The sequence below is a fragment of the Kluyvera sp. CHPC 1.2972 genome, from assembly GCF_036759925.1.
Lineage (GTDB): Bacteria > Pseudomonadota > Gammaproteobacteria > Enterobacterales > Enterobacteriaceae > Kluyvera.
This window is the reverse complement of record NZ_JAPKIB010000020.1, coordinates 1-56603: the sequence shown is the minus strand read 5'-3', so window position 1 is coordinate 56603 and position 56603 is coordinate 1. Positions and strand designations below refer to the sequence as shown.

Annotated in this window: 56 protein-coding genes and 3 pseudogenes (1 of these 59 running past the window's edge); 29 read left to right on the top strand and 30 right to left on the bottom strand. The window is 54.8% G+C overall.

The window, feature by feature from the left end; genetic code table 11:
• Together V6944_RS21115 and V6944_RS21110 are read right to left on the bottom strand one after the other, a co-directional pair.
• Nucleotides 1-619: the 5' portion of a Cof-type HAD-IIB family hydrolase gene (locus V6944_RS21115; RefSeq protein WP_333500383.1), read on the bottom strand. It extends 194 nt beyond the left edge of the window; 619 of the gene's 813 nt are visible here — the first part of the coding sequence; the start codon lies at nt 617-619; its stop codon lies beyond the left edge, outside the window.
• Nucleotides 619-1875, bottom strand: a complete 1257-nt coding sequence (locus tag V6944_RS21110) for an MFS transporter (RefSeq protein ID WP_333500382.1) — start codon at nt 1873-1875, stop codon at nt 619-621. Before V6944_RS21110 ends, V6944_RS21115 begins: the two co-directional genes overlap by 1 nt.
• A gap of 27 nt (nt 1876-1902) precedes the next feature.
• On the opposite strand from V6944_RS21110, the gene V6944_RS21105 reads away from it, so the two are divergent.
• On the top strand, nt 1903-2451 hold the full coding sequence (locus V6944_RS21105; protein ID WP_333500381.1) for a TetR/AcrR family transcriptional regulator: 549 nt from the start codon (nt 1903-1905) through the stop codon (nt 2449-2451).
• Between the two features lie 43 nt (nt 2452-2494).
• Nucleotides 2495-2887, top strand: a complete 393-nt coding sequence (locus tag V6944_RS21100) for a GFA family protein (protein WP_333500380.1) — start codon at nt 2495-2497, stop codon at nt 2885-2887.
• Here the strand turns inward: V6944_RS21100 and V6944_RS21095 are convergent.
• Entirely contained in the window at nt 2884-3681 is a 798-nt protein-coding gene (locus tag V6944_RS21095) for an SDR family NAD(P)-dependent oxidoreductase (protein ID WP_333500393.1), read from the bottom strand. The two genes, V6944_RS21100 and V6944_RS21095, sit on opposite strands and share 4 nt — an antisense overlap.
• A gap of 300 nt (nt 3682-3981) precedes the next feature.
• Entirely contained in the window at nt 3982-5670 is a 1689-nt protein-coding gene (locus V6944_RS21090) for an aspartate:alanine antiporter (RefSeq protein WP_220441038.1), read from the bottom strand.
• 386 nt (nt 5671-6056) lie between these two features.
• Here V6944_RS21090 and V6944_RS21085 point away from each other — a divergent pair, with 386 nt between their 5' ends.
• Entirely contained in the window at nt 6057-6443 is a 387-nt protein-coding gene (locus tag V6944_RS21085) for an inner membrane protein YbjM (RefSeq protein ID WP_333500379.1), read from the top strand.
• 21 nt (nt 6444-6464) lie between these two features.
• Here V6944_RS21085 and V6944_RS21080 read toward each other — a convergent pair whose 3' ends face one another.
• The gene (locus V6944_RS21080) at nt 6465-6728 is read right to left on the bottom strand and encodes a GrxA family glutaredoxin (protein WP_035894505.1); all 264 of its coding nucleotides are present in this window, start codon (nt 6726-6728) and stop codon (nt 6465-6467) included.
• A 210-nt stretch (nt 6729-6938) separates the two neighbouring features.
• Between V6944_RS21080 and V6944_RS21075 the strand changes: the two genes are divergently transcribed.
• The 10 genes from V6944_RS21075 to rlmC all read left to right on the top strand — a co-directional run bounded on the left by V6944_RS21075 (nt 6939) and on the right by rlmC (nt 15844).
• Nucleotides 6939-7217: a YbjC family protein gene (locus V6944_RS21075; protein WP_333495831.1), complete on the top strand. Its 279-nt coding sequence runs from the start codon at nt 6939-6941 to the stop codon at nt 7215-7217.
• Nucleotides 7201-7923, top strand: coding sequence for an oxygen-insensitive NADPH nitroreductase (gene nfsA, locus V6944_RS21070; RefSeq protein ID WP_333500378.1), 723 nt, complete (start codon nt 7201-7203; stop codon nt 7921-7923). Before V6944_RS21075 ends, nfsA begins: the two co-directional genes overlap by 17 nt.
• 96 nt (nt 7924-8019) lie before the next feature.
• A complete protein-coding gene (gene rimK / locus V6944_RS21065; protein WP_333500377.1) occupies nt 8020-8922 on the top strand; it encodes a 30S ribosomal protein S6--L-glutamate ligase in 903 nt (300 codons plus the stop codon).
• A 128-nt stretch (nt 8923-9050) separates the two neighbouring features.
• Complete coding sequence (locus V6944_RS21060) at nt 9051-9530, top strand: YbjN domain-containing protein (protein ID WP_333500376.1); 480 nt, start codon at nt 9051-9053, stop codon at nt 9528-9530.
• 405 nt (nt 9531-9935) lie between these two features.
• Nucleotides 9936-11048, top strand: a complete 1113-nt coding sequence (gene potF, locus V6944_RS21055) for a spermidine/putrescine ABC transporter substrate-binding protein PotF (protein WP_333500375.1) — start codon at nt 9936-9938, stop codon at nt 11046-11048.
• A 141-nt stretch (nt 11049-11189) separates the two neighbouring features.
• Complete coding sequence (gene potG / locus V6944_RS21050; RefSeq protein ID WP_333500374.1) at nt 11190-12323, top strand: putrescine ABC transporter ATP-binding subunit PotG; 1134 nt, start codon at nt 11190-11192, stop codon at nt 12321-12323.
• A 9-nt stretch (nt 12324-12332) separates the two neighbouring features.
• On the top strand, nt 12333-13286 hold the full coding sequence (gene potH, locus V6944_RS21045) for a putrescine ABC transporter permease PotH (protein ID WP_333500373.1): 954 nt from the start codon (nt 12333-12335) through the stop codon (nt 13284-13286).
• On the top strand, nt 13283-14128 hold the full coding sequence (gene potI, locus V6944_RS21040; protein ID WP_333500372.1) for a putrescine ABC transporter permease PotI: 846 nt from the start codon (nt 13283-13285) through the stop codon (nt 14126-14128). Before potH ends, potI begins: the two co-directional genes overlap by 4 nt.
• 60 nt (nt 14129-14188) lie before the next feature.
• The gene (locus V6944_RS21035) at nt 14189-14674 is read left to right on the top strand and encodes a YbjO family protein (RefSeq protein ID WP_333500371.1); all 486 of its coding nucleotides are present in this window, start codon (nt 14189-14191) and stop codon (nt 14672-14674) included.
• Nucleotides 14675-14716: 42 nt separating this feature from the next.
• Complete coding sequence (gene rlmC, locus V6944_RS21030) at nt 14717-15844, top strand: 23S rRNA (uracil(747)-C(5))-methyltransferase RlmC (RefSeq protein WP_333500370.1); 1128 nt, start codon at nt 14717-14719, stop codon at nt 15842-15844.
• Between the two features lie 78 nt (nt 15845-15922).
• On the opposite strand, the gene artJ is transcribed toward rlmC, so the two are convergent.
• From artJ to V6944_RS21000, 6 genes are all read right to left on the bottom strand, one after another.
• Nucleotides 15923-16654: an arginine ABC transporter substrate-binding protein ArtJ gene (gene artJ, locus V6944_RS21025; RefSeq protein WP_123651343.1), complete on the bottom strand. Its 732-nt coding sequence runs from the start codon at nt 16652-16654 to the stop codon at nt 15923-15925.
• A gap of 175 nt (nt 16655-16829) precedes the next feature.
• The gene (gene artM, locus V6944_RS21020) at nt 16830-17498 is read right to left on the bottom strand and encodes an arginine ABC transporter permease ArtM (protein ID WP_333500369.1); all 669 of its coding nucleotides are present in this window, start codon (nt 17496-17498) and stop codon (nt 16830-16832) included.
• Complete coding sequence (gene artQ, locus V6944_RS21015; protein ID WP_333500368.1) at nt 17498-18214, bottom strand: arginine ABC transporter permease ArtQ; 717 nt, start codon at nt 18212-18214, stop codon at nt 17498-17500. Before artQ ends, artM begins: the two co-directional genes overlap by 1 nt.
• A 6-nt stretch (nt 18215-18220) precedes the next feature.
• Complete coding sequence (gene artI / locus V6944_RS21010) at nt 18221-18952, bottom strand: arginine ABC transporter substrate-binding protein ArtI (RefSeq protein WP_220441031.1); 732 nt, start codon at nt 18950-18952, stop codon at nt 18221-18223.
• 15 nt (nt 18953-18967) lie between these two features.
• A complete protein-coding gene (gene artP, locus V6944_RS21005; protein WP_035894661.1) occupies nt 18968-19696 on the bottom strand; it encodes an arginine ABC transporter ATP-binding protein ArtP in 729 nt (242 codons plus the stop codon).
• A gap of 311 nt (nt 19697-20007) precedes the next feature.
• Nucleotides 20008-20523 (bottom strand): lipoprotein, encoded by a 516-nt coding sequence (locus V6944_RS21000; RefSeq protein ID WP_333500367.1) that lies wholly within the window; start codon nt 20521-20523, stop codon nt 20008-20010.
• Between the two features lie 170 nt (nt 20524-20693).
• On the opposite strand from V6944_RS21000, the gene V6944_RS20995 reads away from it, so the two are divergent.
• Nucleotides 20694-21017, top strand: coding sequence for a heavy metal-binding domain-containing protein (locus tag V6944_RS20995; RefSeq protein ID WP_151412805.1), 324 nt, complete (start codon nt 20694-20696; stop codon nt 21015-21017).
• Nucleotides 21014-21850 carry an N-acetylmuramoyl-L-alanine amidase gene (locus V6944_RS20990; RefSeq protein ID WP_333500366.1) on the top strand — a complete coding sequence of 279 codons (837 nt, stop codon included), beginning with the start codon at nt 21014-21016 and terminating at the stop codon, nt 21848-21850. The genes V6944_RS20995 and V6944_RS20990 overlap by 4 nt, the downstream gene beginning before the upstream one ends.
• Nucleotides 21851-21853: 3 nt before the next feature.
• On the opposite strand, the gene V6944_RS20985 is transcribed toward V6944_RS20990, so the two are convergent.
• From V6944_RS20985 to poxB, 4 genes are all read right to left on the bottom strand, one after another.
• Nucleotides 21854-22867 (bottom strand): NAD-dependent epimerase/dehydratase family protein, encoded by a 1014-nt coding sequence (locus V6944_RS20985; protein WP_333500365.1) that lies wholly within the window; start codon nt 22865-22867, stop codon nt 21854-21856.
• A gap of 87 nt (nt 22868-22954) precedes the next feature.
• Complete coding sequence (locus V6944_RS20980) at nt 22955-24397, bottom strand: SDR family oxidoreductase (RefSeq protein ID WP_333500364.1); 1443 nt, start codon at nt 24395-24397, stop codon at nt 22955-22957.
• Between the two features lie 10 nt (nt 24398-24407).
• Entirely contained in the window at nt 24408-25409 is a 1002-nt protein-coding gene (gene ltaE, locus V6944_RS20975) for a low-specificity L-threonine aldolase (protein ID WP_333500363.1), read from the bottom strand.
• Nucleotides 25410-25446: 37 nt separating this feature from the next.
• Nucleotides 25447-27165 carry a ubiquinone-dependent pyruvate dehydrogenase gene (gene poxB, locus V6944_RS20970; protein ID WP_333500362.1) on the bottom strand — a complete coding sequence of 573 codons (1719 nt, stop codon included), beginning with the start codon at nt 27163-27165 and terminating at the stop codon, nt 25447-25449.
• A 153-nt stretch (nt 27166-27318) separates the two neighbouring features.
• Between poxB and V6944_RS20965 the strand changes: the two genes are divergently transcribed.
• Both V6944_RS20965 and V6944_RS20960 read left to right on the top strand, forming a co-directional pair.
• Nucleotides 27319-27753, top strand: coding sequence for a DoxX family protein (locus tag V6944_RS20965; protein ID WP_333500361.1), 435 nt, complete (start codon nt 27319-27321; stop codon nt 27751-27753).
• 276 nt (nt 27754-28029) lie between these two features.
• Nucleotides 28030-29369 (top strand): annotated as a pseudogene (locus tag V6944_RS20960) (ISNCY family transposase).
• 320 nt (nt 29370-29689) lie between these two features.
• Here the strand turns inward: V6944_RS20960 and V6944_RS20955 are convergent.
• Nucleotides 29690-30181, bottom strand: a complete 492-nt coding sequence (locus V6944_RS20955; protein WP_333500360.1) for a DMT family transporter — start codon at nt 30179-30181, stop codon at nt 29690-29692.
• Between the two features lie 9 nt (nt 30182-30190).
• Nucleotides 30191-30625 carry a DMT family transporter gene (locus V6944_RS20950; protein WP_333500392.1) on the bottom strand — a complete coding sequence of 145 codons (435 nt, stop codon included), beginning with the start codon at nt 30623-30625 and terminating at the stop codon, nt 30191-30193.
• Between the two features lie 99 nt (nt 30626-30724).
• Between V6944_RS20950 and V6944_RS20945 the strand changes: the two genes are divergently transcribed.
• Nucleotides 30725-31660, top strand: coding sequence for a LysR family transcriptional regulator (locus V6944_RS20945; RefSeq protein ID WP_333500359.1), 936 nt, complete (start codon nt 30725-30727; stop codon nt 31658-31660).
• A gap of 61 nt (nt 31661-31721) precedes the next feature.
• On the opposite strand, the pseudogene V6944_RS20940 reads toward V6944_RS20945, so the two are convergent.
• Nucleotides 31722-31833: pseudogene (locus tag V6944_RS20940) on the bottom strand (hypothetical protein); the annotation flags it as partial.
• Between the two features lie 24 nt (nt 31834-31857).
• Here V6944_RS20940 and relB point away from each other — a divergent pair.
• The 3 genes and pseudogenes from relB (at nt 31858) to V6944_RS20925 (ending at nt 32605) form a co-directional block, all read left to right on the top strand.
• Nucleotides 31858-32097, top strand: a complete 240-nt coding sequence (gene relB / locus V6944_RS20935) for a type II toxin-antitoxin system antitoxin RelB (RefSeq protein WP_333500358.1) — start codon at nt 31858-31860, stop codon at nt 32095-32097.
• Nucleotides 32097-32384 (top strand): annotated as a pseudogene (gene relE, locus V6944_RS20930) (type II toxin-antitoxin system mRNA interferase RelE). The gene relB and the pseudogene relE overlap by 1 nt, the downstream one beginning before the upstream one ends.
• A gap of 68 nt (nt 32385-32452) precedes the next feature.
• Nucleotides 32453-32605: a Hok/Gef family protein gene (locus V6944_RS20925; protein WP_333500357.1), complete on the top strand. Its 153-nt coding sequence runs from the start codon at nt 32453-32455 to the stop codon at nt 32603-32605.
• 119 nt (nt 32606-32724) lie between these two features.
• On the opposite strand, the gene hcr is transcribed toward V6944_RS20925, so the two are convergent.
• The 4 genes from hcr to aqpZ form a co-directional block, all read right to left on the bottom strand.
• Nucleotides 32725-33693 carry an NADH oxidoreductase gene (gene hcr / locus V6944_RS20920; RefSeq protein ID WP_333500356.1) on the bottom strand — a complete coding sequence of 323 codons (969 nt, stop codon included), beginning with the start codon at nt 33691-33693 and terminating at the stop codon, nt 32725-32727.
• A gap of 10 nt (nt 33694-33703) precedes the next feature.
• Nucleotides 33704-35356, bottom strand: coding sequence for a hydroxylamine reductase (gene hcp / locus V6944_RS20915; RefSeq protein ID WP_333500355.1), 1653 nt, complete (start codon nt 35354-35356; stop codon nt 33704-33706).
• A 145-nt stretch (nt 35357-35501) separates the two neighbouring features.
• Complete coding sequence (locus tag V6944_RS20910; protein ID WP_333500354.1) at nt 35502-36401, bottom strand: lysine exporter LysO family protein; 900 nt, start codon at nt 36399-36401, stop codon at nt 35502-35504.
• A gap of 153 nt (nt 36402-36554) precedes the next feature.
• Entirely contained in the window at nt 36555-37247 is a 693-nt protein-coding gene (gene aqpZ, locus V6944_RS20905) for an aquaporin Z (protein ID WP_185666594.1), read from the bottom strand.
• Between the two features lie 375 nt (nt 37248-37622).
• Here aqpZ and V6944_RS20900 point away from each other — a divergent pair, with 375 nt between their 5' ends.
• Entirely contained in the window at nt 37623-39281 is a 1659-nt protein-coding gene (locus tag V6944_RS20900) for an ATP-dependent endonuclease (protein ID WP_333500353.1), read from the top strand.
• Here the strand turns inward: V6944_RS20900 and V6944_RS20895 are convergent.
• Complete coding sequence (locus V6944_RS20895; protein WP_333500352.1) at nt 39278-40234, bottom strand: VirK/YbjX family protein; 957 nt, start codon at nt 40232-40234, stop codon at nt 39278-39280. The genes V6944_RS20900 and V6944_RS20895 overlap by 4 nt on opposite strands.
• Before the next feature lie 174 nt (nt 40235-40408).
• Nucleotides 40409-41362, bottom strand: a complete 954-nt coding sequence (locus V6944_RS20890) for a VirK/YbjX family protein (RefSeq protein WP_333500351.1) — start codon at nt 41360-41362, stop codon at nt 40409-40411.
• Nucleotides 41363-41523: 161 nt separating this feature from the next.
• Between V6944_RS20890 and macA the strand changes: the two genes are divergently transcribed.
• The gene (gene macA, locus V6944_RS20885; protein ID WP_333500350.1) at nt 41524-42639 is read left to right on the top strand and encodes a macrolide transporter subunit MacA; all 1116 of its coding nucleotides are present in this window, start codon (nt 41524-41526) and stop codon (nt 42637-42639) included.
• Nucleotides 42636-44576 carry a macrolide ABC transporter ATP-binding protein/permease MacB gene (gene macB, locus V6944_RS20880; RefSeq protein WP_333500349.1) on the top strand — a complete coding sequence of 647 codons (1941 nt, stop codon included), beginning with the start codon at nt 42636-42638 and terminating at the stop codon, nt 44574-44576. Before macA ends, macB begins: the two co-directional genes overlap by 4 nt.
• A 75-nt stretch (nt 44577-44651) precedes the next feature.
• Here macB and cspD read toward each other — a convergent pair whose 3' ends face one another.
• Entirely contained in the window at nt 44652-44873 is a 222-nt protein-coding gene (gene cspD, locus V6944_RS20875; RefSeq protein ID WP_035896359.1) for a cold shock-like protein CspD, read from the bottom strand.
• 395 nt (nt 44874-45268) lie between these two features.
• On the opposite strand from cspD, the gene clpS reads away from it, so the two are divergent.
• From clpS to V6944_RS20860, 3 genes are all read left to right on the top strand, one after another.
• The gene (gene clpS, locus V6944_RS20870; protein WP_035896358.1) at nt 45269-45589 is read left to right on the top strand and encodes an ATP-dependent Clp protease adapter ClpS; all 321 of its coding nucleotides are present in this window, start codon (nt 45269-45271) and stop codon (nt 45587-45589) included.
• 29 nt (nt 45590-45618) lie between these two features.
• Complete coding sequence (gene clpA, locus V6944_RS20865; RefSeq protein ID WP_035896357.1) at nt 45619-47895, top strand: ATP-dependent Clp protease ATP-binding subunit ClpA; 2277 nt, start codon at nt 45619-45621, stop codon at nt 47893-47895.
• 173 nt (nt 47896-48068) lie between these two features.
• Nucleotides 48069-48299 (top strand): DUF2554 family protein, encoded by a 231-nt coding sequence (locus V6944_RS20860; RefSeq protein ID WP_333500348.1) that lies wholly within the window; start codon nt 48069-48071, stop codon nt 48297-48299.
• A 105-nt stretch (nt 48300-48404) separates the two neighbouring features.
• Here V6944_RS20860 and infA read toward each other — a convergent pair whose 3' ends face one another.
• The 5 genes from infA to trxB form a co-directional block, all read right to left on the bottom strand.
• The gene (gene infA / locus V6944_RS20855; RefSeq protein ID WP_002211347.1) at nt 48405-48623 is read right to left on the bottom strand and encodes a translation initiation factor IF-1; all 219 of its coding nucleotides are present in this window, start codon (nt 48621-48623) and stop codon (nt 48405-48407) included.
• A gap of 283 nt (nt 48624-48906) precedes the next feature.
• Nucleotides 48907-49611 carry a leucyl/phenylalanyl-tRNA--protein transferase gene (gene aat, locus V6944_RS20845; RefSeq protein ID WP_220441019.1) on the bottom strand — a complete coding sequence of 235 codons (705 nt, stop codon included), beginning with the start codon at nt 49609-49611 and terminating at the stop codon, nt 48907-48909.
• A gap of 40 nt (nt 49612-49651) precedes the next feature.
• Complete coding sequence (gene cydC, locus V6944_RS20840; RefSeq protein ID WP_333500347.1) at nt 49652-51373, bottom strand: heme ABC transporter ATP-binding protein/permease CydC; 1722 nt, start codon at nt 51371-51373, stop codon at nt 49652-49654.
• Complete coding sequence (cydD, locus tag V6944_RS20835) at nt 51374-53140, bottom strand: heme ABC transporter permease/ATP-binding protein CydD (protein WP_333500346.1); 1767 nt, start codon at nt 53138-53140, stop codon at nt 51374-51376.
• Nucleotides 53141-53262: 122 nt separating this feature from the next.
• Nucleotides 53263-54228 carry a thioredoxin-disulfide reductase gene (gene trxB / locus V6944_RS20830; RefSeq protein ID WP_185666580.1) on the bottom strand — a complete coding sequence of 322 codons (966 nt, stop codon included), beginning with the start codon at nt 54226-54228 and terminating at the stop codon, nt 53263-53265.
• A gap of 550 nt (nt 54229-54778) precedes the next feature.
• Here trxB and lrp point away from each other — a divergent pair.
• Together lrp and V6944_RS20820 are read left to right on the top strand one after the other, a co-directional pair.
• Entirely contained in the window at nt 54779-55273 is a 495-nt protein-coding gene (gene lrp, locus V6944_RS20825) for a leucine-responsive transcriptional regulator Lrp (protein ID WP_000228469.1), read from the top strand.
• Between the two features lie 120 nt (nt 55274-55393).
• Nucleotides 55394-56603: DNA translocase FtsK 4TM domain-containing protein (locus V6944_RS20820; RefSeq protein WP_333500345.1), on the top strand; the 1210-nt coding region annotated here is incomplete at its 3' end.

Genomic DNA, 56603 nt, shown 5'->3' with positions numbered 1-56603 from the left:
CGCTAACGCCCCAGCGCTCCTGCAATAATCGTAGGCCGTTGGCCTTGTGTACCCCTGGAATAATCAGGTCGATACTGCCGTGGCCGGTGGTGACGGCGGTTAGCATATGGCCGAGCTTCTCGTCGAGCAGCGTTTGCATTTGCGGCACTTTCTCGTCCGGGATATTCAGCGCGAACTTCAGGATGGTGTCATCGAGCTTATCGAAATTGTCCACCAACTCCAGGCGGTGGTAGTAGCGTACGGCAATATCGTGGAAGCTTTGGTCGTAGCTTTTTAGCGTGTAGGCGCTCTTTTTACCGCAGACGATAATCTCAATTTCCGGGCGGGTGTGCAGGAAGGCGGCGATTTTATCGACGTGGTCGCGCGGCATAGCGCAGTTATAGACGTCTTCACCGGCATCACGCACCCAGCCGCCGTTTTCGGCGACGAAGGCAATTTCGTCCACAATCTCCGGGAAGAACGAGGCTAACTGGTAATACTGGTTGCCGCTAGCGACCACAAAGTGGATCTGCTGCGCTTTCATCTGCTGATATTGCTGCTGAAAGCGCTCGCGGTTATAGGTTTTTTTATCGTTCAGGAACGTGCCATCCATGTCGACAGCGATCAGTTTAACGCTCATCAGTGACTCTCCATTACAACGCGGGGCTCAGGTTTTGCCACCGCTTTCGCCACCAGAGCGGCAATCAGAACCAGCGCCAGTACGGCCAGCATCGCGCTGCGCAGGCCGTAGTGTTCGCCGAGGAAGCCGAGCAGCGGTGGGCCAACCAGGAAGGCCAGATACCCGGTGGTGGCGACAACGCTCACACGGGTAGGGGCATCCGGGCCGGTGTCGCTGGCGGCGGAAATGGTCAGCGGGAAGCCGAGCGATGCGCCAAGCCCCCACAGAATAACCGACACGCCGGCAACCCAGGCGCTGTCGACAAAGATAATCAGGGCAATGCCCAGCGCACCCATCAGCGCGCTGGCGCGTACCACGGTAACACGGCTGTAGCGGTCGATAAACCAGCCGCCGGTAAAGCGCCCGACCGTCATGCCCAGCGTGAAGCCAGCGTAAATCAGCGAGCCGGAGGTAGGGCTAAAGCCGTGGCCGTCAACCATCAGCAGCGGCAACCAGTCGTTGGCGGAGCCTTCGGCGAAGGCCATTGCCAGTACCACCACGCCAATCAGCATCAGCTGCATATCGCGCCAGAACGGCACGCCTTTTTCCTGATGGTGCGTATCTTCCGTCGCATTTTTGCCGGTGCCTTCAGGAATGGCTTTAATGGCGATAGCGATTGGCGCAATGCCTATCAGCGCCGCCACGAAAATGTGCCACATTGCCGGTAAACCAAACGCGGTGACCGCCATACCGACGCCTGCGCCAACTAACGTGCCGAAACTGTAAAAGCCGTGCATCATTGGCAGCACGGTTTTTTTCATTTCACGCTCAATCGCCGCGCCTTCGACGTTGATCGCCACTTCGGCAGAGCCAAAGCTGGCGCCAAAAATAGCCAGCCCGATGGCGAAGATCCATGCGGAGCCGAAGTGCAGCGCGAGGCTTAAAATCATCATGCCAAAGACGGCACACGACATGGTGGTACGGATGACCTTACGGGTCCCGAATCGTTTCACCAGAAACGCGGAACAAAGGATGCCGCTCATCGAACCAATCGACAGGCCAAACAGCACGATGCCCATCTCTGCCGTCGAGAGCGATAAAATATCGCGGATTGCCGGGGTTCGTGTGGCCCAGGAGGCCATGAGTAAACCGGGTAAAAAGAAGAACATAAAGAGCGCCCACATGCGTAATTGTAGGGCTTTACGGGAGGTTAACGTTGTCATCCATTCGCGTCGGGTCGGAAAGTGTGCAGACAACACTAGCAAGCTTGTGTACATTTGTACATAACCAGAAAGAGGAGAATTATGGCCCGCCGACCGAATGACCCACTGCGCCGGGAGCGCATCCTGGATGCGACGCTTGAGACCATTGCCACACACGGGATTAGCGCGGTAACGCACCGTAAAATTGCCAGCTGTGCCGACGTGCCGCTCGGCTCGATGACCTATTATTTCGACGGCATTGAAGCCCTGCTGGGGGAAGCGTTCAGCGCCTTTACCGAGCGGATGTCGCAGGAGTACACCGCCTTTTTTGATGATGTAGGGACGCCGCGCGATGCCTGTGATGCGGTGGCGGAGCTTATCTTCAGCAGCCAGGTCACTACGCCGAAAAATATGACCCTGATGTACCAATTCTATGCACTAGCGAGCAGTTCACCTGCGATGAAAGCGGTCATGCAACGCTGGATGCAGCGCAGCCAGCAGACCCTGGAACAGTGGTTCGATCCGGTAACCGCCCGTGCGCTGGATGCCTTTATTGAAGGCATGACGCTGCATTTTGTGACCGACCGCCAGCCGCTTAACCGCGACGCTATCCGAAAAATGGTAGGGCGGCTCGCTGGGGAGAGCGCCTGAAAAGCGTGTACGCTTAGCGAGAACGCAAAACGGAGATCTCGCGATGACAACCCTGCTTTCCGGTGGCTGCCTGTGCGGCCATATTACCTTCACCGCCGCTAACCCTGGCGCTTCCCACAGCTGCTCCTGCGATCTCTGCCAGAAGCATACCGGTGCCCAGTCAGTTATCTGGCTGGAGTTTGATGCCGACGATGTGCAATGGACCGGGGAGGGCGGAAAGCCCGCGGTCTGGCGCTCTTCCGAGGCATCCAGCCGCGCCTTCTGCCCGCGCTGTGGCAGCTCGCTCGGGGCGATTGACGATGGCCCGGTTATTGCGCTGCTGAGCGGCGTATTTGACCAGAACCAGGATGCGCGATTTGCACCCGCCTACCACTCGTTTGAAGATATGAAGCCGCAGTGGTGGCGGGCGCGGTTTGCTGATGGACATGGGAACTAGCTAAGCGTTGCTCCGGCGGTCACGTTAACCACCGTGGCCGTTATAGCACCTGCGCTGCTGGAGGCGAGAAAGGTCATCACCCCGGCGATTTGCTCAAGCGTTGGCAGCCGTTTAAGCATCGTGCCCTGTGCAGCGCCTCCTAACCATTCATCGACCGTTAGCGACATCGCCTGCGCTTTTTCAGCAAACAGTTCACCGGTATAAGACCCTGCCTCGACCGCCCCCTCGATAGCATGCGACCGTACGCCTAGCACCCGAATATTACGCGGCCCCAGTTCACTTGCCAGCGCTCTGACCATTGCCTCCATTCCTGCACAGCCAACGATATGTCCCAGATGCCCCGGCATCGCCATGGTCGCTGCCGGGGCGACGACGTTCAGCATCACGCTATCGCGCTTGCCGCCCATATAGGGTGCCGTTGACTTGGCAATGATGAACTGCGCGGTGAGGAAAGGATCAATACCTTGCTTAAACTCTGCCAGCGACAGACGTTCCAGATGTTTGCCCTGCTGATGCATAAACCCGGTAGCGTTGACCACGATATCGATGCCCAGCGTTTGTTCCGCAAGCTGCGCCACGCGCCGCTGGGTTGCCTGCTCATCAAGCACATCAACGGTAAAGGTACTGACCGCGCCACCTTCTGAACGAATGCGCTCAGCGGTAGCATCGAGCTTCTGCTGGTTACGTGCTGCCAGATGCACCAGCGCCCCTTCCCGCGCCATGGCAAGCGCCACCGCGCCCCCAATGGCACCGCTGCCGCCGAAGATGACGGCGACTTTGCCTGCAAGCAAAATGAGTCACCTCGAATGTTGAGTGGGTGTCTTAGCAGTATGGGACAGGGGGGAGGGGATGCAAGCGAAGGGGCAAAGTGGTGATGGCTTCGAGGAGTGTAGCGGATTGATTTTTAAAGGGGATGTGAAATTCAGGCAACAAAAAACCCATCAACCTTGAACCAAAGATGGCGGGGTTGATGGGCTCCACAAAATGGGGACATCAAAGAAAAGCAGTGGCACTAATTAAGACTCGCACCCTGATAAAAAGTTCTGCGTTGCGCAAAAAATTTTTTTCTTTTCTTTGTTCCCCTCAGCGCAGGGCTAGCCGCCTAGCCCTGGCCAGATGATGATAATCAGCGTACCGGCAAGGGTTAGCAGTACGTTGGCGATAGCGTAGGTGCCCGCATAGCCCAGCGCAGGAATGTTGCTGCGTGCCGTATCGCTGATGATTTCCATCGCCGGAGCACAGGTGCGTGCACCCATGATGGCACCGAACAGCAGCGCGCGGTTCATGCGCAACACGTAGGCGCCGAACAGGAAGCAAATCACCACTGGGATCAGGCTGACCAACAGACCGGCCACCAGCATTTGGCCGCCGACCACGCCGAGGCTCTTACCGATGCCACCACCCGCGCTTAAGCCGACGCCCGCCATAAAGACCATCAGGCCAAACTCTTTCACCATGTTCAGCGCCCCCTGCGGGATATAGCCGAAGGTCGGATGGTTGGCACGCAGGAAGCCCAGCATGATACCGGCAAACAGCAGACCGGCGGCGTTACCGATACCGAAGTTAAAGTTGCTGAACTGGAAGGTGATCATGCCGATCATCAGGCCGACGATAAAGAAGGCGCAGAAGGCCAGCAGGTCGGTAACCTGGCTATGAATTGAGACGAAGCCGATGCGGTCAGCGACGGTTTTCACGCGGCGGGCATCGCCGCTCACCTGCAACACGTCGCCCTTGTTGAGCACAATGTTGTCGTCGATCGGCATTTCAATCTGGCTGCGGATTACGCGGTTAAGGAAGCAGCCGTGGTCGGTCAGCTTCAGCTGTGCCAGACGGCGGCCGACCACATTGTGGTTTTTAACCACGATCTCTTCGGTGACGATGCGCATGTCCAGCAGGTCGCGGTCGAACACCTCTTTGCCGTTACGGAAGCTAGGGTCCAGACGCGCGTGTGCATCCGGGTAACCTACCAGCGAAATTTCATCGCCCATCTGCAGCACGGCGTCGCCGTCAGGGTTGGCGAGAATGCCGTTACGGCGGATACGCTCGATGTAGCAGCCGGTCTGGCGGTAGATGCCAAGCTCGCGTAGATTTTTACCGTCGGCCCATGCCACCAGTTCCGGGCCTACGCGATAGGCGCGGATAACCGGCAGATAGACTTTACGGTTGGAATCGGTGTCCAGACCGCGCTCGCGGGCGATTTGCTGGGCGCTGGTCTGCAGATCCTGGTGCTGGAATTTAGGCAGGTAACGCGCCGCGACAATCAGGCTGACGAGACCAATCAGGTAGGTCAGCGCATAGCCGAGGCTCAGGTGATCCTGTGCCTGCGCGAGCAGGCTCGCCTCCATGCCGGAGTGGCGCAACGTATCGCCTGCGCCCACCAGTACCGGGGTGGAGGTCATTGAGCCGGCGAGCATCCCGGCCGTCAGGCCGATGTCCCAGCCAAATAGCTTGCCGAGGCCTAATGCAATTAGCAGAGCGCTCCCGACCATGACCAGGCCGAGCATCAGATAATTTTTGCCGTCGCGGAAGAAAATTGAAAAAAAGTTCGGCCCGGCTTCTACACCGACGCAGAAAATAAACAGCATAAAGCCCAGATTCAGCGCTTCGGTGTTAATACTGAAGTGTTGCTGTCCTAATAGGAGAGAAACCACTAAAACGCCAATGGAATTACCGAGTTGGATCGAGCCCAGACGTAATTTGCCAAGACAAAGCCCCAGCGCTAATACCACGAATAATAACAGGATGTAATTCCCGTTTAACAAATCTGCGACGTTTATATTCACGGAGTCTAACTTATCGTTTACCAGTAACGTGTTGAAAGGAATGGCTATTTGGTCTACTGTTGACCACGGGCTATGGTATGCATTTCGCTATCAGAAACCCGAAGAATAACCAGAAAATAGCGGTCAGTAGTTTAATCGTTCCTGATAGCTACGGCTAGCAACAATCGCTTTTAGTACACATAACATAAGATCAATCAGGCTGTATCACGACAGCAAGAGAGTGAATCATCGGGTATCGGTTTTTTCCATGCCCGGGAGAACGTTCCGAAAAGTCTGATAGATAAAATGTAGCGAAGTTTTGGCAGGGAAAGCCAACAACTTTATCTGACTGGGTGTCCGTGAGGGCGAAGTCTGGGGTTTGATAGAGATATTTTCAGGAGATGCGTGTGAAAACTGAACGCGGTTGGGCAGGGGTTATTTGCTGCTTCTTACTCTTTATTGTGGTCTTTTTTTCACTGATTCTGAACGTGAAGGGCGCGTTTCGCGCGAGCGGAAGTCCTGAGTTGGGGCTGCTGTTCTTTATTATCCCTGGCGTTGTCTCGAGTTTTATCTCATCGCGTCGTCGGGTGCTGCGTCCGCTGGTCGGCGCCATACTTGCGGCACCGCTCTGTCTTGTCCTGATGCGTCTCTTCTTCAGCAGCGATCGTTCGTTCTGGCAGGAACTGGCCTGGCTTTTCAGCGCCGTGTTCTGGTGTGCGCTCGGTGCCTTGTGCTACCTGTTTATCAGCTCGCTGCTGCACGAAAAGCGGCGAGAAAACAAACGCCCGCTTTAAGCGCGGGCGTTGATGGTGTTATCAGGCAAACAGGCCGAGATTCTCTTTCGCCCAGGCTTCAAAGTCTGTGCATCCACCAATGTGTTTCTGATCGACAAAAATCTGCGGCACGGTTTCTACCGGCTTGCCGACGGTTTTTTCCAGGTCGGCTTTTGTGATGCCTTCCGCATGGATATCTACGTAGCGGTAGTTGAAATCATCACGCTCCTGGGTCAGCTTTTCCGCCAGCTCTTTTGCACGTACACAGTAAGGGCAGCCTGGACGACCAAAAATTACGGTAAACATAGTGTTTCTCCTCAAACGAGCGGAATAATCAACGTGCCTGTCGGCGAATGGCGCTCATTATGCGGCGCGATGGTGGAAGGCGAAAGAAGGTTCTGCCTGTTACTCTGATTCATTCTGGCTATGTCTCGCTAATTATTTTTCATCCACATACCGTTATAATCGTCATCAATTAGCTATCAAAATGCGCTAAGGGTTCACAGGAGGAGAAGCATGCGTTCGCTCGGAGCACTACCGAAAAGCGTTTTAATTCTGGAGACGGTCGGCATGATTGTGCTGGCGGTGGCGTGGCTATCGCTCAATCAGTACATTACGCTGCCCGCGCCGTTTGCCAGCCAACTGGCAGCGGTAGTGATGATCTTTCTCGGCATTGCGCTGATGCTGCCCGCCGCGGGCGTCCTTTTTTGGGGTATTGCCCGCGCTGTCGCTCCACAGCTGATGAACCCTAACCTGCCGCGAGACAAGGAAAAAAAAGATGACTCCGACCATTGAGGTTCTGCTTAACCATCGCTCTATTCGCCATTTTACCGGCGAGCCGATAAGCGACGAACAGCGTAGTGCGATTATCGCCAGCGCCCAGGCCACTTCCAGCTCCAGCTTTTTACAGTGCAGCTCGATTATCCGTATCACCGATAGCGCTATGCGTGAACAACTGGTCAAGCTGACCGGCGGCCAGGAACACGTCGCACAGGCGGCGGAGTTCTGGGTATTTTGCGCCGACTTTAATCGCCATCTGCAGATTTGCCCTGAGGCGCAGCTGGGTCTGGCGGAACAGCTGCTGCTCGGCGTGGTGGACACCTCGCTGATGGCGCAAAACGCGCTGACCGCCGCTGAATCTCTGGGATTGGGCGGCGTCTATATCGGCGGACTGCGCAATAATATTGCGCAAGTGACGGAACTGCTGAAGCTGCCAAAGCACGTACTGCCGCTCTTTGGTCTGTGCCTTGGCTGGCCTGCCAGCCACCCGGATCTCAAGCCGCGTCTGCCGGCCGCACTGGTGGTGCATGAAAACCACTATCAGCCGATGAACCCTGAAGTGCTGGCGCAGTACGACGAAGATCTTGCCCAGTACTATTTATCGCGCAGCACCAATGCGCGTCGTGATACCTGGAGCGACCATATTCGCCGCACGCTCATCAAAGAGAGCCGCCCGTTTATTCTTGATTATCTGCATCAGCAGGGGTTTGCTACGCGCTGATTCATTAACGAATTTGTGCCGGGGCTCAAGCCTCCGTGGATGCGAAAAGCGTATGATACGCCGGTTTTTTTAGCGGCTTTTTTGGAGAGGTAAAGGGTGAAAATCGCCATATTGTCCCGGGATGGAACGCTCTTTTCGTGTAAGCGCCTGCGCGAAGCCGCCCAGCGTCGCGGCCATATTGTTGAAGTGCTCGACCCGCTGTCCTGCTATATGAACGTCGACCCGGCGGCCTCGTCGATACACTATAAAGGTCGACAGCTGCCACACTACGATGCGGTGATCCCACGTATTGGCTCGGCGATTACCTATTACGGCATGGCGACGCTGCGCCAGTTTGAGATGCTGGGCAGTTACCCACTCAACGAATCGGTGGCCATTACCCGCGCTCGCGACAAGCTGCGATCGCTGCAACTGCTGGCGCGCCAGGGTATCGACCTGCCGGTCACCGGCATTGCCCATTCGCCGGACGATACCAGCGATCTTATCGACATGGTGGGTGGTGCGCCGCTGGTGGTAAAACTGGTGGAAGGCACGCAGGGGATTGGCGTGGTGCTCGCTGAAACGCGGCAGGCGGCGGAAAGCGTAATTGACGCGTTTCGCGGGCTGAATGCGCATATCCTGGTGCAGGAATATATCGAAGAGGCCAAAGGCCGCGATATTCGCTGCCTGGTGGTCGGCAATGAAGTGGTGGCATCGATTGAACGCCGGGCAAAATCAGGCGATTTTCGTTCTAACCTGCACCGCGGCGGCGTGGCGACGGTGGCCGAGATCACCCCGGCTGAACGGGCGATCGCTATTAAGGCGGCACAAACGCTCGGTCTGGATGTGGCGGGCGTGGATATTCTGCGCGCCAGCCGTGGCCCGCTGGTGATGGAAGTGAATGCGTCGCCGGGGCTGGAAGGGGTGGAGACCACCACCGGCATCGATATTGCTGGAAAAATGATCGAGTGGATCGAGCGTCAGGCACACCCCGGATTTTGTCTGAAAATCGGTGGATAGTGCGCTTTCATGGTATGTGACGACTTTTTTGCGTAAGCTATGCGCTACTCTCGTACTTATACCGGGCTGCCGTCCGGTAATTTGTTTGTCTGGAATGTTTTACTTTACCGCATGAGGTCATAGGCAATATGGATTCTCTCGTCGTCCCGAGTCTGGATACGTTACGTCAGTGGCTCGACGAAATGGGCATGAGCTTTTTTGAGTGCGACACCTGTCAGGCGCTGCACCTGCCGCATATGCAAAATTTTGAAGGCGTCTTCGATGCCAAAATTGATCTCATCGATAACGTCGTGCTGTTCTCGGCGCTGGCTGAGGTCAAGCCATCCGCGCTGCTGGCGCTGGGTGCCGATCTCTCCGCTATTAACGCCAGTTCGCTGACGGTTAAGGCGTTTCTCGATATGCAGGATGATAATCTGCCAAAGCTGGTGGTTTGCCAGTCTTTATCCGTAGGCGTGGGGGTGACGTACGAACAGTTCGCCGCCTTCGCAACGCAGAGCGAAGAGCAGGTTTCGATGGTGATCCTCGAGGCAAACGCACATCAGTTGCTTTATAAGCCGGAAGACGAAGAACAGCCGCCGGAAGATATCCAGTACCATTTTCTTCACTAATCATCCCCGTGAATTAGCGCAGTCACTGCCATAGTGGCTGCGTATTACCTGCTTTTATTCTGCATTTAACCTATTTTTAAAGATTCATTCACTACCTGATTGCCCCTTTTGGCTTATCAGATAGAGTGATCTTGCATAAAAAATTGATAAAAGGCGTTTTTTACGCTGACCTATGGCCTCCAGTTCGGGCTACAGTTATCCTTGCGACATATCGATGCTCCCCTATTTATTGCTGGCAATATCTATTGTTGGCGAGGTTCTTGCATTGATAAAGCGAGCAATGACTGCAGGGGAGCCCGGTCTCTTCTCTTTCATGCAGTACGAAAAAATATGCATGATTTTTGCATACTCTAAATTGCGTATATTTGGCCCGTTTGTTAACGGGCGACGAGAAGGATAAGAGATATGGCCGCCTTAAATAAAAAATGGTTAACAGGTCTGGTGACGGGTGTGCTGATGGCCGCCTCGGCAAGCGTGCTCGCTGCGGAACAAAAAACGCTGCATATCTATAACTGGTCTGACTATATCGCGCCGGACACCGTAGCGAATTTTGAGAAAGAGACCGGAATTAAAGTCGTCTATGACGTGTTTGACTCTAACGAAGTGCTGGAAGGCAAACTGATGGCGGGCAGCACCGGTTTTGACCTGGTGGTGCCGTCGGCCAGCTTCCTCGAGCGCCAGCTCACCGCCGGCGTGTTCCAGCCGCTCGATAAGAGCAAGCTGCCAAACTGGAAAAACCTCGACCCGGATGTGCTGAAGCTGGTGGCTAAACACGACCCGGAAAACAAATACGCGATGCCTTATTTATGGGCGACCACTGGTATCGGCTACAACGTCGACAAGGTCAAAGCCGTGTTGGGCAAAGATGCGCCGTTGAACAGCTGGGATCTGGTGATGAAACCGGAAAACCTGGAAAAGCTGAAAAGCTGTGGTGTCTCCTTCCTTGATGCGCCAGAAGAGGTCTTTGCCACCGTGCTGAACTACCTGGGCAAAGACCCGAACAGCACCAAAGCGGATGACTACACCGGCCCGGCAACCGATCTATTGCTGAAACTGCGTCCTAACATCCGCTACTTCCACTCCTCTCAGTACATTAACGATCTGGCGAACGGCGATATCTGCGTGGCTATCGGCTGGGCGGGTGATGTGTGGCAGGCGGCAAACCGTGCCAAAGAAGCGAAAAACGGCGTAAATGTTTCTTACTTTATTCCGAAAGAGGGTGCACTGGCCTTCTTTGATGTCTTCGCCATGCCAGCCGATGCGAAGAATAAAGATGAAGCCTATCAGTTCCTTAACTACCTGATGCGTCCGGACGTGATTGCCCATATCAGCGACCACGTGTTCTACGCTAACGGTAACAAAGCCTCGACGCCGCTGGTTAGCCCGGAAATTCGCGATAACCCGGCGATTTACCCGCCGGCAGATGTGTTCGCCAAGCTGTTTACGCTGAAGGTCCAGGATCCAAAAATTGATCGCGTGAGAACCCGCGCATGGACCAAAGTAAAAAGCGGGAAATAATTCAATCATCTATAAGGTGATGAATATGCACCGGGGCAGTGCATCTGCCCCAATCTGGACATCGGCCATGCGGTCGGTGTCCAGAGGTTGATATGACGACCGGGCCATATCGATATTTGTATTTTGCCGGAGAGCACCAGATTGAACGACGCTATTCCCCGCCCGCAGGCGAAAACCCGCAAAGCGCTCACCCCGCTGCTGGAAATCCGTAACCTGACCAAATCTTTCGACGGCCAACATGCCGTAGACGACGTTAACCTCACTATTTACAAAGGCGAAATCTTTGCGCTGCTGGGACCCTCCGGCTGCGGAAAATCGACTCTGCTGCGTATGCTGGCAGGCTTTGAACAACCGACAGCTGGGCAAATTATGCTGGACGGCGTCGACCTGGCGCACGTCCCGCCTTATCTGCGGCCGATCAATATGATGTTCCAGTCCTACGCGCTGTTTCCGCACATGACCGTGGAGCAGAACATCGCCTTCGGGCTCAAGCAGGACAAGCTGCCGAAAGCGGAAATTACCGCTCGCGTTGCCGAGATGCTGGCGCTGGTGCACATGCAGGAGTTTGCCAAACGCAAACCGCACCAGCTTTCCGGTGGGCAGCGTCAGCGCGTGGCATTAGCACGAAGCCTGGCGAAGCGCCCAAAGCTGCTGTTGCTGGATGAACCGATGGGTGCGCTGGATAAAAAGCTGCGTGACCGCATGCAGCTGGAAGTGGTCGATATTCTGGAACGCGTTGGCGTCACCTGCGTCATGGTGACCCACGACCAGGAAGAGGCAATGACCATGGCCGGGCGCATTGCCATTATGAACCGTGGCAAGTTCGTGCAAATTGGCGAGCCGGAAGAGATTTACGAGCACCCGACTACCCGTTACAGCGCTGAGTTTATTGGCTCGGTTAACGTATTCGAGGGGCTGCTGAAGTCGCGTGAGGACGATGGCCTGGTGATTGATTCACCGGGGCTGGTGCACCCGCTGAAGGTCGATCCGGATGCCTCAGTCGTCGATAACGTCCCGGTGTACGTCGCGCTGCGCCCGGAAAAAATCATGCTTTGCGAAGAGCCACCTGCGGACGGCTATAACTTTGCCGTCGGTGAAGTGGTGCATATCGCCTATCTGGGCGATCTCTCCATTTACCACGTGCGGCTCAAAAGCGGGCAGATGATCAGCGCCCAGTTGCAGAACGCTCATCGCTACCAGAAAGGATTACCGACCTGGGGCGATGAGGTACGTCTGTGCTGGGATGCTGATAGCTGCGTGGTGTTGACGGTTTAAGGAGGGGCTATGAGTACGTTTGAACCACCAGCCCGTTCGCGCAAACCGGGCGGCTTCGTCCTGTGGCTAGCGCGCATCAATATGAAGCACGGGCGCAAGCTAGTCATTGCCATGCCGTACGTGTGGCTGATCCTGCTGTTTCTGCTGCCGTTCCTGATTGTTTTCAAAATCAGCCTGGCGGAGATGGCGCGCGCGATCCCGCCGTATACCGATCTCATGGAGTGGGCCGACGGTCAGCTCACCATTGCCCTGAACTTCGGCAACTTCCTGCAGCTCACCGACGATCCGCTCTACTTCGAGGCCTACCTGCAATCATTGCAGGTGGCGGGGATCTCGACTCTCTTCTGTCTGCTGCTCGGCTACCCATTGGCGTGGGCGGTGGCGCACAGCAAACCATCAACGCGCAATATTCTGCTGCTGTTGGTGATTCTGCCGTCGTGGACATCATTCTTAATCCGCGTTTATGCGTGGATGGGGATCCTGAAAAACAACGGCATTCTGAATAACTTCTTGATGTGGTTGGGCGTTATCGATCAGCCGCTGACGATTCTGCACACCAATCTGGCGGTCTATATTGGCATTGTCTACGCCTATCTACCGTTTATGGTGCTGCCTATCTACACCGCGCTGACCCGTATCGACTATTCGTTGGTGGAAGCCTCGCTGGACCTGGGCGCTCGCCCGCTGAAAACCTTCTTCAGCGTGATTGTGCCGCTCACCAAAGGTGGAATTATCGCCGGGTCGATGCTGGTGTTTATTCCAGCGGTCGGGGAGTTTGTGATCCCGGAACTGCTCGGCGGCCCGGACAGCATTATGATTGGTCGTGTGCTGTGGCAGGAGTTCTTTAACAACCGCGACTGGCCGGTGGCCTCGGCGGTGGCGATAGTGATGCTGTTGCTGCTGATCGTGCCGATCATGTGGTTCCATAAGTATCAGCAAAAACAGATGGGAGACCACGGATGAACAACCTGCCTGCCGTAAGATCGCCGTGGCGTATTCTGATCCTGGTGATTGGTTTTACCTTCCTCTATGCGCCAATGCTGATGCTGGTGGTCTACTCGTTTAACAGCTCGAAGCTGGTCACCGTCTGGGCGGGCTGGTCGACGCGCTGGTACGGTGAGCTGTTCCGCGATGATGCGATGATGAGCGCCGTAGGGCTGAGCCTGACGATTGCGGCCTGTGCGGCAACCATGGCGGCTATCCTCGGCACCATTGCTGCCGTGGTGATGGTGCGTTTTGGCCGTTTTCGCGGGTCCAACGGTTTTGCCTTTATGATAACGGCGCCGCTGGTTATGCCGGATGTTATTACCGGGCTGTCGCTGCTGCTGCTGTTCGTGGCGCTGGGTCACGCTATTGGCTGGCCTGCCGACCGAGGCATGCTGACCATCTGGCTGGCGCACGTCACCTTCTGTACGGCCTACGTGGCGGTGGTCATCTCATCGCGGTTGCGTGAACTTGATCGTTCGATTGAAGAGGCGGCGATGGATCTCGGTGCGACGCCGCTGAAGGTCTTTTTCATTATTACGCTGCCGATGATCATGCCCGCCGTGGTCTCCGGCTGGCTGCTTGCCTTCACACTGTCGCTCGACGATCTGGTGATTGCCAGCTTCGTCTCGGGCCCAGGTGCAACAACCCTGCCGATGCTGGTCTTCTCCAGCGTGCGTATGGGGGTGAATCCGGAGATTAACGCCCTGGCGACGCTTATTCTTGGTGTGGTCGGAATTGTCGGATTTATCGCCTGGTATCTGATGGCACGTGCAGAAAAACAACGGGTACGCGATATCCAACGTGCAAGACGCGGATAATCCTCTTAAAATCGATACGGATATGCAGTCGATGCCGCGAACGTTCGCGGCATCGTTTTCATGGAAGGCAATACATTGGATCTGTTTACTCGAAGCCGTTCGCATGCTCGTCTGAATGTCCCTGCTTTGGTGCAGGTGGCGGCGCTCGCCATTATTTTAATCCGCGGTCTCGACCTGATTATGATAATCAATTTGTTGGGGCTGCAAGGCATTGGTGAGTTTATTCACCGCAGCGTACAAACCTGGACGCTGACGTTGGTTTTTCTTAGTAGCCTGGCGCTGGTTTTTGTGGAAATAAGTTGCGCATTTTCGTTGGTAAAAGGGCGTAACTGGGCGCGCTGGGTCTACCTGTTGACGCAGGTGATCGCCGCCAGCTACCTATGGGCGGCATCGCTGGGCTATGGTTATCCGGAGCTGTTCAGCATCGCAGGCGAGTCGAAACGGGAGATCTTCCGCTCGCTGGTGATGCAAAAAATGCCGGATCTGCTGGTTTTATGCCTGCTTTTTCTGCCCGCAGCCTCCCGACGATTTTTCCGCTTACAATAACGGTGATACAATCCACGCCCCCGATTTTCTCAAGGTCTTTCTATGCAGTGCGCACTTTATGATGCCCAGCGTTGCCGTTCCTGTCAGTGGATTGAGCAGCCGATAGCCGAGCAGCTCGCGGCCAAAATGGCCGATCTCCAGACGCTGCTGGCGGATTTTTCCGTTAACGCCTGGTGCGCACCGGTATCCGGCCCGGAACAGGGTTTTCGTAATAAAGCCAAAATGGTGGTCAGCGGTAGCGTAGAGCGCCCGCTGCTCGGCATGCTACATCGCGATGGCACCCCAGAAGACTTAACCGACTGCCCGCTTTATCCCGGTTCGTTTGCCTCGGTCTTTGCCGCGCTGAAGCCGTTTATCGCTCGCGCCGGGCTCACGCCCTACAACGTGGCGCGTAAGCGCGGCGAGCTGAAGTATCTGCTGCTCACCGAAAGCCAGTTGGACGGCGGCATGATGCTGCGCTTCGTGCTGCGCTCAGAAACCAAGCTGGCCCAACTGCGGGCGGCGCTGCCGTCGCTACAGGCACAACTGCCGCAGTTGAAGGTAATTACCGCTAATATCCAGCCGGTGCATATGGCGATTATGGAAGGCGAGCAGGAAATCTTCTTTACCGAGCAGCAGGCGCTGGCGGAAAGCTTTAACGACGTGCCGCTGTGGATCCGTCCGCAGAGCTTCTTCCAGACCAACCCGACGGTGGCGAGTGCGCTGTACGCCACCGCCCGCGACTGGGTGAGAGCGCTGCCGGTTAACCACATGTGGGATCTGTTCTGCGGCGTTGGCGGTTTTGGTCTGCACTGCGCCACGCCGGAAATGACGTTGACCGGCATCGAAATTGCGCCAGAAGCTATCGCCTGTGCCAAACAGTCGGCGGCAGCGCTGGGCCTGGATAAGCTCCATTTCCAGGCGCTGGACTCGACCCAGTTTGCCACCACGCAGGCCGATATTCCTCAGCTGGTGCTGGTTAACCCGCCGCGTCGGGGTATTGGTAAAGCGTTGTGTGACTATTTAAGCGAGATGGCACCGGAATTTATTATCTATTCCAGCTGTAACGCGCAGACGATGGCCAAGGATTTTGCGCATCTGGCGGGGTATCGCGTGGAGAAGGTGCAGCTGTTTGATATGTTCCCGCACACGGCGCATTACGAGGTGCTGACGCTGTTGGTGCGGAGATAGTCCCGGCGGCGCTTCGCTTGGCCGGGCTACGGGTTTCTGGTAGCCCGGGCGAGCGTTAGCGACCCCGGGAACGGCTGATTACTCAGCAAACCACTTATCGTTAATCTTCTGATAGGTACCGTCAGCTTTAATCGCCTTCAGCGCACCGTTCAGTTTCTCCAGCAGCGCTTTGTTGTCTGGACGTACCGCAATCCCCAAACCAATGCCGAAGTACTGCGGGTCGGTGACTTTCTCAGTCGCTGCACCCAGCTGCGGGTTGGTTTTCAGCCATTCATTAACCACCGCGGTATCACCGAACACACCGTCGATACGGCCATTTTTCAGGTCGATAATCGCGTTCTGGTAGCTGTCATAGGCCACGGTTTTCACTTCCGGGTGCTTATCCATCAGGTATTTCTGGTGGGTAGTGCCGTTTTCCATCCCGATACGTTTGCCTTTCAGGTCGTCAAAGGTCTTGAACTCGCCTTTTTTGGCGATGACCAGCGCCGAGTTAGCATAATAGGCATCAGTGAAAGCAACCTGTTTACTCCGCTCTGGGGTGATGTCCATGCCGGAAATGACCGCGTCATATTTCTTAAATTTTAGCGCTGGGATCAGGCTATCGAACGCATGGTTGGTGAACGTACACTCAGCCTGCATCTGCTTACAGAGCGCGTTAGCCAGATCGATATCAAAGCCGACAATCTGGTTGCTGGCATCCATGGATTCAAACGGCGGGTAGGTGGCGGAAACGCCAAAGCTGATTTTATCTGCGGCCTGGGCGCCTGCGGCGACGGTGGCAAGTAAGGCGGCCAATACTAATTTTTTCATGGATGAGCTCCTGTCTGTCTCGCTTATTGGGTGCTGCCCTGCGTGTGGCATGGGGCTACAATGCCACTATGTGAATTTGTATGCAATATATTTGATTAAATATTTTATTAATTGCAAAAAAAAACGGATGGGCCAATGGCTTATCCGTTTTTCACAAACGCAGTTTATGCAGAAGCTAGTTGCGGCGTTCGAAGGCCAGCGCCTTGCGTTCGATTAAACGCATCATCAGCGTCAGCAGGCCGTTCACCACCAGATAAACCAGCCCAGCAGCGCCAAAGACCATCACGTCGTAGGTACGCCCATAGAGCAGCTGACCGTGGCCCATCACTTCCATCAACGTGATAGTGTAGGCGAGAGACGTACTCTTAAACACCAGCACTACTTCGTTGGAGTAGGACGAGAGCGCGCGTTTAAAGGCGTATGGCAGCAGAATCGCCAGCGTATCTTTCTTACTCATCCCCAGGGCATTACAGGACTGCCACTGGCCTTCCGGAATGGCGCGAATCGCCCCGAAGAACAGTTGTGTGGTGTAAGCGGCGCTGTTTAGCGACAGCGCAATCAGCGCGCACAGCCACGGCTCAGAGAGCAGGTGCCACAGCACCGGGTAGTTCTGCAGCGTCGGGAACTGGCCCGGGCCGTAGTAGATAAGGAAGATCTGCACCAGCAGCGGCGTACCGGTGAACAGCGTAATGTAGCCGCGCACCAGCCACACCAGCACCGGCGTTTTCAGCGTCAGGATGATGGTGAAAATCAGCGCCAGCACCAGCGCCACTACGATGGAGGCTACGGTCAGCGTCAGGCTGGTGTGCAGTCCTTTCATCAGTTCCGGTAAATACTCGAGCATCAGCCTGGTCTCCGTTCAAAGCGAGTGGTACGCAGGTCAATGCGTTTGAGGATGTACTGGCTGAGCAGGGTAATCACCAGGTAAATAGCCGCCGCCACGATATACCAGGTAAACGGCTCCTGGGTGCGGGTAGCGATACTCTTGGTTTGCAGCATCAGATCGTTCACGCTAATCAGCGACACCAGCGCGGTATCTTTCAGCAGCACCAGCCATTGGTTGCCAAGACCCGGCAGCGCGTGACGCCACATCTGCGGCATGACCAGTCGGAAGAAGATAGCGCTTTTCGACATCCCTAGCGCCTGGCCGGACTCCCACTGACCTGCCGGTACCGCTTTCAGCGCGCCGCGCAGGGTCTGCGAAGCATAGGCGGAGTAAAGCAGGGAGAGGGCAATCACGCCGCACAAGAACGGACTGACATCGAAGTTTTCGATCTGCATCTGTACTGGAATCTGTACGATGCCGAGGTTGATGTTAAAACCGTCAGACAGCGTCAGCAGCAGCTGTGAAGAGCCGAAGTAGATAAACAGCACCACCAGGATTTCCGGCAGGCCGCGCAGCACGGTAACCAGCGCGGAGCCGAGCCATGCGATAGGGCGCCATTTGACTGACTCCCATACCGCAAAGAACATCGCCAGCGCGAGGCCGATTATCAGTGCACAAACGGCAAGGCCGACGGTCATGCCGGCGGCGCTTGCTAAAGGAAACATTTCGTTCATCAAGTCTTACTTCTGGAACCATTTAGCGTAGATGGTTTGGTAGGTGCCGTCTTTCTTCACTTTTTCCAGCGCAGCGTTGAATTTCTGCTGCAGCTCGGTGTTGCCCTGACGGACAGCAATACCCAGGCCGGTGCCAAAGTAGTCTTTGTCGGTCACTTTATCGCCGACGGCCGCCAGCTTATCGTTGGCCTTCAGCCATTCGGTAACCACGGCGGTATCGCCGAAGACCGCGTCAATACGACCGTTCTGCAGATCCAGCTTAGCGTTCTGATAGCTGTCGTAAGGCACGGTCGTGATTTCCGGGTGTTTATCCATGATGAATTTCTGGTGCGTGGTACCGTTCTGCACGCCCACTTTTTTGCCTTTCAGCTGGTCAACACCGGTGAACTTGCCTTTTACGCCGATAAACAGGGCTGAGTTGTCGTAGTACGGGGTGGTGAACAGCACCTGTTTTTCACGTTCTGGGGTGATGTCCATACCGGCCATCACCGCGTCGATGCGGCGGAATTTCAGGCTTGGGATCAGGCTATCGAAAGACTGGTTGCTGAAGGTACAGGTCGCATCGATCTCTTTACACAGGGCGTTAGCCAGATCCACGTCGAAGCCGACGATCTTGTTGTTGGCGTCCATGGATTCAAATGGAGGATAAGATGCTTCGGTCGCGAAACGAATGGTTTGAGCGGCAGCAGCGGAGAGGCTGACGCTAGCAAGCAGCGCGGCAATCAGTACTTTTTTCATCGTCATTGTCCTGAATCAGTGAGAAAGATAACTTCTAAATGCATCTGTCTGTGGGCTGTTAAAGCAGCTTGCATCGCCTTGTTCGACGATATAACCGTTTTCCATATACACCACGCGGCTGGCCGTTTTACGCGCCACTTCCACTTCGTGGGTGACGATAACCTGGGTAATGTTGGTTTCAGCCAGTTCGTGAATAATGCTGACAATTTGGGCGGTGATTTCCGGGTCAAGTGCCGCGGTCGGTTCATCAAACAGCAGAACCTGCGGCTCCATCATCAGCGCACGGGCAATCGCCACGCGCTGCTGCTGGCCACCGGAGAGGTGCAGCGGATAGCGATCGCTGAACGGCTTGAGACGTAAACGTTCCAGCAGCTTTTCCGCACGCGCCATCGCCTGGTCTTTGCTTAAGCCCAGCACGCGGCACGGCGCTTCAATCAGGTTTTGTACTACCGTCAGGTGAGGCCAGAGATTGTACTGCTGGAAGACCATGCCGACGTTTTGACGCAGTTCGCGAATCGCTTTGTCTGACGGGGTCTTAGCAAAATCGAAATGGTTACCCGCAATCGCCAGGGTGCCGGATTTCGGCATTTCCAGCAGATTCAGCACGCGCAGGAGTGAGCTTTTACCTGCGCCACTTGGGCCAAGCAGTACCAGCGTTTCGCCCTCAGGGCATTGCAGCGTGATGTCGAACAGCGCCTGGTGCGCGCCATAAAAGCAGTTAATGCCGTCTAATTTAATGCTCATTGATACCCGTCACGAATGTGTTGTTCTCGCCCTGGAAAGGCCAGGTGCATGCTCTGCTGTCGTTTTTGGATTTCTCCGCTGAAGGTATCAGCCCATAGAGAATTATCAGCAATTGAGGCCGCAAATAGTACCTTTGACAGAATAGTTATGCAATATTTGTGCGTTAAAACTTAAATGTAAACCAACTTTTCTTTTAAAGTTAGCACAAAATAACGGGCGGGGTGGGCGAGGGGTATAAATGTCGGCATTCCAGGGGGAATGCCAGACATTTTGCCGGGATAAGGCATTTGACAGAATTACGTTACAATTTATTAACGTTTCTCAAGAGATTGACGCAATGTGCCTGCTGGAGCATGGGTGTTGTTGCCGAGATAGCGTACGTCATCAACGGCCCAGCAGTTGCCTTCGCGAACCATCAGCACTTCATCTTTCCAGCTCTGGGTTCCCTGCTTTAAATCTACGCGCAGCGGAATGTTGCGGGCATCGGTATTTGGGATGGTGGAAGCGCTGGCGACATCGGCGCTGTCAGGCGCGCCCGCGCTGCTGGAGAACAGGTTCGATTGCAGCAGCGTACGTTTGTCCGGATCCTGACTGCTATCGCTCAACAGTTTCGCCAGACCATCGCTCAGGTAAGGACGAAGCGCGGTAAAATCGGTGCTGCGTTGCTGTTTTTGTGCGTCGTAAAACTTCTGCGCCACAGCGTCCGGGCCGCCTTCCACGCACTGTCCCACGCGGGTTCCAGTATCTTTATAGGCCGGTGTTACGGTGGTACAAGCGCTCAGCAGGAGTGCGGCGGGAAGAATAAGTGCAAGGTTGGTGTAACGCATAGTGATTCCTTGTTAGCTGTCTCAACATTCATCGCCCATATGCCGCCATGCAGCGGGCGCGATTTATGTATACGATAATGGAGTATTCCCTTTTCAAGCATAGCGTATCGGTCCGATAATGCGTTTAGCGCAGAGAGCTAAGGCATTGAACGTTAACGAAGGAGTAGTCCATGCAATTTTCTACGACCCCCACCCTCGAAGGGCAGCCCATTACTGAATACTGCGGCGTGGTGACGGGAGAGGCGATTCTCGGGGCCAATATTTTCCGCGATTTTTTTGCCGGTATCCGTGACATCGTTGGCGGCCGCTCCGGCGCTTACGAAAAAGAGCTGCGCAAAGCGCGTGAGATTGCTTTTAAGGAGTTAGGCGAGCAGGCCAAAGCGCTGGGCGCGGATGCGGTCGTCGGAATTGATATTGATTATGAAACCGTGGGCAAAGACAGCAGCATGTTGATGGTCAGCGTGAGCGGTACGGCGGTCAAAACGCGCCGATGAAACGTTTACTTACCGTGGTGATGCTGGCGATGGTGCTGGCGGGGTGTGCCGGGGAAAATAAAAAGGCCGTTGTTGAAAAGCAGGATTATGTGCTGGATACCAGCCAAACGTCGCCGCAGGCCTATCCCCGCATCAAAGAGTTGGTGATCCACTATACGGCGGACGATTTTGACGTCTCGCTGGAGACGTTAACCGGCCAGCAGGTCAGCGTGCATTATCTGATCCCGGCGGTGCCGCCGCTGCTGCACGGCAAGCCGAAAATCTGGCAACTGGTGCCGGAGTCGAAGCTCGCCTGGCATGCGGGCATCAGCTTCTGGCGCGGTGCAACGCGTATCAACGATACCTCTATCGGCATTGAACTGGAGAACCGCGGCTGGCAGAAAGTCGACGGTACGAGGTTCTTTACGCCGTTTGAACCCGCGCAGATTCAGGCGCTGGTGCCGCTGGCGAAAGATATCATCAAGCGCTACAACATTGAGCCGCAAAATGTGGTTGCCCATTCGGACATTGCGCCGCAGCGTAAAGACGATCCGGGGCCGCTGTTCCCATGGAAATCGCTGGCGCAGCAGGGGATTGGCGCATGGCCGGATGAAAATCGGGTGGCGTTCTACCTGAATGGGCGAGCGCCTGGCGCACCGGTGGCGACCAATAATCTACTCGACCTGCTGGCGCGATATGGCTATGAGGTGAAGCCGGGGATGACCCGAATGCAGCAAATCAGGGTCATTGCCGCCTTCCAGATGCATTTCCGCCCGACACGCTATGATGGCGTTGCCGATGCGGAAAGCCTGGCAATTGCCGAGGCGCTGTTGGAGAAATACGGTCAGGGCTAAGCCCTAGCGGGGCAGCTTGCCGTGATCTTCCAGCCAGGCGGCGGTACGGATAATACCGTCGTCGAGCGAGACGATGGGCTCATAGCCTAGCTCTTCGCGGGCGCGGCTGATATCCAGCGTAAAATCAAAGTTCAGCTTTGAGACGCCGTAGTGTGTCAGTGAAGGCTCTTTCGACTTCTTATCCCCAAAGCGTTCCATGCTGCGGGCAATCATATCCAGCATTGGATAGGGCACCGAGCGAATGCGGCAGGGGATATCCAGTTCATCAATCAAACGCTCAACGATGCTGCGTAGGGTGCGCGGTTCGCCGTTGGTGATGTTGTAGGCGCGGCCGGAAGGCAGGTCGTCACAGCGTGGTTGGCTGGCAAGCCACATCGCGTGAACCGCGTTTTCGTAATAAGTCATATCGACCATCGCATGGCCGCCGCGCGGCAACAGCACGCTGCCGTAATGGTGCATCATCTGCGCCAGGCGCGGAATAAATACTTTGTCGTGCGGCCCAAAGACGCTCTGCGGACGAAGGATCGTGAAGCGGGTATTAGGGTTGGCTCGCGCCAGCAGTTGGATCACCTCTTCGCTGGCCGCTTTGCTGCGGGCAAACTCGTTGGCGAAACGATGCGGTCGGAAATCTTCGGTAATGTCGCGATGATGGTGGTAATCAAAGTACAGCGACGGCGAAGAGATATGGATGAAGTTGCGTACGCCCCACGCGACGGCCCATTCGCCCAGACGGCGGGTGGCACGAACGTTGGCTAAGTCAAAGGCGGCCTGGGTACCCCACGGCGAGGTAAAGCTGGAACAGTGCCACAGCGTGTCTACGCCGGCCAGCATCACTTTTGCCTGGGAGGAAACCAGCTCAGTCAGGTCAGCATGGACGAACTCCGCGCCCATTTTCTCCAGCAGTTTGCCCATCGCTTCGTTGCGACCGCTCGCTCTGACGCTGATGCCTCTGCTACGCAGATATTCAACCGCGTTTCTGCCTAACCCGCTGGTGGCGCCGGTGACCAGTACCTTCATAATCATCCACAGTGTTAAAAAAGAGTTTCGTGCGCATTCTTCCGTTTATTTCACTCGTATGCAATGGGAAACTAAGACGAAAAAGGGTTATTGCGCACTTTTTCCTGTCGCTTCTTCTGCCAGACGGGTGATACGCCGCGCCATTCCCCGGAAGATAAACAGATGTGCCGGGATCATCAACAGCCAGTACAGTAATCCTGGCATACCGTGCGGATGCCACCAGGCGCGCACGTCCAGTTCTCGATGCGTGCCTTTATCGACCATCGTAAAGCTCAGACGACCAAGGCCCGGCGCCTTCATGCCAAACAATAAGGTTAGCGCTTTTTCCGGCTCAACGATAATCACCTTCCAGCTGTCGACGGTATCGCCCACCTGCAACATTTCCCGCGGCGGGCGGCCCTTGGCGAGACGATGACCGACCAGCAGATCCATCGCCGCACGCGTTTTCCACAGCACGTTACCGAAGAAATAGCCCTCTTTACCACCCAGACGATTGACGACCTGCCACAGGGCGGAGAGGCTCGCGGAAGTCTGCACGGTAAAGCCAGCTTGCTTGGCAAAAAAGCCGTACTCGGGTCGCCAGCGAGCAAAGGCCTGTGCGTCGTAACCCCAGTCGCTGGAGTTGGCGAGCTTTTTCTCCTCTTCCAGCGTGCGGCGCACCGCTTCGTCGAAAGGGATCAACTGCTGCGGGATCAACGCCCGTAGCGTGCGATCGTCCGCCAGCAGATCGTGCTTTAATCCCTGGATCAGCGCTTTGGCGATCGTTGGCGGCACGGAGGTAATCACGTTTAAGAACCACACCGAGATCCAACTGGTGGGAAGTGGGATCGGGATAAGCGGGCGATGACGACCGCTGACCGCCATAAAATGTTCAAACTGCTGCTGGTAGGTTAGCTCCTCCGGGCCCGCTGCTTCGAACACGCGGTGTTCCGACGATGGATGGTTTAAGAGCTCGACCAGGTAGACCAGCAGGTTTTCCAGCGCGATAGGCGTGGTACGTGAACGCACCCAGCGCGGCGGGGTAAGCACTGGCAGGTTGTACACCATGTCGCGCATCACCTCAAAAGCGGCTGAACCCGCGCCGACAATGATGCCGGCGCGTAGCTCGCTTACCGGTACGCCCGCGCTGCGCAGGATATCTGCGGTGAGCTGGCGGGCACGTAGGTGCGGCGACTGTTCATGCTCCGGTGCCTGCAGTGAGCTTAAAAAGATCAGCTGTTTCACCGGGGTTATCAGCAGCGCGTCACGCACGTTTTCCGCCACCCGACGTTCGTGCTTGATAAAATCTTTGCTCTCACCCATACCGTGCACCAGGTAGTAGACGGTATCGACACCGTTGAGCAGCCTGGCGACATCGGTGGTTTTTTCCAGATCGACCGAATAGCAGGTCACGCCCGGAAGCTGACGTTTTTGCAGCCGCTCAATACGACGTGCCACCGCCCGCACGGTATACCCGCGCTGGCTTAATTCAGACACCAGGTGCTGGCCGATATAGCCGCTGGCACCAAAAACCAGAATAGTACGTGGCACGTCATGCTCCTTAGCGGGCTAAAAAGGCTTTCCAGTGTGAGACAACTTCCGCGAGCTGCTGACGATTAACGTCCAGATGGGTCACCAGGCGCACGACAGGCGAGGCGTTAATCAACACGCCACGTTCCTTCATGTACTCACCCAACTGCGAGGCGTGAGCGTCACCGACGCGGACAAACAGCATATTGGTATCGTGGCGCATCACATCTGCACCAATCTCACGCAACTGCTCGGCAAGCCATGCGGCGTTATCGTGGTCATCCTGCAGACGGGCAACGTTGTTTTTCAGCGCATACAGCCCGGCTGCCGCCAGAATGCCCGCCTGGCGCATTCCGCCGCCGGTCATTTTACGCCAGCGATTCGCACGTTTGATGTAGTCGTGGCTGCCAACCAGCAGTGAACCAACCGGTGTGCCGAGGCCTTTAGAGAGGCAGATGGTGAACGAGTCGCAGTACTGGGTGATATCTTTAAGCTCGCAGCCATAGCTGACCAGGGCGTTGAAGATGCGTGCGCCGTCCACGTGCAGCGCCAGACCGCGCTCACGGGTAAATTCCCACGCGTCTTTTAGGTACGCCTGTGGCAGCACTTTGCCGTTATGGGTGTTTTCGATGCTCAGCAGTTTAGTGCGCGCGAAGTGGATATCGTCAGCTTTGATTTTCGCTGCCACTTTATCGAGCGGCAGCGTGCCGTCCGAGGCGGCATCAATCGGCTGCGGCTGGATGCTGCCCAGCACCGCGGCACCGCCCGCTTCATACAGATAGTTATGTGCGCCCTGGCCGACAATATACTCTTCACCGCGTTCGCAGTGGCTCAACAGGGCCACCAGGTTAGCCTGGGTACCGGTAGGTAAGAAAAGCGCCGCCTCTTTACCAGACACCTCGGCGGCGTAGTGTTGGAGGGCGTTAACGGTAGGGTCGTCGCCATAAACATCATCCCCGACCGGCGCGGCCATCATCTCTTCCAGCATGGCGCGCGTCGGGCGGGTTACGGTATCACTGCGTAGGTCGATCACGGCATTTCCTTTTTAACTCAGAATAATGCCTCCATTTTTACCTGAGCCAGTTGGTTTTCGCCAGTTCAATGACTTCATCACCGCGGCCGCTGATAATGGCGCGCAGCATATACAGGCTGAAACCTTTGGCCTGCTCGAGCTTAACCTGCGGCGGGATCGCCAGCTCTTCTTTCGCGACAACCACGTCAACCAGCACTGGGCCGTCGATGCTGAAGGCGCGTTGCAGGGCGTCCTCGACGTCAGCGGATTTCTCGACGCGGATGCCGGTTATCCCGCAGGCTTCTGCGATGCGCGCAAAGTTAGTGTCGCCAAGCTCCGTGCCGTCGGTCAGATAGCCCCCGGCTTTCATTTCCATCGCCACAAAGCCCAGTATGCTGTTGTTAAAGACCACGATTTTCACCGGCAGCTTCATTTGCACGACCGAGAGGAAATCGCCCATCAGCATGCTGAAGCCACCGTCGCCGCACATCGCCACCACCTGGCGCCCGGGTTCCGTGGCCTGCGCACCCAGCGCCTGCGGCATCGCGTTAGCCATGGAACCATGGTTAAACGAGCCCAGAAGACGGCGCTTCCCGTTCATTTGCAGATAGCGTGCGGCCCACACGGTTGGGGTGCCCACATCGCAGGTGAAGATGGCATCTTCGCTGGCGAAACGGCTGATTTGCTGCGCCAGATACTGCGGGTGGATGACCTTATCGCTTGGCTTGGCTAAATCGTCTAGCCCTTTGCGTGCGCTGCGATAGTGTTCCAGCGCTTTATCGAGGAAGCTCCGATCGCTTTTTTCTTCTAGCAGCGGCAGTAGCGCCGCCAGCGTGGCTTTCACATCGCCCACCAGCGCCATATCCACTTTGCTGTGCGCGCCGATGCTCGCAGGGTTAATGTCTATCTGGATGATGGTGCTTTCGGTCGGGTAGAACGGTCGGTAGGGGAACTGAGTGCCGAGCAGGATGAGGGTATCGGCATTCATCATGGCGTGGAATCCGGAAGAGAAACCGATAAGCCCGGTCATGCCGACGTCATACGGGTTGTCATATTCAACGTGCTCTTTGCCGCGCAGCGCGTGAACGATAGGGGATTTTAGCTTGCCGGCAAATGCGGTTAGTTCTTCATGTGCCCCGGCGCATCCGCTGCCGCACAGCAGGGTAATATTACGCGCTGACTTGAGCTTATCAGCCAACTTTTCCAGCTCGCTCAGTGGTGGTGTGACAATGGGATGCGGCGCGGGGTACCAGTTGGTGCTGGCGCTCTCTGGCGCGGCCTTCAGCGCGACATCGCCCGGCAGAACCACCACGGACACGCCGCGGTTGAGCACTGCTTTACGCATGGCAATGGCCAGCACCTGTGGGATCTGTTCTGGTGTCGATACCAGTTCACAGTAGTGGCTGCATTCGCGGAACAACTCCTGTGGATGGGTTTCCTGGAAGTAACCGCTGCCGATTTCACTCGACGGGATATGTGCGGCTATGGCAAGCACCGGTACGTGGTTGCGGTGGCAGTCAAAGAGTCCGTTAATGAGGTGCAGGTTTCCTGGCCCGCAGGAACCGGCGCATACTGCAAGTTCGCCGGTGAGCTGCGCCTCTGCGCCCGCTGCAAAAGCGGCCACTTCTTCATGTCGCGTCGGCATCCACGCAATGGTGCCCATTCGGTTCAGGCTATCGCTAAGGCCATTGAGCGAATCGCCCGTCACGCCCCAGATTCGTTTCACTCCCGCCTGCTCTAGCGTTTTGGCAATGTAGTTGGCTACGGTCTGTTTCATGGTTTTCCATCTCCTGAATTGTGATACCGGTTACAAGTTTAGATGAAACTCGTCGTTTCGCTGGGAAAATACCCTTATTTTCAGCGGGTATATTTAGTAAATGAGAAGCAGTACCGTAGATGGTTTATAGGGATAAACAGGGAAAAAATTTAAATGATTATAAAGTTACTTCAGGCAGTGAACCGCACGTTGTCGCATGAAGATTTTGGTAAATTATTACTGCGTCTTGTCGTTGGTGGGTTGATGCTGTTCCATGGGCTGCACAAGCTGTTTGATGGGGTTGACGGGATTAGCGCGATGCTGGTGGCAAAAGGGCTGCCGGGCTTTATCGCCTATGGTGTGCTGGTGGGTGAGGTTGTTGCGCCTATCCTGCTGATCCTCGGGGTACTGACCCGCCCGGCGGCGCTGGTGTTAGCGTTTACGATGGTTGTGGCATGGCTGATGGTTGGGCTGGGAAATACTGGTGCGCTGGATAAAACCGGGGCATGGGCGATTGAAAGTCTGGTGTACTTCTTTGTGGCGGCGCTGGCGATTGCGTTTCTCGGTGCTGGCAAATATGCGCTGGGCGGGAAATCAGCCTGGCAATAGTCTGTATTCGGACCGACATCTTAGCAGACGGTGATGCAGGAAAGGGTGAAAATGCGCTCGGGTGCTTGAGGCTATCTGCTTCAGGTGCTCTGCGGTAGATAGAGAAAAGCCCCACTCGACTCTAAATCGAATGAGGCCCCTATATGCTCGACACATACAGGCTAGCCTCTTACCCGCCGAAAGGCAGGAGATGTTAGCCATGTGTTAACACCAAGCTGTAATGTCCCCTTTGAACCATTCTAAAATGTCCCCAGACAATTCTCTGGGGGATTTTTCATGATCAAAGAGACTGTTACGATGAGTCATAAGGAACTCGACCGACTTCAGATTATTCAGGAGTCAGTTAATCGACATATTACTCAGGAACAAGCTGCGGCACGCATTGGCATTTCTATTCGGCAGGTTAAACGTCTGGTGCAACGGTATAGAAATGAAGGGCCTTCTGGTCTGGTTTCCCGCCGACGTGGAAAGCGTCCTAATAATTCCTTTTCTACCGAATTCAGAGCAACAGTAATTTCACTCCTCAAAGGCCGCTACGCTGATTTTGGACCTACATTTGCGTGCGAAAAATTGCGCGAGATACACGGTTTATCTTTATCCGTTGAAACTCTCAGAAAGTGGATGATAGAAGAGGGGTTATGGCGTGAACGCCGTCGTAAAATTGCCCGTATATATCAACGCCGCATGCGACGACCATCTTACGGTGAACTGATCCAGATTGATGGCTCACCTCATGACTGGTTTGAAAATCGAGGCCCAGATGCACACTGATCGTTTTCATTGATGATGCCACCAGTGCTTTGATGGCGCTGCGTTTCGCTCCTGCTGAAACAACCCGGGCTTACATGGAAACCCTCCGGGGTTACCTTAATGATCATGGCGTACCGCTCGCTCTCTACTCTGATAGACACAGTATATTCAGGGTAAATAACCCAGAGCGGGAAGGTGAGCTGACCCAGTTCACTCGTGCGATAAAGACACTGGGCATCGAGCCAATCCATGCCAACAGCCCGCAGGCAAAAGGGCGGGTAGAGCGCGCCAATCAGACACTACAGGACAGGCTGGTCAAAGAAATGCGGCTTCAGAGTATCAGTGATATTGAAACAGCAAATGCATGGTTGCCGACCTTTATTGAAGCCTATAACAACCGGTTCGCTACGTCGCCTCGTACTACTGATAATGCTCATCTTGATGTGCGCCATTCTGAAGAGGAACTGGGTTATATCTTCAGCCTACAGGCGAAGCGCATTCTGTCTAAAAATCTCACTTTCCAGTACAAAAGCAGTGCGTTTCAGGTACGCAGTGAGGGCCGGGGATATCGACTTAGGCATTCGGTTGTTACGGTATGCGAGAACTTTGACGGTGAAATTAAAGTTCTGTATGACGGGAAAGCGCTGGGCTGGGAAAAGTATGTTGATGGCCCGGAGCCTATACCACTGGATGATGAAAAGAGTGTCCATGAACGAGTGGATAATGCCCGTATCGATTTACGCTCAAAATACTATGTCAAGCCTAAAGCTGACCATCCCTGGCTTACGCGCCGAACGCAAAGTCATCAGCAAGTTAAGCCCCCGAAGTTACCTAAAAAGAAGTCTGATCCCGATAAAATAGATTGAAACCAGGATCAATTCGGTTGAGTGCATATCCATTCATAGGGTAGATTCTTAAGTCGCGTTTCTGGCGTTCATTTTCGGGGGGGTTGTTACTTTTTTTACCGGGGATATGTCAGAAACGCACCCAGCCCGTCTGAGCGGTACGCGTAATGAGACCTTATGGTAAATAGCCTGTGCTAATGTCCGCTATGAGCGAAAAGCGGACATTTAAGTTTTGTCCACCGGATATCTGAACTTAGCTTTGACATTGCAAAGTAGTAGCTAAAAAGTGCCAGGAAAATTTTTGGCACTTTTTAGAAAGTGGTCGTCAGAACTGGCTGGACTTATTTATTAGCGGCTGCCTGCGACAGGGGGTTTTTAGCCGGTGCGGCTTTTGACTTGCTGCTGGAGTAAATAAAGAACAGTGCGATCCCCAGGCAGACGATGGCGCCAAGTCGGCTCATCGAGAACGGAATCGGCTCATTGCCCAGCCAGCCGAAGTTATCAATCAGCATGCTCATGGTTAGCTGACCCAAAATGACGGCAACCGTGGCAATTGCAGCGCCAATGCGCTGGACGGCCAGTACCATAATGACGATATATGGCACGCCAAACATTGCACCCAGCAGTTGCCATTTAGGCACATCCATCAGGGTCAGGGCGTGTTTAGGTTCGAAGAAAAAGATAAGCAGCCCTGTCACCAGCGCACCTATCGAAAATGTCAGAAACGCGCTTTTGAATACGCCGACCTTGCTGCCCAACTGGCTGTTGATAGCCGCCTGGATACTCAGCATAGCACCACCGATGACGGCGAGAAAAATCATGATAATAGTCATAATGTTACCTTACCCTTGTGCAACCATAACCAGCGCTCCAATGATGAAAATCAGTGCAATAATGCGTTTACTGTCAATTTTTCTGTGCGGCGTGCCGAGCAGGCCAAAGTGGTCAATAATCAGGCTTTTGAAGACCTGGCCTGCCAGGATGCCTATCATAGTCATGGCGATGCCGATTGCCGGCGTTGCCACGGTCAGGATGATGACGTAAATCGGCCCAAGCACACCGCCAAGCAACTGCCATGAAGGCTGTGCAAAGAACGACGGGCTGTTACGAGGACTGAAAAAAAGCATCAGCAGGAATGTCAGTGCGGCGCCCACGCCAAATATGCTGAAGGTGGCCCAGAGGTCACCGACCTCTCCACCCAATGGCCCAAGCAATCCTGCCTCTACGGACAGCCCCATGCCTCCTGCAATTACGATAAAAATCAATATCAGTTGCATAACAATCAGTCTCCAGTTGTTCAGGCGGAGAAGATTACGACTTAACATAGATGAGAAAAATGCCATAATGTGATAAACACCTGTGCGGGATATGCATTAATGAAAGAACCTGGGAACATCAATATTCGCGCCCTGCAGATTTTTGTAGACGTCTATGAAACGCAGAATTTCTCTGTAGTGGCACGCCGAGAAGGGATATCTGCCTCTCAGGTATCGCGCATCATCCATCAGATGGAGGATGCGCTCGGACAGCAGCTCTTTTACCGCAACACCAGGGCTATCATGCCGACGGAAAGTGGCCATCTTTTTATCCGCTATGCGCGAGCCATGACGGGCAGCCTCGCAGAGGCACAGCGGGAACTAAACGAGAGAACGCTTGAGCCTTCCGGAGTGGTCCGCATAAACGCGCCGGTGTTCTTTGGACAGCGGCATGTGGCGCCAGCGTTACCCGGCCTGACAGAACGATATCCTGGTCTCATCATTGAGCTTACGCTGACCGATGATTACATCGATCCGCACCGGGAGCCGGCTGACGTCATTTTCCGGATTGGCACACTGACGGACTCATCATTCCATGCGCGCGTGTTTGGCCAGCAGTTCTACCATCTTGCCGCGTCACCGGATTACATCCGCCGGCACGGCATGCCTGATTCACCTGAAGATTTCGCTCGTCATAAATGCCTGGTCTATCGCGGCTCGTCGGGACCAAATCGCTGGTTGCTGCGCAGGCACGGAGAGGAGTGGGTTCACTATCCCGTCTCGCCACTGATGTCATCCAATAATGCTGAAACGCTGCTGATTGCCGCACTCGGTGGGATGGGGATTGTGTTGTTTCCTGACTGGCTGATTGGAGACAGGTTGAAGAGCGGCGAGCTTGTCGGGCTGCTGCCTGATCTGGACACCTCCATAAAAACAGAGCCGCAGCACATCGCGGCAATCTATCCGAATGCTCGCCACCCTCCGCTAAACGTTCGGGCGATTATCGATTACTACATTGACGCGTTCGGTTCACCGCTTTACTGGCAGTCTGAATAAGATATCCAACTGTATTGGTATTGACCGTCCTGAAAGGGGCTCTGACGCATTGAAGGCAGTTAACTTCCGCTTCTGGCACAAAGCGGACTGTGCTCACCGTTCTTACGACTACTTTTCTGACTTCCTTCGTGACTTGCTCTAAGCATGTTGTAGTGCAATACTTGTAATGACATTTGTGATTACAAGAGGTGTAAGACATGGGTAGCATTAACCTGCGTATAGACGATGAACTTAAAGCGCGTTCTTACGCCGCGCTTGAAAAAATGGGTATAACTCCCTCTGAAGCGCTTCGTCTCATGCTTGAATATATCGCGGACAATGAACGCTTGCCGTTCAAACAGACACTCCTGAGCGATGAAGATGCTGAGCTCGTGGAGATAGTGAAAGAACGGCTTCGTAATCCTAAGCCAGTACGTGTGACGCTGGATGAGCTCTGATGGCGTATTTTCTGGATTTTGACGAGCGGGCACTAAAGGAATGGCGAAAGCTGGGCTCGACGGTACGTGAACAGTTGAAAAAGAAGTTAGCTGAAGTACTTGAGTCACCCCGGATTGAAGCGAACAAGCTCCGTGGTATGCCCGACTGTTACAAGATTTAGCTCCGGTCTTCAGGCTATCGCCTTGTATACCAGGTTATAGACGAGAAAGTTGTCGTCTTCGTGATTTCTGTTGGGAAAAGAGCACGCTCGGAAGTATATAGCGAGGCGGTCAAACGCATTCTCTGAAACAAAGCATGACATCTCTGTTTCGCACCGAAGGTGACACTTCTGTTTTGCGTTGACAGATGTTAGCCATGAAGCAGCAAAGCTGGAGATTTATCACGTTGATAATTATCTGTATTACCGTTGTTCTGGTGGTACTGATAACGAGGAAAGATCTCTGCGAGGTACGCCTGAAAACGGGGCAAACCGAGGTGGCTGTTTTCACGGCTTACGAATCCGAGTAAGAGCACTGGCGGGGAGCAATCCCCGCCACTCTTTATGTGTTGGCTATCTTCATAGCACCCACAGACGTAAAAAAGGCCACCCGGCAAAACCGGGTGGCCTTTTCACATCGTAGCGCAGATTACGCCAGTACCAGATCGCCCTGCGGATGACAGGAGCAGGCCAGTACGTAGCCGTCGGCGATTTCCGCCTCGGTCAACGTCATGGTGCTGGTAACCGTATACTCGCCGGAAACCACTTTGGTTTTACAGCAACCGCAAACGCCCGCGCGGCATGCAGCGACTACCGGCACTTTGTTACTTTCCAGCGCATCCAGCAGCGTGGTGCCGACCGGCGCGTAGAACGTTTTCGCCGGCTGTAGCTTGGTGAACTTCAGGCCGCTGGTTGCTGCATCAGCCACCGGGGTGAAGAACTTCTCTTTAAAGAAGCGCGTCACGCCAAGCGCCTTCACCTCGTTCTCAACCATGTCCATATACGGCGCTGGGCCGCAGGTCATCACGGTACGAGAAGCCAGATCCGGCACGCTTTTCAGCAGTTCAGTGCTCAGTCGACCAGAAACAAAACCATGGGTCGCATTATTCTCCGCGACCAGCGTGACCGGATACTGACGCCACTCTTCGGCAAAAATGACATCCTGCGGCGAGCGAACGTTAAAGATAACCTGTACATCGGCCTCTGGACGGTACTTCGCCAACCAGCGACGCATCGACATAATCGGCGTAACGCCGCAGCCGGCGGCCAGCATCAGGAACTTGTCATCTGCTTTATCTTCACAGGTAAATTCACCCATCGCATCGGACAGCCAGATGTAGTCGCCGCGCTTCACGTCGCGGGTCAGCCACTGCGAACCGGCACCGTCATCAATACGGCGGACGGTCAGCGTAATGTATTCGCTCACGCCCGGCGTAGAGGAGATAGTGTAGGCACGCAGCGTATCCGCTGAGTTGCGCACGCTGACCAGTGCATACTGCCCGGCGCGGTACGGATAAGCGTCGTGGCAGAGCAACGAAATTGTCCATACGTCCGGCGTTTCCTGATGGATGTGGTGAACCTGCATCCGCCATGGGCACTGATTTGTTGGCATCGTCATTCTTTACTCCTTACGCGCTCAGCAGCTGCTTCATATCTTCTTCAACGGTGGTCACGGAACGCAGACCGAATTTCTCGTTGAGGACAGCCAGCAGGTCCGGCGTGAAGAAGCCTGGTGCGGTTGGGCCAGTGACGATGTTTTTCACGCCCAGAGAGAGCAGGGTCAGCAGGATCACAATCGCTTTCTGTTCGAACCAGGAGAGCACCAGAGACAGCGGCAGATCGTTCACGCCGCAGCCCAGTTTTTCTGCCAGGGTTACCGCCAGGATGATGGCAGAGTAAGCATCGTTACACTGACCAGCATCGACCAGACGTGGCAGGCCTTCGATATCGCCGAATTCCAGCTTGTTGAAACGGTATTTACCGCAGGCCAGGGTCAGGATCAGGCAGTCGTCCGGTACGCTGGTGGCGAAATCGGTGAAGTAGTTACGTTCACCGCGTGCACCGTCGCAGCCGCCGACCAGGAAGATGTGACGCAGTTTTTCGCGGCTCACCAGGTCAATCAGGGTATCCGCTGCGCCCAGCAGGGTCTGACGGCCAAAACCAACGGTGATCAGATGTGGGATTTCGCTGTACGGGAAGCCAGCCATCTGCTGTGCCTGAGCGATAACCGGACCGAAGTTATCGCCTTCGAGGTGGCTCACGCCCGGCCAGCCGACGATGCTACGGGTCCAGATACGGTCGTCGTAAGCGCCTACGGTTGGGTCGATGATGCAGTTAGAGGTCATCACGATTGGGCCAGGGAAGCGGGCAAATTCAACCTGCTGGTTCTGCCAGCCGCTGCCGTAGTTACCGATCAGGTGTTTGAATTTACGCAGCTCTGGGTAGCCGTGTGCTGGCAGCATTTCGCCGTGGGTATAGACGTTAACGCCGGTGCCTTCGGTTTGCTCCAGCAGGTTGTAAAGGTCTTTCAGGTCGTGGCCGGAGATCAGAATACATTTGCCTTCGGTCGCTTTCACGTTGACCTGAGTTGGCGTTGGGTGACCGTATTTAGTGGTTTCACCGGCGTCCAGAATGCTCATCACTTTGAAGTTCATCTGGCCGATTTCCATTGAACACTCCAGCAGAGCGTTCATATCGGAAGGCCAGGTACCCAGCCACGCCATGATTTTGTGATACTGCGCGTAGATGTCGTTGTCGTACTGGCCGAGAACGTGGGCGTGTTCCATATAGGCTGCTGCACCTTTCAGACCGTACAGGCAAAGCAGACGCAGGCCGAGAATGTTCTCACCGATGGTCGCTTTATCTTTGTTCGGAGTGAATTCCGCAGCCTGCTGTTGCAGGGCACCCAGATCGTCGCTGGCCAGCTGCAGGTCAGCCATTGGGTTATCAACGGTGGCGCTAGCATCAACGGCCAGGCACTGCGCTTTCAGCGCGTCACGCATCGCGATGGCTTCACGGGCATAGCTAACGATACGTGGGGAATCGAAGTTAACGTTAGTCAGGGTAGAGAAGAACGCGCGCGGGGCAAAGTTATCGACGTCGTGGCTGATAATGCCGTATTCGCGAGCTTTAACCGCCCATGCGGACAGACCTTGCAGGGACGCAATCAGCAGATCCTGCAGATCGGATGTTTCAGCGGTCTTACCGCACATACCCTGTGCATAAGAGCAGCCGTTCCCTGCCGGAGTACGGATGGTTTGTTCACATTGCACACAAAACATGGTCACACCTTTTAAAGTTATATTTAATATACATGTTTAAGAGTAAGCCTGGTGCTAAGCCTTGAAAAGGGATTTCTGGTGCAACTTAAAGGGAGGTTGATTTAGCGCAATTTTGGCGGCAGCCGGGGCTACCGCCATAGAGGTATCAGGCGGTGAAGAAGGCCATCATCAGAGGAACCAGCAGACTCAGCAGGAAGCCGTGGACGATGGCAGGTGGCACCATTTCCACGCCGCCGGAACGTTGTAGCACCGGCAGGGTAAAGTCCATTGACGTTGCCCCGCACAGCCCCAGCGCTGTTGAACGGCTGCGGCGAACCAGACCGGGAATCAGCATGATCGCGAGCAGCTCGCGCGCGAGGTCATTAAAGAAGGTGGCGCTGCCAATCACCGGGCCATAAGCATCAGTCAGAAGAATACCTGAGAGCGAATACCAGCCGAATCCAGAAGCCATCGCCATTCCGGTTTTAATCGGTAGTCCGAGCAGAAAAGCGTTAATCACCCCGGCCACCATCGAACTTGCGACCACCACCAGCGCAATTAGCATGCCGCGACGGTTGAGAATTATTTGCCGCAGCGTCATACCACTATTTCTCAGCTGAATACCTACAAGGAACAGGAGGAAGATAAGCGTATATTCGCTGGCGTCGGTGGCATGCTGTAAAAAAGCAAAACCACTTAGCCCAACCACGAAACCGGCAATCACAACAAAGCACAGTTTTAATGATTCCAGCGCCATGGCAACGCGGGACGGTAATTTTTCCTGATGGTGCGGATGCCCCCACGGACGCACTTTTTCAAGCCACATCAGCGCTAGCGTATTACACGCTAAAATAACCACAATACTAATAGCAGAATAGTGGAAAATAGCTAACAGGTTGTCCGCCAGATTATCCAGGAATGCCAGACTGATCCCCATAAAGAAGAGAATAAGATAAACAATCCAGCTTAGCAGACGGTTGATTAACTGCAGCGCGCTGCGGTGGGTAAGGGGGATAAGGTAGCCGATAATGAGTGGCACCAGAATGATTAGCAATCCCGATAACATGACGTGCTCAGTTCCTTGCAGTGTTGAAATAGCGCACAGACACTACCGAAAAGCCCATACTGAGTAAAGCCACGAAAAAAGAAAGACCCGACAAAGCCGGGTCTTTCTTATCCGTCGTCGGCGCCTGAGCGCCTCGTCAGGGCTACAGCCGTATTATTTCTTTTCCAGCAGGGTGCGATAAATCAGACCACCGAGGATACCGCCGATAATTGGCATGACCCAGAAGAGCCACAGCTGGTTCAACGCCCAACCGCCCTGGAAGATAGCCACCGCGGTACTACGCGCTGGGTTAACAGAGGTGTTCGTCACTGGAATGCTGATCAGGTGAATCAGGGTCAGTGCCAGACCGATAGCAATTGGGGCGAAGCCCGCTGGTGCATTTTTATCGGTTGCACCGTGGATAACCAGCAGGAAGCCGCAGGTCAGCACGATTTCAATCACGATAGCGGACAGCATGGAGTAACCGCCCGGTGAGTGTTCGCCGTAGCCGTTAGAAGCAAAGCCGCTGGCCGCTGCATCAAAGCCTGCTTTACCGCTGGCGATGAGATACAGAATAGCCGCAGCAATAATCCCGCCCACAACCTGGGCAATGATATAGCCGATAACATCTTTAGCCGGGAAACGACCGCCCGCCCAAAGGCCCAGCGTCACTGCCGGGTTAAAATGGCCGCCAGAAATGTGCCCTACTGCAAAAGCCATGGTGAGAACGGTTAAACCGAACGCCAGCGCCACACCCGCAAAGCCAATCCCTAACTCTGGGAATGCGGCAGCCAGAACCGCACTGCCGCAACCACCAAATACCAGCCAGAAGGTGCCAAAGCACTCTGCAGCCAATTTTCTAAACATAACCACCTCGAATTGAAAATATCATCGTCATAAAGGATGACGACTGAATTTACACCGGCCTGAATTGAATGGCGGGTATAGTCAGCGTTATTTTAAAAACTAACCTCATCCCTTAACCAGTTAAATAAATACGCGAACTTTGATGCAAAACAATGTGGTGTTAATCCTTAAGCAATCTTTTCATTAATTCAGAGTGTAGTGCATTATTTTAGGAATAATCGCGAAGAGTGATGGCGAGCGCACTTTATTACTTTGTACGGTTAATGACGATGCCTTCTGCCTGAAAGTAAGGGAATGAGCGGATGTCAATGCCCTTTCATGCCGCTATACTGCGAGAATGAAAGGAGAGCAGGCGTATCGTGTTACGGAGGAGTTATGCTTCTTGAGCGCACCGAGATTGCAGGGTTTCGCGGCATTAACCGTTTGTCGTTAATGCTGGAACACAATAATGTCTTAATCGGCGAAAACGCCTGGGGGAAGTCGAGTCTGCTGGATGCATTGACGCTGCTGCTTTCCCCGCATGAAGGGCTGTACCACTTTGTTCGCAACGATTTTTGGTTCCCGCCCGGCGACGTTCAGGGGCGTGAGCACCATCTGCACATCATTCTGACCTTTCGTGAGAACGAGCCGGGGCGCTATCGTGGGCGTCGCTACCGTGGCCTCACTGGCTGTTGGTCGCTGTGCCCTGACGGCTATCAGCGCATTTTCTATCGCCTGGAAGGTGAGCTAGCCGCCGACGGCAGCGTACTCACGTTGCGTAGCTTTATCGACAGCGACGGTCAGGCGCTGGAGCTGGATGATATTGATGCCTGCGCGCGCGAACTGATTCGCCTGATGCCGGTGCTGCGACTGCGCGATGCGCGCTTTATGCGCCGTATCCGTAACGGCACGGTGCCGAACGTGCCGGATGTCGAGATTACCGCCCGCCAGCTGGATTATCTATCACGTGAGCTGGTCACCAGCCCGCAAAACCTGAGCGATGGGCAAATCCGCCAGGGGCTCTCAGCGATGGGGCAACTGCTGGAACACTACTTCTCGGAACAAGGCTCTGGCCCGGCGATTCAACGCCTGATGCGCCGCCGTTCTCACGACGAGCAGCGTAGCTGGCGCTATCTTGATCTGATCAACCGGATGATCGACAAACCCGGCGCTCGCAATCATCGGGTGATCCTGTTGGGTATGTTCGCCACCTTATTGCAGGCGAAAGGAACCGTCAGGCTGGATAAAGACGCTCGTCCGCTGCTGCTGGTGGAAGACCCGGAAACCCGTCTGCATCCGATTATGCTCTCCGTGGCCTGGAGTCTGCTGAACCTGCTGCCTTTGCAGCGTATTGCAACCACCAATTCCGGCGAACTGCTGTCGCTGACCCCGATGCAGTACGTCTGCCGTCTGGTGCGCGAATCGTCCCGCGTTTCCGCCTGGCGTTTAGGGCCGGAAGGAATGAGCGCTGAAGACAGCCGCCGCATCTCCTTCCATATCCGCTTTAACCGCGCCTCATCGCTGTTTGCCCGCTGCTGGCTGCTGGTGGAAGGAGAGACGGAGACCTGGGTGATTAACGAACTGGCGCGCCAGTGTGGTCATCACTTTGATGCTGAAGGGGTGAAAGTTATTGAGTTTGCCCAGTCGGGATTAAAACCGCTTATCAAGTTTGCTCGGCGAATGGGCATTGAATGGCATGTGCTGGTCGACGGTGATGAGGCCGGGAAGAAGTACGCCGCCACCGTGCGCGGTTTACTCAACAACGACCGGGATCAGGAACATCATCACCTGACCACGCTGCCAGCACTGGATATGGAACACTTTATGTATAAGCAGGGTTTTTCCAGTGTTTACCATCGCGTTGCCCAATTGCCGGAAAATATCCCAATGAACATGCGCCGGGTGATTACCAAGGCCATCCATCGTTCGTCGAAGCCTGATCTGGCGATTGAAGTGGCCATGGAGGCGGGTCGACGAGGAACGGAAGCCGTACCGCCTTTACTGAAGAAAATGTTTTCCCGCGTCGTCTGGCTGGCGCGCGGGAAAGCGGATTAGAGTGTGGTGGCCTGCAAAATCTGCTGCTGGAGCGTATCCAGCAGCTCGTAGCGGCGGCGGTACTCCGCGCGTTTTTTGCTGGCAATCTCTTCCATGGTCTTACGCGGCAGCGCCAGCGGAAGCACGTACTCACCTTTGTTGTCTACCGTTGCGCTGAGCGATTCCCAGAAGCTGTTGTAATCGGCATGCAGCTTGTCGCGCTTTTTGCGACGATAGCGAATGCTGCGATAGATATGCGTCTCGTTACTGACGGCACGCACGTGTTCTACCGACAGCGGTGCGGTCAGCGTTAACAGCGCATCGACCACAAGCCTTTTCGGGAACAGGCCGTGGCAGGCTTTTGTTGCCGTCTGAATAAGCTGGTGCGGAACATGCGCCTTCGCCCCCTGCAAACCCCCAATATAAAACGTATTCACCCCGTTGAACTGACATAACGTAAAGGTCAGCTCAGCCAACACGGTGTTGTTTTCATCGCGAAACGTTAGCGTTGCTTCACCTTCTTTATCCTGCATGGCATCCGCGTTCAGGCGTATAGCGTATTGCTGACCCTCTTTGCCGTTGAGCGTCGCCAGTAGTGCGCCGTGTGGCGAAAGATATCCTTGCGTCACACCCTCAGGCAGATGGCTTAGCAGTTGCTGATAGTGCCAGCTTAATGCCTCGATCGTCTGCTGGGGATCGGTGTGAATGGATAACCACGGACGGTGCAGACGGCACGGTAGGCCGGGCTGTACGTCCAGAATCTGCATTAAATGTGGTTGTTTCGCCAGACGGTCCAGTAGCTTGCCGGTCATATGCGGGGTACTCAATGAACGCAGTATGAACTTGAAGCGGTAGCCTGGATTTTGCCACGCCCGACCGGGTGTTAACGCGCCGCTCGACAGCAGCCGAAAGAAGTGCCAACTGGACTCAGGTTGCAGGGAGGTTGACGGGGAAAGCGCGGCGATACTGGACATAAGGATAATCTCATAAGAAAGATTTACCTATTTAAGCAACGAGACTCTCAACACAATTTCAACAAATGTAAGAATTGTGGAGATTAACGCTTGTTGATTAAGCGTTTAGGTTTGATGATGTCTGTTTTTTACTGTTTTCAGCGCACTGCATCAGCAGCGCGCGGAAAAGAAAGCTTAACGCGGGTTAAAGAGCGCTGACATTTGTACATCAATGGTATCGAGCAGCTCATAGCGACGGCGGTATTCCGCGCGCTTTTTACTCGCGATCTCGGCGATATCTTTGCGGGCGATAGCGCCGGGGATATGAAAATAGCCGGTTTGATCGCATTCGCCACCGACGGCTTCCCAGAAGGTGTCGTAATCAGAGAGGATGGTTTTGTTTTTATCGTGGTAGCGCTCGCCACGGAAAATATGGACCGCGTTGCTAACGGCAAGAATTTGCTCCACCTGCAGACGCTCAGCAAAGTGGCAAATGGCTTCCATCACCAGGCGTTTTGGGAACAGGCCGTGGCAGGCCTTGGTCGCTTCCTGAATGGCTTCATGGGGAAGCTCGCGTTTGCCACCCTGCAGTCCGCCAATAAACAGCGTGCGCTGATTCTGATAGTTCAGGATGGTAAAAGTCATTTCCGCCAGCGTATCGCCATTTCCGTTGCGCATCAGGACGGTACTTTCACCTTCTTTGTCGAGATTGACTTCCATGGTCAATTCAAAGCTGAAGATCTCGCCGTTTTTCCCCTCCACTTTTGCGAGCGGGAAATACTGCGAATTCAGATAGGTCTCAAACTCTTCAGAGGACATTGCCTCAGATAACAGCTTATAGTGATAGCGCAGCGCATCCACGACCAGAGGGCGGGCAAAATTAACGGCCAGGTAAGGACGATGTAGCCGCACCGGCAGGCGAGGTTGGCGTGCCAGTACCGCGTTAAGATTTGACCATTGGGAAAGCTCGCGCATCCATTCACGGCTTAAACGTGGCATGAGCAACGATCGCAGCATAAACTTCCGCCGAAAGCTGCGTTTTTGCCACTGTTTCCCTGGTTGCCATTGGCCACTAAACAGGCTGAAAAATAGACCAAAACTGGAAAATGAGCGTGCTGAGGAGAGTGAATTATCACTGAGTTGAGACATGGCTGGCGACCTGAATAAAAACTTTTCTAAAGTTTACAATTGGAAAACTAAACCAAATCTCAATAACCAGAGAATGCTTAAGTGTTTGTTATGACCCGTTTACCTTCTGTTTACATTAGCTTTTACATTCTGTCGAATACACTGGGGAATACAGGATTTTTATGAACATCAAGGGAAAGTTTAAAAAACGCTATGTGATTGCGGCGATCGTCGTGATCATTGCCGTGATAGCGGTCTGGAAAACGCTGAACGCGCCGTTGCCCAATTACCAGACGTTGATTGTCCGCAAGGGCTCCCTTGAGCAGAGCGTACTGGCCACCGGCAAACTTGACGCGCTACGCAAAGTGGACGTCGGCGCGCAGGTGAGCGGACAGTTGAAAACATTGTCGGTGAACATTGGCGATAAAGTCGCGAAAGATCAGCTGCTAGGGGTGATTGACCCCGAACAGGCGCAAAACCAGATAAAAGAGGTGGAAGCCACGTTGATGGAACTGCGAGCGCAGCGCCAGCAGGCGGAAGCGGAATGGAAGCTGGCGAGCGTGACCTTTTCACGTCAGCAGCAGTTGGCAAAAACCCAGGCAATTTCGCGCCAGGATCTGGACACGGCTGCCACCGAAATGGTGGTGAAAAAAGCGCAGATTGGCACAATTGACGCACAAATTAAGCGAAATCAGGCCTCTCTGGACACCGCTAAAACCAACCTCGATTTCACCCGCATCGTCGCGCCTATGGCGGGCGAAGTCACGCAAATTACTACTCTGCAGGGGCAGACGGTGATTGCCGCTCAGCAGGCGCCGAATATTCTGACTCTTGCCGATCTCCGTACCATGCTGGTGAAAGCGCAGGTGTCGGAGGCCGATGTTATCCACCTCAAGCCTGGGCAGAAAGCCTGGTTTACGGTGTTGGGTGACCCGCTGACGCGTTACGAAGGTACGCTCAAAGACATTCTGCCAACGCCGGAAAAGGTCAACGATGCCATCTTCTACTATGCCCGTTTTGAAGTGCCTAACCCGCAGGGCGTTTTGCGCCTGGACATGACGGCTCAGGTGCATATCCAGCTCGGTGGCGTAAACGATGTGCTGACCATCCCGCTTTCCGCGTTGGGTGAGAACGTGGGCGATAATCGCTACAACGTACGCCTGCTGCGTAACGGCGAGGTGAAAACCCGTGAAGTCGTGATTGGCGCGCGTAACGACACCGATGTGGAAATTGCCAAAGGGCTGGAGGCGGGCGATGAGGTGATTACCGGAGAAGGTAAAGCCGGGGCCGCACAATGACCGCACTGCTTGAACTGAGCAACATCCGTCGCAGCTACCCGTCCGGTGACGGCAGCGTGGATGTGCTTAAAGGCATCTCACTGCAAATTAACGCCGGTGAGATGGTGGCGATTGTCGGGGCCTCCGGTTCGGGCAAATCCACTCTGATGAATATCCTGGGCTGTCTTGATAAGCCCACGAGCGGGACTTATCGGGTTGCCGGGGTAGATGTCGCGACGCTGGATAGCGATGCGCTGGCAGCGCTGCGGCGCGAGCATTTTGGCTTTATCTTTCAGCGCTACCATTTGCTGTCTCACCTGACGGCCGCGCAGAACGTTGAAGTGCCTGCCGTCTATGCTGGCATGGAGCGCAAAGCCCGCCTTGAGCGCGCTGGAGAACTGCTGCAGCGTCTTGGGCTTGCCGATCGCGTGGATTATGCGCCTTCGCAGCTTTCCGGCGGCCAGCAGCAGCGCGTCAGTATTGCCCGCGCGTTGATGAACGGCGGTCAGGTGATACTTGCCGATGAACCCACGGGGGCGCTTGATACCCATTCGGGTGAAGAGGTGATGGCTATCCTGCATCAGCTAAAAGAGCAGGGGCACACCATTATTATCGTCACCCACGACCCGCAGGTTGCCTCGCAGGCCGAGCGGGTGATTGAAATTCGTGACGGCGAAATTATCCATAATCCGCCCCCGCGTCAGACGACGGTAGCGGCGCGCAAACCTGCAGCTCAGAATGCGTCCGGCTGGCAGCAGTTCAGCAACAGCTTCCGCGAAGCGTTGTCGATGGCCTGGCGCGCGATGGTTGCCAATAAAATGCGCACGCTGCTGACCATGCTGGGCATTATCATCGGCATCGCCTCGGTGGTCTCCATCGTGGTGGTGGGCGACGCGGCCAAGCAGATGGTGCTGGCGGATATTCGCGCTATCGGTACCAACACCATTGATGTCTATCCGGGGAAAGATTTCGGCGATGACGACCCGCAGTACCAGCAGTCGTTGAAATACGATGACCTGCTGGCGATTGAAAAGCAGTCGTGGGTCAGTTCAGTCACCCCATCGGTGTCAAAAAACCTGCGCGTCAGGGCAGGCAATATTGATGTCGCCGCCAGCGTTCAGGGTATCGGGCAGCACTACTTTAACGTTTACGGCATGACCTTCAGCGAAGGGAATACCTTTAACGGCGTACAGTCCGCGGAACGTTCGCAGGTGGTGGTGCTCGATAGCAACACGCGCCGCCAGCTGTTCCCGAATAAAGCCAATGTGGTAGGCGAAGTCATTCTGGTCGGCAATATGCCCGCGACGGTTATCGGTGTGGCAGATGAAAAACAGTCGATGTTTGGCAGCAGCAAAATTCTGCGCGTTTGGTTGCCATACTCAACGATGTCCGGAAGGGTGATGGGGCAGACGTGGCTAAACTCGATTACCGTCAGGGTGAAAGAGGGTTACGACAGCAGCCTTGCGGAAGAGCAACTCACCCGGCTACTCAATCTGCGGCACGGCAAAAAAGATTTCTTCGTCTGGAACATGGACAGCGTCTTGAAAACGGCAGAACGCACCACACATACATTACAGCTGTTCTTAACGCTGGTGGCGGTGATTTCGCTGGTGGTGGGCGGTATTGGCGTGATGAACATTATGCTGGTGTCGGTGACGGAGCGTACCCGGGAAATCGGCATTCGTATGGCGGTTGGGGCGCGGGCCAGCAACGTGCTGCAGCAGTTCCTGATAGAGGCGATCCTGGTCTGCCTTGTCGGCGGTGCGATCGGCGTGGCGCTTTCCATGATGATTGCGCTGCTCTTACAGTTGGTGCTGCCGGGATGGGAAATCGGCTTCTCACCGCTGGCCCTGCTGACGGCATTTATCTGCTCGACGCTGACCGGCGTGCTGTTTGGTTGGCTACCTGCGCGCAACGCTGCCCGGCTCGATCCGGTCGATGCGCTGGCGCGGGAATAAGCGCAAAAGAAATGAAAAAATGCCAGTCAGAAGGACTGGCATTTTGACAGCGGGATGTACACAATGGGGCAGTAACTAGGCGGCTGTTTCTGCTTCCAGAGGGATAATCACGCTGGCATGATTACCTTTCGGCCCCTCGTGGACATCAAACTGGACGGATTGCCCGGCTTTTAACGTTCTGTACCCATCCATCTGGATGGTGGAGTAATGGGCGAAGATGTCCTCGCCACCGCCTTCCGGGCAAATAAAACCGAACCCTTTAGCATTGTTGAACCACTTAACAGTACCCATTTCCATACTTCGACATCCTTCGTAACACTATTATACGTTTATAAGTAGATGGAATGAACCGGTGGTGGAGTCAGGAGTTGTTCAAAACCTCACCAACTCTCGCCAGTACAATTTAGATATTTCGCACAATGCGTCAAGCGTTTGAGGGAGGCTGAAGGGGGAAAATGCATCAAAATTTGAAGCAGTTAACGCTATTGACGGGAATGTGACAGAGTTCGCGAATGACAGCTATAGGTGATAGCTATCTATGATCTACAGTAAATTTAGAACGTGTATGCACAGGAGCAAGTGGCTGCGTAGCGGACGGTAAATGTGTCATTAATACCGTCAATAATACGAGGCGCTTAAGTGCAAACAGGAACGTCAGTAGCACGAGATGACACCCACAATGATGACTGACAATGAGTAAGACCAGAGACTGGCTGGATTTCGACCAGCTTTCGGCAGATAAACTTCAGGATGGGCTTAAGCCCCCATCGATGTATAAAGTGATATTGGTCAATGATGATTACACTCCGATGGAGTTTGTTATTGACGTGTTACAAAAATTCTTTTCTTATGATGTAGAACGCGCAACACAACTGATGCTAACGGTTCACTATCAAGGTAAAGCAATTTGTGGTGTCTTTACGGCAGAAGTCGCCGAGACCAAAGTTGCCATGGTGAATCAGTACGCGAGGGAGAACGAGCATCCACTGTTGTGTACGCTGGAACAAGCCTGATACAGGCATGAAAATTGGGGGAGGTGCCTATGCTCAATCAAGAACTGGAACTCAGTTTAAACATGGCTTTCGCCAGAGCGCGCGAGCACCGTCACGAGTTTATGACCGTCGAGCATCTGTTGCTGGCTCTGCTTAGCAACCCATCAGCCCGTGAAGCGCTGGAAGCGTGCTCGGTCGATCTGGTGGCGCTGCGTCAGGAACTCGAAGCCTTCATCGAACAAACCACGCCGGTGCTACCGGTCAGTGAAGAAGAGCGCGAAACGCAACCGACGCTCAGCTTCCAGCGTGTTCTGCAGCGTGCGGTCTTCCACGTCCAGTCTTCCGGGCGTAGCGAAGTCACCGGCGCTAACGTCCTCGTGGCTATTTTCAGCGAGCAGGAGTCGCAGGCTGCGTATCTTCTGCGTAAACATGAAGTCAGCCGCCTTGACGTGGTGAACTTCATCTCTCACGGCACGCGTAAAGACGAGCCAAGCCAGCCTTCCGATTCCGGGAATCAGCAGACTAACGAAGAGCAAGCAGGCGGGGAGGAACGTATGGAAAACTTCACCACCAATCTTAATCAGCTTGCTCGCGTCGGGGGAATTGACCCGCTGATTGGCCGCGACAAAGAGCTGGAGCGCGCCATTCAGGTGCTGTGCCGTCGCCGTAAGAATAACCCGCTGCTGGTGGGGGAGTCTGGTGTCGGTAAAACGGCGATTGCTGAAGGCCTCGCATGGCGCATCGTGCGCGGCGACGTGCCGGAAATCATGGCCGACTGTACTATCTACTCGCTCGATATTGGTTCGCTGCTGGCGGGCACCAAGTATCGTGGCGATTTCGAAAAACGCTTTAAAGCGCTGCTCAAGCAGTTAGAGCAGGACACCAACAGCATTCTGTTCATCGACGAGATCCACACCATTATCGGTGCGGGCGCTGCGTCGGGTGGGCAGGTGGATGCCGCGAACCTGATTAAGCCGCTGCTCTCCAGCGGCAAAATTCGGGTGATGGGCTCCACCACTTACCAGGAGTTCAGCAATATCTTTGAGAAGGACAGGGCGCTGGCGCGTCGTTTCCAGAAAATCGATATTACCGAACCGTCGGTAGAAGAGACTGTACAGATCCTGAACGGCCTGAAGCCGAAATACGAAGCACACCACGATGTCCGTTACACCGCGAAAGCGGTACGTGCGGCGGTGGAGCTGGCGGTGAAATACATCAACGATCGTCATCTGCCGGATAAGGCCATTGACGTGATTGATGAGGCAGGCGCGCGCGCCCGTCTGATGCCGGTGAGCAAGCGTAAGAAAACGATCAACGTGGCGGACATTGAATCCGTGGTGGCGCGTATTGCGCGTATCCCGGAGAAAAGCGTCTCCCAAAGCGATCGCGATACGCTGAAAAACCTCGGCAACCGTCTGAAGATGCTGGTATTCGGCCAGGATAACGCTATTGATGCGTTGACCGAAGCCATTAAGATGAGCCGCGCAGGCCTCGGCCACGATCATCGCCCGGTGGGCTCCTTCCTGTTTGCTGGCCCGACTGGGGTGGGTAAAACGGAAGTGACCGTCCAGCTGGCGAAGGCGATGGGCATTGAGCTGCTGCGTTTCGATATGTCCGAGTATATGGAACGCCATACGGTGAGCCGCCTGATCGGTGCGCCTCCGGGATACGTTGGTTTTGACCAGGGCGGCCTGCTGACCGATGCGGTTATCAAGCATCCGCACGCGGTACTGCTGCTGGACGAAATCGAAAAAGCGCACCCGGACGTCTTTAACCTGCTGTTGCAGGTGATGGACAACGGTACGCTGACCGATAACAACGGTCGTAAAGCCGATTTCCGTAACGTGGTGCTGGTGATGACCACCAACGCCGGCGTACGTGAAACCGAGCGTAAATCGATTGGCCTTATCCAGCAGGACAACAGCACCGACGCGATGGAGGAGATCAAAAAGATCTTTACGCCGGAGTTCCGTAACCGTCTCGATAACATTATCTGGTTCGATCATCTGTCGACTGACGTGATCCACCAGGTCGTCGATAAGTTCATCGTCGAGCTGCAGGTTCAACTGGATCAGAAAGGCGTGTCGCTGGAAGTCAGCCAGGAGGCCCGCAACTGGCTGGCCGAGAAAGGCTACGACCGTGCGATGGGCGCGCGTCCAATGGCGCGTGTGATTCAGGACAACCTGAAAAAACCGCTGGCCAACGAACTGCTGTTTGGCTCGCTGGTTGACGGCGGCCAGGTCACCGTGGCGCTCGACAACGAGAAGAACGAACTGACCTACGGCTTCCAGAGTGCGCAGAAGCATAAGCCAGAAGCGGCGCATTAACGTTAATCACTTGCGGTAAAAACAAAAACCGAGCTGTCAACAGCTCGGTTTTTTTATGCGCCATCTTCGTTGTTTCACGCTGACATTCCATTTTCGCAAATTTGAACAGCCGGATAATAACCAGACGTAAGGGTTGGCATGATGGAGGCAGAAGATAACCAAGCGGTGGCATAATGTTTTCGAAATTGTTATCGGTGATTTTACTCACCAGCGCGTTATTCTCTGGTCAACTTATGGCCGGACATAAAGGACATCAGTTTTTGTGGGTAAAAAATGCCGATCATCAGCTCCGTCATGAAGCGGATAGCGATGAGTTACGTGTGATGGCGGAAGAGTCAGCAGAAGGGCTGCGTGAGCACCATCACTGGCAAAAATCGCGAAAACCGGAAGCGCACAATTTATGAGGTGATGTGGAAAAGACAAAAAAATGCCCCGCTATAAGCGAGGCATTAATATTCGGCAAATAGCGCTCGGCGAAAGTAGCGCCAGACGCTCATTATCTGCGGCGATTAGCGACTACGGAAGACAATGCGGCCTTTGCTCAGGTCGTACGGGGTCAGCTCAACAGTCACTTTGTCGCCCGTCAGGATACGGATGTAGTTTTTGCGCATTTTACCGGAGATATGTGCAGTAACCACGTGCCCGTTTTCCAGTTCTACGCGGAACATGGTATTAGGTAACGTATCAAGAACGGTACCCTGCATTTCAATATTGTCTTCTTTGGCCATCTAATCCTCTGGGGTATCACTACCGTAATTTGAACCGGCAAGATAATGCCGAAGTTCATCAAGTAAGTAAAGAATTGTCCGTCTTAATCGGCGAAAGTCGTTTTTGCGCATTACCCTTTCACCACACAAATGCATCGTGTGATGGGCACGAACCAGGCCGGAAACAGCAGGATAAACGTGGGCGTTATCTGACTCGAAGATTCCCAAACGTCGGCGGGGTAAAAGGCAGAAGCGACTCTCGTCGGCAATTATATCATCCTGATGGCAATTGTGCTGAAATCATTTACGCTTCAGGTAAAAAGAGCGCACGGGGTACCCAAAACTTATCGGCAAGCGGCTGCATGCGAAGCGTATTGAGATGTTCTAGGTAGTCACGACGTGGAATTTCCTCCGCGCCCAGGGAGGCGGTGTGGCTATTGAGCACCTGACAGTCGATGAGTTTGCCACCCGCCTGACGGAATGCCTCGCAAAAGACGTACAGCGCCGTCTTAGAGGCGTTCTCCGCGCGGCTGAACATCGACTCGCCGCAGAACAGTTCGCCCATGGCAACGCCGTACATGCCGCCTACCAGCGTGTTCTCCTGCCATACCTCGATAGAGTGCGCATGACCAAGCTCGTGCAGGCGATGATAGGCCTGGCTGATGCTGGTGGTAATCCAGGTACCTTCGTGGCGATCCTGCGCGCAGCCGGCGATCACATCGCTAAAGGCGTAGTTGATCGTCACGCGATAAGGGGAGGTTTTGTGAAACCGCTTCATGCTGCGACTGAGATGAAACTGCTCAGGCCACAACACGGCGCGGGGATCCGGCGACCACCAGAGGATAGGGTCACCGGGGGAAAACCACGGAAAAATGCCGCGCTGATAGGCCATCAGCAGGCGTGCAGGGCCGAGATCGCCCCCTAAAGCGAGCAGTCCGTTTGGTTCACGTAATGCGCCCTCAGGTGAGGGAAACGCGATCGAGTGTCGAGAAAGCTGGACAAGGCGCATGTCGCGATGACCTCACGAAACAGGGTTAACTAATCATAGTCTACAGACGCTGTTTAAACTGGTAGTAACGACCTTGTTTTGCCAGCAGTTCTGCGTGATTACCTTGCTCAATAATTTGCCCGTTGTCCATGACAATTATCTGATTAAATCGCGCCAGCCCGCGCAGACGATGGGTCACCATCAGCAGCGTTTTATGACGCATTACGTCGGCCAGTAGTTCAAGCACCTGGCTCTCGGTGGTGGCGTCTAATCCTTCAGTCGGCTCATCCAGCATCATCAGCGGTGCATCGTGCAGCAACGCCCGCGCAATCCCCAGCCGACGCAGCTCGCCACCGGAAAGTTGACGCCCACCTTCACCCAGCCAGCTGTTCAGCCCGGCGTCTTCGAGCAGCTTCTCAAGGCCGGTACGACGCAGAACATCGCTGAGCGCTTCATCGCTTGCGTTAGGCTTAGCCAGCAGCAGGTTATCGCGCAGAGTGGCGCTGAACAGATGCACGCGCTGCGGCACCAGGCTGATGGTCTGACGCAGCGTCTGCTCATCAAACTGGGTCAGCGGCATGCCGTTCAGCAGAATCTCGCCCTGCTGCGGGTCCCAGGCGCGGGTAAGCAACTGGAGCAGCGTCGATTTACCGCAGCCGGTACGGCCGAGGAGGGCGATATGCTGGCCCGCAGTAATATTCAGAGACAGATTATTCAGCGCAGGCTGCGCTTGTTGAGGGTAGGTGAATGACACCCGATCCAGCGTCAGCGATACCTGTTGAGGACGCGCCACCGTCTGTTCCGGGAAGGTCACTTCCGGTTGCTGTTCAATAATCTGGCTGATGCGCAGCGCCGAGGCGATAACCTGCCCAAGATGTTGGAAGGCTCCGGTCACTGGCGCCAGCGCTTCAAAGGCCGCCAGCGCACAGAATACAAAGAGCGCAATCAGCGCGCCGGGTTGGCTATTGCTACCAACGCCGCCAGCGGCTAACCACAGCATGGAGACCACAGCGACGCCGCCAATTAGCAGCATTAACGCCTGTGACAGGGCGGTCAGCTCAGACTGACGGCGCTGGGCGTCGTGCCAGTTAAGTTCGGTTTGCTCCATTTGCTTCCGATAACGCTGGCTGGCGTTAAAAATAGTCAGCTCTGCCTGTCCCTGCAGCCAGCCGGTTAACTGTTGGCGATACTGCCCACGTAGGCTTGTCAGCTGTTCGCCGGTGGGTTTACCTGCGCGATAGAATAGCGGCGGCAGCACCAGCAGCGTGGCCAGCATAATGCCGCCTAGGGTAAGCGCCAGACCAACGTCCAGTAGGCTAAGCCCGGCGGTCACCACCAGAATGACGACTAACGCACCGACTAATGGCGAAATAACGCGCAGGTAGAGGTGGTCGAGGGTATCGACGTCCGCCACCATACGGTTAAGCAGTTCGCCTTGGCGAAAACGCGCCAGCCCGGCGGGCGACAGCGGCAGCAGCTTGCTGAAGGTAAAGACGCGCAGATGCTGCAAAACGCGGAAGGTTGCATCATGACTGACCAGCCGCTCAAAGTAGCGCCCGGCGGTGCGGATAATCGCCGCGCCACGTACGCCTGCCGCTGGCAGCATGTAGTTGAAGGTGTAAGCGCCCGCGAACCCGACAACCGCTGAGGCAGAAAGAAACCAGCCGGAAAGGGTCAGTAAGCCAATGCTTGCGAGCAGGGTGATAATCGCCAGAACAACGCCCAGGCTTAACAGCCACTTGTGACGTTTGTAGAGCGCCAGATAAGGCAATAATGCGCGCATTTAAATCTCCTCCTGACGGCTAGCCAACAGGCTGGCAAATACACCATTAGCATCAACCAGTTGCTGATACGTGCCCTGCTCAATAATCTGGCCGTTTTCCATCACCCAGATAGCATCCCAATCGGTAATGCCTTCAAGCTGATGAGTGACCATCAGCGTGGTTTGTTGGGTGGAGGCTTCGGTCAGCGCCTGCATAACACGCTGTTCGCTGTGGGCATCCAGACTTGCGGCAGGTTCATCCAGCAGCAGCAGACGGCAAGGGGCGAGCAGGGCGCGGGCGACGGCGACGCGCTGGGCCTGACCCACGGACAGACGTGCGGCCTGTTCTCCGACAACGGTGTCGATACCGTCAGGAAGCTGCGGCAGGAATTCGCTGACCCAGGCTTTATCCAGCGCCTGCTGTAACTGTTGTTCGCTGGCCTCCGGATTCCCGAGCAGGACGTTCTCGCGCAGCGTGGCGGCTGGAAGCTGCGGGTTTTGCCCGACCCAGCTCATCATGCGGTGCCAGCCTTCCGGGTGCAGATTGCGTAATTCAACGCCGTTCACTTTCAGCGAGCCGCTGTAGGGCAGGAAGCCGGCCAGCGCATTCAGCAGCGAGCTTTTACCGGAGCCACTCAGGCCAACCAGCACGGCGCGTTGCCCGGCGTTAAGCGTGAAGTTCAGCGGCCCAACCAGCATTTTGCCTTCCGGCGAGGTGATAAACAGATCCACGGCGCTAAGGGTAACCGGCTCATTGGTGTCCAGCGTCTGGTCACCCTGCTCAGGATGCGCCAGCGGTGCTTCGAGGAACGTTTTCAGGCTGTCGGCGGCGCCTACGGCCTGCGCCTTGGCGTGATAGAAGGTACCTAAATCACGCAGCGGCTGGAAGAACTCAGGGGCCAGGATCAGCGCGAGGAAACCGGAGGAGAGCGTCACTGCAGTGCCGTAGCTGCCGAAGTTTAGCTCGCCAAGGTAGGAGAAGCCGAAATAGACGGCGACCAGCGCAATGGAGAGCGAAGTAAAGAACTCCAGCACGCCGGAGGAGAGGAAGGCCAGTCGCAGGACTTCCATCGTGCGTTGACGGAAATCCTGCGAGGCTTCGCGAATGCTTTCCGTTTCTGCTTCGCCACGACCAAAGATACGCAGCGTATCCATGCCCCGCAGACGGTCGAGGAAGTGACCGCTCAGGCGCGCCAGCGCCAGGAAGTTGCGGCGGTTGGCATCGGCAGCGCCCATTCCCACCAGGGCCATAAACAGCGGAATTAACGGTGCCGTCACCAGCAGTATTAACGCGGCGACCCAGTTGGAAGGGAAGATCGCGACCACAATCAGCAGCGGCACGCAGGCCGCCAGCGCCATCTGCGGCAGGTAGCGGGCATAGTAATCGTGCATGTCATCGATTTGCTCGAGGATAAGCGTCGCCCAGCTTCCGGCTGGCTTGCCCTGAATCCAGGCCGGACCGGCCTGCTGCAGGCGGTCGAGCACCTGACGGCGTATTTCAAATCGAATTTGTTGCCCGGCGTGAAAGCCAACGCGCTCCCGCAGCCAAACGACCCAGGCGCGCAGGATAAAGATCAGCACAAGTTGGATAAACGGCAGCAGCAATGCTTCTCGCGGGATGTTCTCCATAATCATGTGATGGAGAATGCGGGCAAGGAACCAGGCCTGGGCGATGATCAGTACACCGCTAACGAAGCCGAGCAGACGGGAGGTCATCAACCAGCGGCGTGACAGGACGCTTTGCTGTTTGAGCCAGCGGGTGAGTTCTTGTTGGCGACTTTTATTCATTGGGCGCTTAGCAGGTGCTTATGGCTAATGGTTTCAGTTATGGGCGCGGCAATGTTACATCGCAGAAAAAATAAAGGCGACTTATCGTCGCCTTTTTTACTTTTGTTACTGACTTGTAAAGATTATTTGCACGCGTCAGCCAGACCGTCGAGGTAGCGCTCAGCGTCCAGCGCAGCCATACAACCGGTACCTGCAGAGGTGATCGCCTGACGGTAAATGTGGTCCATTACGTCACCCGCCGCGAACACGCCAGGGATGCTGGTTTGCGTTGCGTTGCCGTGAATGCCGGACTGCACTTTGATGTAGCCATTTTCCAGCGCCAGTTGACCTTCGAAGATCGCGGTATTTGGGCTGTGGCCGATAGCCACGAACAGACCCGCGACGTCCAGTGATTCAATGTCGTCGTTTTCAGTAGAACGCAGACGCAGACCGCTCACACCCATCTGGTCGCCAGTCACTTCTTCCAGGGTACGCTTGGTGTGCAGCACGATGTTGCCGCTTTCCACTTTGTCCATCAGACGTTTGATCAGGATTTTTTCCGCACGGAATGAATCACGGCGGTGAATCAGATGCACTTCTGATGCGATGTTGGACAGATACAGCGCTTCTTCCACGGCGGTGTTGCCACCGCCGATGACCGCGACTTTCTGGTTGCGGTAGAAGAAACCGTCGCAAGTGGCGCAGGCGGAAACGCCGCGGCCTTTAAACGCTTCTTCTGACGGCAGGCCCAGATAGCGAGCAGAGGCACCGGTCGCGATGATTAACGCATCGCAGGTGTATTCGCCGCTGTCGCCGGTGAGGCGGAAGGGACGGTTTTGCAGATCCACGCTGTGAATGTGATCGAAAATAATTTCGGTCTCAAACTTGGTGGCATGCTCATGCATACGTTCCATCAGCAGCGGACCGGTCAGGTCGCTAGGATCGCCAGGCCAGTTTTCCACTTCTGTGGTGGTGGTCAGCTGACCGCCTTTTTCCAGCCCGGTAATCAGTACCGGTTGCAGGTTTGCGCGTGCAGCATAGACCGCAGCGGTGTATCCCGCAGGTCCAGAACCAAGGATTAACAACTTACTGTGTTTGGCCGTGCCCATGAGATCCCCATAATTGTTGGCAGACATTGTTCTGGATTGTAGGGAATTTGTAGACGTAAAAAAAGAGCACAACGATTTTGTTAACGATATGTGTAATAGAATGAGCCGATTGATTGTCTATTTTAACATCAAAAAATATAACTATTTCTACTGCCAGGCCGATGATTATAAGACGATTACATGTGAAACCGGACCCAGGATTCATGAATATCTGGCATGTTGTACTAAAAAAAGATGTTTTGCTTTGACAATCCCCTAAGCTTTTGCGACAACATTCAAGGAAGAAGAAAAGCAGTGTTTCGCGTGTGGTGAATTTTCATGCACGCAAATGCCATTTTTACCCGGATCACTGAAATCTACGTATGGTGTGGACAGACATCATACGTGATGTCGGAGGGTGGCCGTGAGGCGCCGGGGCTTCTCATACGCATACCCTGGGATATTCGTCGTTGCAGCAACAACGGCGCATTGAAATCGGGAGAAGGCTCTGAACAGTGAAGTGCACAGAGTCAAGACAGGAGTAGGGAAGGAATACAGAGAGACAATAATAATGGTAGATAGTAAAAAACGCCCTGGCAAAGATCTCGACCGCATCGACCGCAACATTCTCAATGAACTGCAAAAAGATGGGCGTATTTCGAACGTCGAGCTTTCCAAAAGAGTAGGACTTTCTCCGACCCCGTGCCTTGAGCGCGTACGTCGTCTGGAACGACAGGGTTTTATTCAGGGCTATACCGCGCTGTTAAACCCGCATTATCTGGATGCATCGCTGCTGGTTTTTGTTGAGATTACTCTGAATCGCGGTGCGCCGGACGTGTTTGAACAATTTAACGCCGCTGTGCAAAAACTTGAAGAAATTCAAGAGTGTCACCTGGTTTCCGGCGATTTCGACTATCTGTTGAAAACCCGCGTACCGGACATGTCGGCTTACCGTAAACTTCTTGGCGAGACCCTGCTGCGCCTGCCAGGCGTGAACGACACCCGTACTTACGTCGTTATGGAAGAGGTTAAGCAGAGTAATCGTCTGGTAATTAAGACCCGCTAAAACGGAACAGGTGCAAAATCAGCGTAGTTTGATTACACTCCTGTTAATCCATACAGCAACAGTGTCGGCGTAATCTGGCACTGTTGTCCGTTTTAGCATTCGGCACCTGGAGAGCCTTTCTTGAGCCAGGAATATACAGAAGACAAAGAAGTCAAACTCACAAAACTCAGCAGCGGACGCCGACTCCTTGAGGCGTTACTCCTTTTATGCGCCATTTTTGCCGTTTGGTTAATGGCTGCACTACTGAGCTTCAATCCTTCCGATCCTAGCTGGTCCCAAACGGCCTGGCATGAACCTATCCACAATTTATGTGGCGCTTCCGGCGCATGGTTAGCGGATACGCTGTTCTTCATCTTTGGCGTAATGGCTTACACCATACCGGTCATCATTGTTGGTGGCTGCTGGTTTGCCTGGCGACACCGCTCGAGCGAAGAGTATATCGACTACTTCGCCGTCTCGCTGCGCCTGATTGGCGTGCTGGCTATCATCCTTACCTCATGCGGCCTGGCGGCGATTAACGCTGATGATATCTGGTACTTTGCCTCCGGCGGCGTGATTGGCAGCCTGCTCAGCACCGCGCTGAAGCCAATGCTGCACAGCAGCGGCGGAACGATTGCACTGCTCTGCATCTGGGCCGCGGGGCTGACGCTGTTTACCGGCTGGTCATGGGTCAGCATTGCCGAGAAAATGGGCAGCTGGATCCTCAATATTCTGACGTTCGCCAGCAATCGAACCCGTCGTGATGACACTTGGGTTGATGAAGACGAGTACGAAGAAGAAGACGAATATGAAGACGACGGCGAGGAGACGCAAAAAGCGTCGCGTGAATCTCGTCGTGCGCGCATCCTGCGAGGTGCGCTGGCGCGCCGTAAGCGGATCGCTGAAAAATTCGCTAACCCGATGGGACGTAAAACGGACGAAGCGCTGTTCTCTGGTCGTCGTATGGACGAGCCGGAAGAGGCGGGGCGTTATGCGGCTCAGGTCGATCCTGATGATGTGCTGTTCTCTGGCGCGAGTGCGACGCGCGCCGCTGAATATGATGAGTACGATCCTCTACTGAATGGTCATACCGTCGCAGAGGCCGTTGCCGTTACAGGCGCAACGGAGTGGGCAACTGACCCAACACTCGCTGCACCGTCCATGAGCGAGCAGCCCGTTGCTTCAGCTGCTGCTGAGTGGCAGGCCGTTCCAGCCCCAACGGCGGAGGCACCTGCACCAGGAGAATGGCCGCCGGTGCAGCAGCCTGCTTACGAGCAGCCGCAGTATGCACAACCACAGCAGCCTGCTTACGAGCAGCCGCAGTATGCACAACCACAGCAGCCTGCTTACG

Excerpts from the sequence above, each read along its gene's own strand:
- V6944_RS21110 (WP_333500382.1), bottom strand. The coding sequence starts at position 1,875 with ATGTACACAAGCTTGCTAGTGTTGTCTGCACACTTTCCGACCCGACGC.
- V6944_RS21105 (WP_333500381.1), top strand. The coding sequence starts at position 1,903 with ATGGCCCGCCGACCGAATGACCCACTGCGCCGGGAGCGCATCCTGGAT.
- V6944_RS21100 (WP_333500380.1), top strand. The coding sequence starts at position 2,495 with ATGACAACCCTGCTTTCCGGTGGCTGCCTGTGCGGCCATATTACCTTC.
- V6944_RS21080 (WP_035894505.1), bottom strand. The coding sequence starts at position 6,728 with ATGTTTACCGTAATTTTTGGTCGTCCAGGCTGCCCTTACTGTGTACGT.
- V6944_RS21075 (WP_333495831.1), top strand. The coding sequence starts at position 6,939 with ATGCGTTCGCTCGGAGCACTACCGAAAAGCGTTTTAATTCTGGAGACG.
- nfsA (WP_333500378.1), top strand. The coding sequence starts at position 7,201 with ATGACTCCGACCATTGAGGTTCTGCTTAACCATCGCTCTATTCGCCAT.
- V6944_RS21060 (WP_333500376.1), top strand. The coding sequence starts at position 9,051 with ATGGATTCTCTCGTCGTCCCGAGTCTGGATACGTTACGTCAGTGGCTC.
- potF (WP_333500375.1), top strand. The coding sequence starts at position 9,936 with ATGGCCGCCTTAAATAAAAAATGGTTAACAGGTCTGGTGACGGGTGTG.
- potH (WP_333500373.1), top strand. The coding sequence starts at position 12,333 with ATGAGTACGTTTGAACCACCAGCCCGTTCGCGCAAACCGGGCGGCTTC.
- potI (WP_333500372.1), top strand. The coding sequence starts at position 13,283 with ATGAACAACCTGCCTGCCGTAAGATCGCCGTGGCGTATTCTGATCCTG.
- V6944_RS21035 (WP_333500371.1), top strand. The coding sequence starts at position 14,189 with ATGGAAGGCAATACATTGGATCTGTTTACTCGAAGCCGTTCGCATGCT.
- rlmC (WP_333500370.1), top strand. The coding sequence starts at position 14,717 with ATGCAGTGCGCACTTTATGATGCCCAGCGTTGCCGTTCCTGTCAGTGG.
- artJ (WP_123651343.1), bottom strand. The coding sequence starts at position 16,654 with ATGAAAAAATTAGTATTGGCCGCCTTACTTGCCACCGTCGCCGCAGGC.
- artM (WP_333500369.1), bottom strand. The coding sequence starts at position 17,498 with ATGCTCGAGTATTTACCGGAACTGATGAAAGGACTGCACACCAGCCTG.
- artQ (WP_333500368.1), bottom strand. The coding sequence starts at position 18,214 with ATGAACGAAATGTTTCCTTTAGCAAGCGCCGCCGGCATGACCGTCGGC.
- artI (WP_220441031.1), bottom strand. The coding sequence starts at position 18,952 with ATGAAAAAAGTACTGATTGCCGCGCTGCTTGCTAGCGTCAGCCTCTCC.
- artP (WP_035894661.1), bottom strand. The coding sequence starts at position 19,696 with ATGAGCATTAAATTAGACGGCATTAACTGCTTTTATGGCGCGCACCAG.
- V6944_RS21000 (WP_333500367.1), bottom strand. The coding sequence starts at position 20,523 with ATGCGTTACACCAACCTTGCACTTATTCTTCCCGCCGCACTCCTGCTG.
- V6944_RS20995 (WP_151412805.1), top strand. The coding sequence starts at position 20,694 with ATGCAATTTTCTACGACCCCCACCCTCGAAGGGCAGCCCATTACTGAA.
- V6944_RS20990 (WP_333500366.1), top strand. The coding sequence starts at position 21,014 with ATGAAACGTTTACTTACCGTGGTGATGCTGGCGATGGTGCTGGCGGGG.
- V6944_RS20985 (WP_333500365.1), bottom strand. The coding sequence starts at position 22,867 with ATGAAGGTACTGGTCACCGGCGCCACCAGCGGGTTAGGCAGAAACGCG.
- poxB (WP_333500362.1), bottom strand. The coding sequence starts at position 27,165 with ATGAAACAGACCGTAGCCAACTACATTGCCAAAACGCTAGAGCAGGCG.
- V6944_RS20965 (WP_333500361.1), top strand. The coding sequence starts at position 27,319 with ATGATTATAAAGTTACTTCAGGCAGTGAACCGCACGTTGTCGCATGAA.
- V6944_RS20955 (WP_333500360.1), bottom strand. The coding sequence starts at position 30,181 with ATGACTATTATCATGATTTTTCTCGCCGTCATCGGTGGTGCTATGCTG.
- V6944_RS20950 (WP_333500392.1), bottom strand. The coding sequence starts at position 30,625 with ATGCAACTGATATTGATTTTTATCGTAATTGCAGGAGGCATGGGGCTG.
- V6944_RS20945 (WP_333500359.1), top strand. The coding sequence starts at position 30,725 with ATGAAAGAACCTGGGAACATCAATATTCGCGCCCTGCAGATTTTTGTA.
- relB (WP_333500358.1), top strand. The coding sequence starts at position 31,858 with ATGGGTAGCATTAACCTGCGTATAGACGATGAACTTAAAGCGCGTTCT.
- V6944_RS20925 (WP_333500357.1), top strand. The coding sequence starts at position 32,453 with ATGAAGCAGCAAAGCTGGAGATTTATCACGTTGATAATTATCTGTATT.
- hcr (WP_333500356.1), bottom strand. The coding sequence starts at position 33,693 with ATGACGATGCCAACAAATCAGTGCCCATGGCGGATGCAGGTTCACCAC.
- hcp (WP_333500355.1), bottom strand. The coding sequence starts at position 35,356 with ATGTTTTGTGTGCAATGTGAACAAACCATCCGTACTCCGGCAGGGAAC.
- V6944_RS20910 (WP_333500354.1), bottom strand. The coding sequence starts at position 36,401 with ATGTTATCGGGATTGCTAATCATTCTGGTGCCACTCATTATCGGCTAC.
- aqpZ (WP_185666594.1), bottom strand. The coding sequence starts at position 37,247 with ATGTTTAGAAAATTGGCTGCAGAGTGCTTTGGCACCTTCTGGCTGGTA.
- V6944_RS20900 (WP_333500353.1), top strand. The coding sequence starts at position 37,623 with ATGCTTCTTGAGCGCACCGAGATTGCAGGGTTTCGCGGCATTAACCGT.
- V6944_RS20895 (WP_333500352.1), bottom strand. The coding sequence starts at position 40,234 with ATGTCCAGTATCGCCGCGCTTTCCCCGTCAACCTCCCTGCAACCTGAG.
- V6944_RS20890 (WP_333500351.1), bottom strand. The coding sequence starts at position 41,362 with ATGTCTCAACTCAGTGATAATTCACTCTCCTCAGCACGCTCATTTTCC.
- macA (WP_333500350.1), top strand. The coding sequence starts at position 41,524 with ATGAACATCAAGGGAAAGTTTAAAAAACGCTATGTGATTGCGGCGATC.
- macB (WP_333500349.1), top strand. The coding sequence starts at position 42,636 with ATGACCGCACTGCTTGAACTGAGCAACATCCGTCGCAGCTACCCGTCC.
- cspD (WP_035896359.1), bottom strand. The coding sequence starts at position 44,873 with ATGGAAATGGGTACTGTTAAGTGGTTCAACAATGCTAAAGGGTTCGGT.
- clpS (WP_035896358.1), top strand. The coding sequence starts at position 45,269 with ATGAGTAAGACCAGAGACTGGCTGGATTTCGACCAGCTTTCGGCAGAT.
- clpA (WP_035896357.1), top strand. The coding sequence starts at position 45,619 with ATGCTCAATCAAGAACTGGAACTCAGTTTAAACATGGCTTTCGCCAGA.
- V6944_RS20860 (WP_333500348.1), top strand. The coding sequence starts at position 48,069 with ATGTTTTCGAAATTGTTATCGGTGATTTTACTCACCAGCGCGTTATTC.
- infA (WP_002211347.1), bottom strand. The coding sequence starts at position 48,623 with ATGGCCAAAGAAGACAATATTGAAATGCAGGGTACCGTTCTTGATACG.
- aat (WP_220441019.1), bottom strand. The coding sequence starts at position 49,611 with ATGCGCCTTGTCCAGCTTTCTCGACACTCGATCGCGTTTCCCTCACCT.
- cydC (WP_333500347.1), bottom strand. The coding sequence starts at position 51,373 with ATGCGCGCATTATTGCCTTATCTGGCGCTCTACAAACGTCACAAGTGG.
- cydD (WP_333500346.1), bottom strand. The coding sequence starts at position 53,140 with ATGAATAAAAGTCGCCAACAAGAACTCACCCGCTGGCTCAAACAGCAA.
- trxB (WP_185666580.1), bottom strand. The coding sequence starts at position 54,228 with ATGGGCACGGCCAAACACAGTAAGTTGTTAATCCTTGGTTCTGGACCT.
- lrp (WP_000228469.1), top strand. The coding sequence starts at position 54,779 with ATGGTAGATAGTAAAAAACGCCCTGGCAAAGATCTCGACCGCATCGAC.